Annotated in this window: 50 protein-coding genes; 17 read left to right on the forward strand and 33 right to left on the reverse strand. The window is 43.0% G+C overall.

The annotated features are described in order from the left end of the window. The coding region (locus B3Q46_RS02555) for a TRAP transporter permease (RefSeq protein WP_286713230.1) at positions 1 to 1,862 on the forward strand (1,862 nt) is incomplete at its 5' end. Between the two features lie 39 nt (positions 1,863 to 1,901). On the opposite strand, the gene apbC is transcribed toward B3Q46_RS02555, so the two are convergent. Beyond that, on the reverse strand, positions 1,902 to 3,161 hold the full coding sequence (apbC, locus tag B3Q46_RS02560; protein ID WP_175968056.1) for an iron-sulfur cluster carrier protein ApbC: 1,260 nt from the start codon (positions 3,159 to 3,161) through the stop codon (positions 1,902 to 1,904). A 288-nt stretch (positions 3,162 to 3,449) separates the two neighbouring features. Next, entirely contained in the window at positions 3,450 to 4,259 is an 810-nt protein-coding gene (locus tag B3Q46_RS02565; protein WP_286713233.1) for a hypothetical protein, read from the reverse strand. Positions 4,260 to 4,573: 314 nt separating this feature from the next. On the opposite strand from B3Q46_RS02565, the gene metG reads away from it, so the two are divergent. Next, positions 4,574 to 6,634 carry a methionine--tRNA ligase gene (gene metG / locus B3Q46_RS02570; protein ID WP_286713235.1) on the forward strand — a complete coding sequence of 687 codons (2,061 nt, stop codon included), beginning with the start codon at positions 4,574 to 4,576 and terminating at the stop codon, positions 6,632 to 6,634. Positions 6,635 to 6,833: 199 nt separating this feature from the next. After that, complete coding sequence (locus B3Q46_RS02575) at positions 6,834 to 7,190, forward strand: hypothetical protein (protein WP_034581100.1); 357 nt, start codon at positions 6,834 to 6,836, stop codon at positions 7,188 to 7,190. A gap of 65 nt (positions 7,191 to 7,255) precedes the next feature. Here B3Q46_RS02575 and B3Q46_RS16400 read toward each other — a convergent pair whose 3' ends face one another. Then, positions 7,256 to 7,372 (reverse strand): hypothetical protein, encoded by a 117-nt coding sequence (locus tag B3Q46_RS16400; protein WP_373683639.1) that lies wholly within the window; start codon positions 7,370 to 7,372, stop codon positions 7,256 to 7,258. A gap of 268 nt (positions 7,373 to 7,640) precedes the next feature. On the opposite strand from B3Q46_RS16400, the gene B3Q46_RS02580 reads away from it, so the two are divergent. Both B3Q46_RS02580 and B3Q46_RS02585 read left to right on the forward strand, forming a co-directional pair. Further along, positions 7,641 to 8,621, forward strand: a complete 981-nt coding sequence (locus tag B3Q46_RS02580; protein ID WP_286713238.1) for an MBL fold metallo-hydrolase — start codon at positions 7,641 to 7,643, stop codon at positions 8,619 to 8,621. A 450-nt stretch (positions 8,622 to 9,071) separates the two neighbouring features. Then, positions 9,072 to 10,259, forward strand: a complete 1,188-nt coding sequence (locus B3Q46_RS02585) for an ammonium transporter (protein WP_286713240.1) — start codon at positions 9,072 to 9,074, stop codon at positions 10,257 to 10,259. Between the two features lie 62 nt (positions 10,260 to 10,321). Here the strand turns inward: B3Q46_RS02585 and B3Q46_RS02590 are convergent, their stop codons facing one another. After that, positions 10,322 to 10,945 (reverse strand): LysE family translocator, encoded by a 624-nt coding sequence (locus B3Q46_RS02590; protein WP_286713242.1) that lies wholly within the window; start codon positions 10,943 to 10,945, stop codon positions 10,322 to 10,324. Between the two features lie 102 nt (positions 10,946 to 11,047). Then, positions 11,048 to 11,230: an NF038215 family lipoprotein gene (locus B3Q46_RS02595; RefSeq protein WP_005237029.1), complete on the reverse strand. Its 183-nt coding sequence runs from the start codon at positions 11,228 to 11,230 to the stop codon at positions 11,048 to 11,050. A 178-nt stretch (positions 11,231 to 11,408) separates the two neighbouring features. Between B3Q46_RS02595 and B3Q46_RS02600 the strand changes: the two genes are divergently transcribed. Beyond that, positions 11,409 to 12,269 carry a 1-aminocyclopropane-1-carboxylate deaminase/D-cysteine desulfhydrase gene (locus B3Q46_RS02600; protein ID WP_286713245.1) on the forward strand — a complete coding sequence of 287 codons (861 nt, stop codon included), beginning with the start codon at positions 11,409 to 11,411 and terminating at the stop codon, positions 12,267 to 12,269. A 24-nt stretch (positions 12,270 to 12,293) separates the two neighbouring features. Here B3Q46_RS02600 and B3Q46_RS02605 read toward each other — a convergent pair whose 3' ends face one another. After that, on the reverse strand, positions 12,294 to 12,617 hold the full coding sequence (locus B3Q46_RS02605) for a DUF4870 family protein (RefSeq protein ID WP_286713247.1): 324 nt from the start codon (positions 12,615 to 12,617) through the stop codon (positions 12,294 to 12,296). Positions 12,618 to 12,805: 188 nt separating this feature from the next. On the opposite strand from B3Q46_RS02605, the gene B3Q46_RS02610 reads away from it, so the two are divergent. Further along, a complete protein-coding gene (locus tag B3Q46_RS02610; RefSeq protein ID WP_286713249.1) occupies positions 12,806 to 14,005 on the forward strand; it encodes an NAD(P)/FAD-dependent oxidoreductase in 1,200 nt (399 codons plus the stop codon). Positions 14,006 to 14,040: 35 nt separating this feature from the next. On the opposite strand, the gene B3Q46_RS02615 is transcribed toward B3Q46_RS02610, so the two are convergent. The 4 genes from B3Q46_RS02615 to B3Q46_RS02630 form a co-directional block, all read right to left on the reverse strand. Next, positions 14,041 to 14,193, reverse strand: coding sequence for a hypothetical protein (locus B3Q46_RS02615; protein ID WP_286713251.1), 153 nt, complete (start codon positions 14,191 to 14,193; stop codon positions 14,041 to 14,043). A gap of 129 nt (positions 14,194 to 14,322) precedes the next feature. Further along, positions 14,323 to 14,490, reverse strand: coding sequence for a hypothetical protein (locus tag B3Q46_RS02620; RefSeq protein WP_286713253.1), 168 nt, complete (start codon positions 14,488 to 14,490; stop codon positions 14,323 to 14,325). A 67-nt stretch (positions 14,491 to 14,557) separates the two neighbouring features. Then, entirely contained in the window at positions 14,558 to 16,393 is a 1,836-nt protein-coding gene (locus tag B3Q46_RS02625) for a mechanosensitive ion channel (RefSeq protein WP_286713255.1), read from the reverse strand. A 197-nt stretch (positions 16,394 to 16,590) separates the two neighbouring features. Continuing rightward, positions 16,591 to 16,944, reverse strand: a complete 354-nt coding sequence (locus B3Q46_RS02630; RefSeq protein ID WP_034702043.1) for a hypothetical protein — start codon at positions 16,942 to 16,944, stop codon at positions 16,591 to 16,593. 407 nt (positions 16,945 to 17,351) lie between these two features. Between B3Q46_RS02630 and B3Q46_RS02635 the strand changes: the two genes are divergently transcribed. Then, positions 17,352 to 17,774 (forward strand): hypothetical protein, encoded by a 423-nt coding sequence (locus tag B3Q46_RS02635; RefSeq protein ID WP_005237048.1) that lies wholly within the window; start codon positions 17,352 to 17,354, stop codon positions 17,772 to 17,774. Positions 17,775 to 18,088: 314 nt separating this feature from the next. On the opposite strand, the gene B3Q46_RS02640 is transcribed toward B3Q46_RS02635, so the two are convergent. Then, positions 18,089 to 18,850 (reverse strand): ferredoxin--NADP reductase, encoded by a 762-nt coding sequence (locus B3Q46_RS02640; RefSeq protein WP_286713258.1) that lies wholly within the window; start codon positions 18,848 to 18,850, stop codon positions 18,089 to 18,091. Positions 18,851 to 18,935: 85 nt separating this feature from the next. On the opposite strand from B3Q46_RS02640, the gene gigC reads away from it, so the two are divergent. Continuing rightward, positions 18,936 to 19,814 carry a LysR family transcriptional regulator GigC gene (gigC, locus tag B3Q46_RS02645; protein ID WP_262735734.1) on the forward strand — a complete coding sequence of 293 codons (879 nt, stop codon included), beginning with the start codon at positions 18,936 to 18,938 and terminating at the stop codon, positions 19,812 to 19,814. A 40-nt stretch (positions 19,815 to 19,854) separates the two neighbouring features. On the opposite strand, the gene B3Q46_RS02650 is transcribed toward gigC, so the two are convergent. The 17 genes from B3Q46_RS02650 to ndhC all read right to left on the reverse strand — a co-directional run bounded on the left by B3Q46_RS02650 (position 19,855) and on the right by ndhC (position 37,530). Next, a complete protein-coding gene (locus B3Q46_RS02650) occupies positions 19,855 to 20,586 on the reverse strand; it encodes a cold shock domain-containing protein (RefSeq protein WP_286713261.1) in 732 nt (243 codons plus the stop codon). A 133-nt stretch (positions 20,587 to 20,719) separates the two neighbouring features. After that, positions 20,720 to 21,082, reverse strand: a complete 363-nt coding sequence (locus B3Q46_RS02655) for a hypothetical protein (RefSeq protein WP_104425828.1) — start codon at positions 21,080 to 21,082, stop codon at positions 20,720 to 20,722. Positions 21,083 to 21,289: 207 nt separating this feature from the next. After that, on the reverse strand, positions 21,290 to 21,583 hold the full coding sequence (locus B3Q46_RS02660; RefSeq protein WP_286713267.1) for a cold shock domain-containing protein: 294 nt from the start codon (positions 21,581 to 21,583) through the stop codon (positions 21,290 to 21,292). Positions 21,584 to 21,668: 85 nt separating this feature from the next. Beyond that, on the reverse strand, positions 21,669 to 22,304 hold the full coding sequence (gene upp / locus B3Q46_RS02665; RefSeq protein ID WP_104425826.1) for a uracil phosphoribosyltransferase: 636 nt from the start codon (positions 22,302 to 22,304) through the stop codon (positions 21,669 to 21,671). 123 nt (positions 22,305 to 22,427) lie between these two features. Continuing rightward, positions 22,428 to 23,972, reverse strand: coding sequence for an NADH-quinone oxidoreductase subunit NuoN (gene nuoN, locus B3Q46_RS02670; RefSeq protein ID WP_104425825.1), 1,545 nt, complete (start codon positions 23,970 to 23,972; stop codon positions 22,428 to 22,430). 3 nt (positions 23,973 to 23,975) lie between these two features. Beyond that, complete coding sequence (gene nuoM, locus B3Q46_RS02675; RefSeq protein ID WP_286713270.1) at positions 23,976 to 25,589, reverse strand: NADH-quinone oxidoreductase subunit M; 1,614 nt, start codon at positions 25,587 to 25,589, stop codon at positions 23,976 to 23,978. A gap of 1 nt (position 25,590) precedes the next feature. After that, on the reverse strand, positions 25,591 to 27,480 hold the full coding sequence (gene nuoL, locus B3Q46_RS02680) for an NADH-quinone oxidoreductase subunit L (RefSeq protein WP_286713272.1): 1,890 nt from the start codon (positions 27,478 to 27,480) through the stop codon (positions 25,591 to 25,593). Continuing rightward, positions 27,477 to 27,785 carry an NADH-quinone oxidoreductase subunit NuoK gene (gene nuoK / locus B3Q46_RS02685; RefSeq protein WP_004280769.1) on the reverse strand — a complete coding sequence of 103 codons (309 nt, stop codon included), beginning with the start codon at positions 27,783 to 27,785 and terminating at the stop codon, positions 27,477 to 27,479. The genes nuoL and nuoK overlap by 4 nt, the downstream gene beginning before the upstream one ends. Continuing rightward, a complete protein-coding gene (gene nuoJ, locus B3Q46_RS02690; RefSeq protein WP_171056685.1) occupies positions 27,785 to 28,303 on the reverse strand; it encodes an NADH-quinone oxidoreductase subunit J in 519 nt (172 codons plus the stop codon). The genes nuoK and nuoJ overlap by 1 nt, the downstream gene beginning before the upstream one ends. Further along, positions 28,303 to 28,797, reverse strand: coding sequence for an NADH-quinone oxidoreductase subunit NuoI (gene nuoI / locus B3Q46_RS02695; RefSeq protein ID WP_422652816.1), 495 nt, complete (start codon positions 28,795 to 28,797; stop codon positions 28,303 to 28,305). The genes nuoJ and nuoI overlap by 1 nt, the downstream gene beginning before the upstream one ends. A gap of 66 nt (positions 28,798 to 28,863) precedes the next feature. Next, the gene (gene nuoH / locus B3Q46_RS02700; protein ID WP_004785081.1) at positions 28,864 to 29,874 is read right to left on the reverse strand and encodes an NADH-quinone oxidoreductase subunit NuoH; all 1,011 of its coding nucleotides are present in this window, start codon (positions 29,872 to 29,874) and stop codon (positions 28,864 to 28,866) included. Between the two features lie 3 nt (positions 29,875 to 29,877). Then, positions 29,878 to 32,556: an NADH-quinone oxidoreductase subunit NuoG gene (gene nuoG / locus B3Q46_RS02705; protein WP_286713285.1), complete on the reverse strand. Its 2,679-nt coding sequence runs from the start codon at positions 32,554 to 32,556 to the stop codon at positions 29,878 to 29,880. Between the two features lie 11 nt (positions 32,557 to 32,567). Further along, the gene (gene nuoF, locus B3Q46_RS02710; RefSeq protein WP_005237063.1) at positions 32,568 to 33,899 is read right to left on the reverse strand and encodes an NADH-quinone oxidoreductase subunit NuoF; all 1,332 of its coding nucleotides are present in this window, start codon (positions 33,897 to 33,899) and stop codon (positions 32,568 to 32,570) included. Then, positions 33,896 to 34,405, reverse strand: a complete 510-nt coding sequence (nuoE, locus tag B3Q46_RS02715; protein ID WP_004785086.1) for an NADH-quinone oxidoreductase subunit NuoE — start codon at positions 34,403 to 34,405, stop codon at positions 33,896 to 33,898. The genes nuoF and nuoE overlap by 4 nt, the downstream gene beginning before the upstream one ends. 14 nt (positions 34,406 to 34,419) lie before the next feature. Then, the gene (gene nuoC / locus B3Q46_RS02720) at positions 34,420 to 36,207 is read right to left on the reverse strand and encodes an NADH-quinone oxidoreductase subunit C/D (protein ID WP_286713288.1); all 1,788 of its coding nucleotides are present in this window, start codon (positions 36,205 to 36,207) and stop codon (positions 34,420 to 34,422) included. A gap of 90 nt (positions 36,208 to 36,297) precedes the next feature. Beyond that, a complete protein-coding gene (locus B3Q46_RS02725) occupies positions 36,298 to 36,978 on the reverse strand; it encodes a NuoB/complex I 20 kDa subunit family protein (RefSeq protein WP_004785090.1) in 681 nt (226 codons plus the stop codon). 6 nt (positions 36,979 to 36,984) lie between these two features. After that, positions 36,985 to 37,530: an NADH-quinone oxidoreductase subunit A gene (gene ndhC / locus B3Q46_RS02730; RefSeq protein ID WP_004785092.1), complete on the reverse strand. Its 546-nt coding sequence runs from the start codon at positions 37,528 to 37,530 to the stop codon at positions 36,985 to 36,987. Between the two features lie 573 nt (positions 37,531 to 38,103). Between ndhC and B3Q46_RS02735 the strand changes: the two genes are divergently transcribed. Beyond that, complete coding sequence (locus B3Q46_RS02735; RefSeq protein ID WP_286713291.1) at positions 38,104 to 38,460, forward strand: hypothetical protein; 357 nt, start codon at positions 38,104 to 38,106, stop codon at positions 38,458 to 38,460. 60 nt (positions 38,461 to 38,520) lie between these two features. Here B3Q46_RS02735 and bfmS read toward each other — a convergent pair whose 3' ends face one another. Beyond that, a complete protein-coding gene (bfmS, locus tag B3Q46_RS02740) occupies positions 38,521 to 40,197 on the reverse strand; it encodes a sensor histidine kinase BfmS (RefSeq protein WP_286713293.1) in 1,677 nt (558 codons plus the stop codon). A 41-nt stretch (positions 40,198 to 40,238) separates the two neighbouring features. Further along, complete coding sequence (gene bfmR / locus B3Q46_RS02745) at positions 40,239 to 40,955, reverse strand: response regulator transcription factor BfmR (protein WP_004785097.1); 717 nt, start codon at positions 40,953 to 40,955, stop codon at positions 40,239 to 40,241. Positions 40,956 to 41,491: 536 nt separating this feature from the next. On the opposite strand from bfmR, the gene B3Q46_RS02750 reads away from it, so the two are divergent. From B3Q46_RS02750 to B3Q46_RS02760, 3 genes are all read left to right on the forward strand, one after another. Beyond that, on the forward strand, positions 41,492 to 44,326 hold the full coding sequence (locus B3Q46_RS02750; protein ID WP_004785099.1) for a ribonucleoside-diphosphate reductase subunit alpha: 2,835 nt from the start codon (positions 41,492 to 41,494) through the stop codon (positions 44,324 to 44,326). A gap of 182 nt (positions 44,327 to 44,508) precedes the next feature. Next, complete coding sequence (locus tag B3Q46_RS02755) at positions 44,509 to 44,640, forward strand: hypothetical protein (protein ID WP_005237071.1); 132 nt, start codon at positions 44,509 to 44,511, stop codon at positions 44,638 to 44,640. Positions 44,641 to 44,778: 138 nt separating this feature from the next. Next, complete coding sequence (locus tag B3Q46_RS02760; RefSeq protein ID WP_004785102.1) at positions 44,779 to 46,062, forward strand: ribonucleotide-diphosphate reductase subunit beta; 1,284 nt, start codon at positions 44,779 to 44,781, stop codon at positions 46,060 to 46,062. A gap of 82 nt (positions 46,063 to 46,144) precedes the next feature. Here the strand turns inward: B3Q46_RS02760 and B3Q46_RS02765 are convergent, their stop codons facing one another. After that, positions 46,145 to 46,735 carry a DUF4142 domain-containing protein gene (locus tag B3Q46_RS02765; RefSeq protein WP_286713298.1) on the reverse strand — a complete coding sequence of 197 codons (591 nt, stop codon included), beginning with the start codon at positions 46,733 to 46,735 and terminating at the stop codon, positions 46,145 to 46,147. 525 nt (positions 46,736 to 47,260) lie between these two features. Here B3Q46_RS02765 and B3Q46_RS02770 point away from each other — a divergent pair. Together B3Q46_RS02770 and B3Q46_RS02775 are read left to right on the forward strand one after the other, a co-directional pair. Continuing rightward, positions 47,261 to 47,869, forward strand: a complete 609-nt coding sequence (locus B3Q46_RS02770) for a DUF805 domain-containing protein (protein WP_286713300.1) — start codon at positions 47,261 to 47,263, stop codon at positions 47,867 to 47,869. A gap of 82 nt (positions 47,870 to 47,951) precedes the next feature. Continuing rightward, entirely contained in the window at positions 47,952 to 48,407 is a 456-nt protein-coding gene (locus tag B3Q46_RS02775; protein ID WP_286713302.1) for a hypothetical protein, read from the forward strand. A 103-nt stretch (positions 48,408 to 48,510) separates the two neighbouring features. On the opposite strand, the gene B3Q46_RS02780 is transcribed toward B3Q46_RS02775, so the two are convergent. Continuing rightward, on the reverse strand, positions 48,511 to 48,936 hold the full coding sequence (locus B3Q46_RS02780; RefSeq protein ID WP_286713304.1) for a type I secretion C-terminal target domain-containing protein: 426 nt from the start codon (positions 48,934 to 48,936) through the stop codon (positions 48,511 to 48,513). Positions 48,937 to 49,023: 87 nt separating this feature from the next. Continuing rightward, positions 49,024 to 51,348: a SwmB domain-containing protein gene (locus B3Q46_RS02785; protein WP_286713306.1), complete on the reverse strand. Its 2,325-nt coding sequence runs from the start codon at positions 51,346 to 51,348 to the stop codon at positions 49,024 to 49,026. Positions 51,349 to 51,651: 303 nt separating this feature from the next. On the opposite strand from B3Q46_RS02785, the gene B3Q46_RS02790 reads away from it, so the two are divergent. Together B3Q46_RS02790 and B3Q46_RS02795 are read left to right on the forward strand one after the other, a co-directional pair. Beyond that, positions 51,652 to 52,047: a transposase family protein gene (locus B3Q46_RS02790; protein WP_008306679.1), complete on the forward strand. Its 396-nt coding sequence runs from the start codon at positions 51,652 to 51,654 to the stop codon at positions 52,045 to 52,047. Beyond that, positions 51,995 to 52,384 (forward strand): transposase family protein (locus tag B3Q46_RS02795; protein WP_286713310.1); only part of this gene is annotated, 390 nt, incomplete at its 3' end. The genes B3Q46_RS02790 and B3Q46_RS02795, both read left to right, overlap by 53 nt.

The following is a 52,384-nucleotide window of genomic DNA, read 5'->3' on the forward strand; positions in this document are numbered from 1 at the left end:
TATGTCGAACTCAGGTTACTTTTAATCCCTTGCCAGAACTGATTCAACGTGCAGCCCATGTATCCATTGGTCTGGCGCTGATTTTCTTGTTGTATCCAGCACGTCAGGCCAGTAGCCGGCAAAAGGTCGCATGGACGGACTGGATTTGGGTCATTGCCTCTTTTGCTTCTTTCTTTTATTTGTTTAAAGAATACCAAGCCATTATGACTACCCGGGGAGGCATTCCCAATACACTGGACATTGTCTTCTCAATTATGACGGTAGTATTGGTGGTTGAGGCTGCTCGAAGGGTAATGGGCTGGATGTTGCCGATCTTGGGACTGATTTTCTTAAGCTATCCATTTGTCAGTCATTTTGACTGGATGCCGGATCGCTTGCTCACTCGCCCCTATACATTCAGTGATATTTTCGGGCAAATGTATCTGAAGACTGAAGGTTTATATTCTTCAGCCATTGGTGCTTCAGTCACCTTCATTTTCTTGTTTATCCTGTTTGGTGCATTTTTGGCGAAATCGGGAATGGGAAAATTATTCAATGACCTGGCCATGGCACTTGCCGGTCATAAGCAAGGTGGGCCAGCCAAAGTTGCGGTGATTTCCAGCGGTTTTATGGGTAGTATTAATGGTACGGCGGTTGCCAATGTCGTAGGAACCGGTTCATTTACTATTCCCTTGATGAAAAAAATTGGCTACCACAAAAACTTTGCCGGTGCAGTGGAAGCCAGTGCTTCTGTAGGTGGGCAGATTTTACCTCCAGTCATGGGGGCTAGTGCATTCATCATGGCCGAAACAACTGGTGTCAGTTATGGCACGATTGCCTTAGCCGCGGTATTGCCTGCTCTACTGTATTACCTCGGTGTGATGGCACAAGTCCATTTCAGGGCAGGTCGGGATAATCTTAAAGGCGTTCCCAAAGCAGACTTGCCACGAGTCAAAGAAGTTCTGAAAGAGCGCGGACATTTATTACTTCCAATTATTGCGCTTGTGGTGTTCTTATTCCAGTCAATTCCGGTCAGCTATGCAGCGGTTTATACTATTTTATTAACCATTGTTGTTGCTGCATTTAGAAAATCTACGCGGATGGGACCGAAGGAAATCCTGGAAGCACTGGCAGATGGTGCTAAACAGTCACTCTCTGTGATGTCTGCCTGTGCAGTGGTGGGTATTATTATCGGTGTGGTCAGCTTGACCAGTTTTGGCTCGGTAATGACCTCTTCAATTATGAGTATTGGTGCAGGCAGTCTGTTTCTAACACTGTTTTTTACCATGATTGCATCGATGATTTTGGGTATGGGCCTACCATCCATTCCTGCCTATATTATTACCGCAACCATGGCAGCTCCGGCTTTAGCCAACTTTGATATTCCAATCCTAGTTGCGCATATGTTCGTGTTCTATTTTGGCCTGTTTGCCAATATTACCCCACCCGTCGCCTTGGCCGCCTTTGCCGGTGCCGGGATTGCGGGTGGTGATCCAATGCGGACTGGATTCCTGGCACTACGCCTATCTCTGGCTGGCTTTATTGTGCCATTCCTGTTTGTCTATAACCCGGCGATGCTGATGATTGATACAACAGATATTGCCGTGAATGCCAAAGAATTTGCCTTACCGGCATGGAATGTCATTTTAAGCATTACCGTGACGTCGATTGTCGGCATTCTGGCACTTGGCGCTGCAGTAGAAGGTTACTTTAAAACCGCGATAAATTGGTTCTGGCGCATCTTCCTGGGGGTGGGCGCACTCATGATGATTGTGCCTGAGACCATGACCGATATTATCGGCACCATCATGGTAATTATTGCGATTGGCTTTAATATCATTCAGGCAAGAAAAGAGAATACAATTACTACTAAAATTTCATAAAAAAAGAGAGCCGAGGCTCTCTTTTTTCACTATAGAATCTTAGAAAATACGAGTTTTATCTTTTTCTGCTTTTGGCAATTTTGCTGCAATTTTCTGAGCAATAGCCATGTAACTTTCAGCAGCATCATCTCCAGCAATCACTGAAGGCTTACCGGCATCGGCATTTTCACGAATCACTGCATTCAAAGGCAAACGACCGAGCAATGGAATATTGTATTGCTCTGACAGTTTATCACCGCCGCCTTTACCAAAGATCTGTTCTTCATGACCGCAGTTCGAACAGATATGGGTCGACATATTTTCGACTACTCCCATCACTGGAATCTGCACACGGTTAAACAGTTCAATACCTTTGGTCGCATCCAGCAATGCCACGTTTTGTGGTGTGGTCACAATCACAGCACCTGTGACTGGAATACGCTGAGCGAGTGTTAACTGGATATCACCTGTACCTGGTGGCATGTCGATCATCAGAACATCCAAATCCGGCCATAAGGTTTGATTGAATAGCTGCATCAAGGCGCCCGTTGCTTTAGGACCACGCCAAGCAACCGGCGTATTATTATCACCCGTTAAGTGCCCAATCGACAGTACTGCCATACCGTAAGCATCGAGTGGGACAAACTGCTCGGCTTCGATCATCGGGGTTTTGCCGGCATTGCCGAGCATCGTCGGAATACTTGGACCATAAATATCCGCATCCAGTACACCCACTTTCAAACCTAATTTTTGCAAAGCCAAAGCCAGATTCACAGTCGTTGTAGATTTACCAACACCACCCTTGCCTGAAGAGACCAGAATGACATTCTGAATACGTGGATGCTTCGGCACATCACGTTGCTGTGGAGCAGCTTTCTGGATCGGTGGATTATTTGGGTCAGCTTCTGCTTGAGCTGCATGACCTGAAGCATCAACCACAGGTGGCAGATTCGATTTTGAAGCAGCAGTTTGCGGCTGGCTGGAACAGCTCTCGCCTTCTGCATGATGATGTCCACAACCGCCTTCTTTTTTATGACTCGTCTTTTGCTGAATCACATGCAGGTTTAGTTCTTTAATACCGCATTTCTCTAGCGCATCCGCCAGTTCATCATGAATCTGCTGTAACTGCTCTTTTTCTTCCGGATAGGTATTAATGGTGATTTGCAGAATCTCACCTTGCACATTGACCTGAGTAATCCGGTCTTTCAGTGCATTGCTAGAATTTGGCAAGACATAATTTTGCAGTACGTTCTGCACAGCTTCTTCGTTCACCTCCTTGGAAGGCGAAAAAACCGATTTAAGCGAAGAAAGCCAGGACATAGGTTACTCCAAAAATATAGATAGACATCTGAATAGCTTAGTTTAACGAGGTTTTTGGCTCAGGTTAAGCAATCTGTATTCACAAGCCTGAAAGACAAATATGATTTCCAACTATTTTACTTGGTTTTAAAGGGTTACAGGGAAGAAAATTTATAAAGTCAGCATCACATCTTATTTATTGTTCTATATTATTGATATTTAAAATTTTAAATCAAATTAATTAGATAGTAGCCATTAAAAAACCACTTCATTCAAAAACTGAATGAAGTGGTTTTCGATATGAAATGATTATTTATGATTTTTATCTTGATCGGTCTTGTTTTGCCCAGATTGATCAGCCTTATCCTGATCCTTTTTAGCATCATCTTTGTTATTGGTCTGAGCTGATTTTTGGTCCTTATCCTTAGCCTCTTTAGATGAAGAATCCTGATCCTGCTTTTTTGAATCATCTGACTGAGACTGGTCATCGCCTTTCATTTTGGTCATGGTTTCAGCCGCCATCTGTTTCAACTCATTTAGTTTCGTAGCAGCTTCATTTACCAAATCACTAATTTTGACCTTGGTATCTTCAAACTTGTGTAGCGCTTCATCTTTTAAATTTGCCATACGATCTTGGTCAGTCTGATTCGCTGATTTATCTCCAGAAGTATGATCCTGTGCCTTTTTCGAATCATCTGAACCTTGTTCACCATTTTTTTGGCTGTCTGATTTGCCATTTTTTAGCTCATTCAGAATCTTTTCGCCTTTTTGCAATAGCTCTTCGCCAATTGCGATGGCTTTTGCTTTTAAGTCATCCATTTTGGTGCTTTCCGTCTTTTTATCTGATTGATCAACATTATCAAAATCAGATTGGTCATTTTTAGACGTATCTTTTTGCTCTGATTGCTGATTACCAGATGCTTTAGAGTCTTGCTGATTATCAGACTTTTCATCAGCACCATTTTTTTGGGCTTCTAGGACTTCTTCATGTTTCTGCTTATGCTGTTTATCAATCTCGTTCTGCTTTTGCTCTTGTTCAATCTTGTCATGCAGCTCTCGTGCATGTTGTTCTCTATCTTGATTCTGTTTTGAAGTACTTGTCTGGTTATTCTGAGTCATGAGTACCCTCCTAAGGCGTCATAATAAAAATGATCAGCTAAATTTTTAGCACAAAGCATGCAATGACGTGGATGAAGTAAGCAAACTGCAACAAAGCCTGTACATGTTGTTGCTATTGATTGCAGGAAGTAGCATCAACTTATCTCAATCGAATTTTTACGGGCCAATTACCCGTCTATAGCCAGTTTTTGTATTCTGAATATTCAGCCTGATTTATTCCTGAGGCTTCTGTAAAAGCATTTCTTTGTAATCCCTTCTGCATCATGTAAAATTATGGCCCATTGCATAATGAATACGAATGAGAGAGTGAATCCGTGCGTAAAATCCTAGTCACCAATGCCCTTCCTTACGCCAATGGCCCGATTCATATGGGTCACTTACTTGGCTATATCCAGGCTGATATATGGGTACGTGCGATGCGTGCAATGGGTCATGACGTGACGTATGTCTGTGCGGATGATGCTCATGGTACAGCGATCATGCTGCGTGCTGAGGCAAATGGCATTTCACCTGAAGCACAGATCGCCAATGTGCAAAAAGAACACATTCGTGACTTTGACGGTTTCGGTGTGCATTTCGATCATTATGACTCTACCCACAGTGATACTAACCGCGCCCGCGCTTCAGAAATCTATATCAAAAACCGTGAAGCCGGCAATATTGCAGTTCGCCCTGTAACCCAGTTATTTGATCCTGAAAAAGGCATGTTCCTGTCAGACCGTTTCATTAAGGGTACATGCCCAAAATGTAAGGCGGAAGACCAATACGGCGATTCATGTGAAGTCTGCGGTACAACTTACAACGCGACTGAATTATTAAATCCAAAATCGACTTTAAGCGGTGCGACTCCTGTTGAGAAATCTTCGGATCACTACTTCTTTAAATTGCCAAATTTTGGTGAATACCTGCAAAAATGGACCCGTGACGAAGGCCGTCTACCCGTATCTATCGCCAACAAATTGGATGAATGGTTTGATAATGGCTTGAATGACTGGGACATCTCCCGTGATGCACCTTATTTCGGCTTTGAAATTCCTGATGCACCCAACAAATATTTCTATGTTTGGGTGGATGCACCAATCGGCTATATGTCGAGCTTCGAAAATTACATCAAAACTAAACGTCCTGACTTAAGCTTTGATGATTTTTGGAAAAAAGATTCTAAAAATGAAGTCTATCACTTCATTGGTAAAGACATCGTTTACTTCCATGCCCTGTTCTGGCCTGCAATGCTGGAAGGTGCAGACTATCGTACTCCAACCGGTTTATTCGTGAACGGTTTCCTGACTGTAAATGGTCAGAAGATGTCTAAATCTCGTGGTACCTTCATTAAAGCTGAAACTTATTTACAGCATTTGAATCCTGAATACCTGCGTTATTACTTTGCTTCTAAACTTTCTGACAAGGTTGAAGATTCTGACTTGAATCTGGATGATTTCGTCCAGAAAGTGAATTCGGACCTTGTAGGTAAAGTGGTGAACATCGCAAGCCGTTGTGCAAAATTCATCAATACCAAGTTTGATAACAAGTTAAGTGCCACTTGTGCTGAGCCTGAACTGGTTCAAAGCTTTATTGATGCTGGTGATTCGATTGCTAAAGCTTATGAAACCCGTGAATTCTCGGCAGCGATTCGTGAAATCATGGCACTTGCAGATAAAGCCAACCAGTACATCGATGAGAAAAAACCTTGGGCTTTAGCGAAAATTGAAGGTGAAGAACAGCAAGTTCATAACGTGTGTTCTGTAGGTATTAACCTGTTCCGTCAATTGGCTGTGTATTTAGCTCCAGTACTTCCAACTTTGGCTGCTCAAGTTCAGGACTTCCTGAAACTGGCTTCTTTCGACTTTGCTTCTCGTACAGAAATTTTGACTGGTCATGAAATTGCGTTGTTCCAGCCACTAATGCAACGTGTTGATCCGAAAGCAGTGGCTGCGATGGTCGATGCATCTAAAGATTCTTTAGCTGCGCCTGCTGCTGAAGTACCGAAAGCTGAGAAGAAAAAAGAGAAAGCCAAAGAGAAGAAAGCTGAGCCTAAAGTCGGTGAAGCTGAAATCATCACCATTGATGACTTCATCAAAGTTGACCTGCGTGTAGCGGAAGTTCTGGATGCTGCAACGGTTGAAGGTTCTGACAAGCTTTTACAACTCACGTTAAATGTCGGTGAAGCTGAACCACGTAATGTCTTCAGCGGTATCCGTGAGTTTTATAAACCGGAAGACCTGAAAGGTAAACTGGTGGTGATGGTTGCGAACCTTGCTCCACGTAAAATGCGTTTTGGTATTTCAAACGGTATGGTACTTGCGGCTGGTAATGGCGAAGGTGTTTGGGTGATTTCACCTGAATCTGGTGCTAAACCGGGTGATAAAGTTTCTTAAGATTTAGGTCTTAGATAGAAGAAAAGCCTCTACTGATGTAGGGGCTTTTTACTTAGTCTAATAAAATAATACTCAGCCAATAAAAGTTCTTCATCTTTAATTTTTTTACCATTTATACAATTTATTTTCTTGTTTTTAAAAAATATATCTATAGAATCTAAACGCTTTTTTTTTATTTTTAGAATTATTCGGGGTAAACATGAAAAAATTACTAGTTTCAGCTTTAGCAGCATCAACAATTGTATTCACAGGATGTTCAGTTCGTATGGCTGATATGACTGTAGCTTCAACGAAAAACTTCAACCTAAACTCAACTCAGTTCGTTAAAGGCGAACGCGTTAAAGGCGAAGATAAAGTTCCAGTAATTTTATTCCCTTTAGGTATTCCTAATTTCAAAACAGCAGTAGATCGTGCAATTGAAAAAGATCGTTGTGCAGTAGCACTTTCTGATGTAGTCATCACTCAACTAAATCAAGCATTTCTTGTAGGTCAAATTGGCTATCGCGTAGAAGGCACTCAAATTATTGACCGTTCTCAGCCTGAATGCAGTAAATAATTGCTTATTAAAAAAGCCTCTATCTTTAGAGGCTTTTTTACGTCGATCTATAAATCGGATAGCACTTATTTATCAAGGAAAAATTCCCAGATGACATAGCCAATGCCGAAGCCCAGCAATGAATATAAGGTAATAATGAAAAATACAAATGCTGCATTATTTTTCTTTTTCCAAAAACTCATAGCGATACCCAAGGCTGTTTGCAATACCCCATGTTAACGGGCTTTTTTATAAAAGTGAAATTTATCTAAGTATTTTATTTATAAAAATATTTTTAGATAAAAAAATCTTTTATTTCCTTACAAAATCAATATACAGATTCAAACTGAATGCCTAGTACAGATATTCAATTTCTCTTCTCTCTTTAAAAAAAGGTAAATATTTTTATATTCTATTTTCATGCTTTACATGCTAATACATAGCATAAACTTCACAACCATAAGAATTGCCATGAATATTTTAAGGACATCCCTTCTCACTTCTTTACTTTCATTTTCTGTTTTGAGTGTAAGTGTGAGTCAGGCTGCTGAACCTGCAACAATTGCTTCATCAAAACAAGTCGCCGGCTACTATCATCACCAAATTGGTAATACTCAGATTACTGCCCTGCTCGATGGTACAAACTACTTAAATCCATCGATGTTTAGAGGCCTAAGTGATGCAGAAAAGACTGAGATTTTGAAGAAATATCATGCCGATCAAGCCAAAGGTATACAGACTTCAGTCAATGCTTTCCTGATTAATACAGATAATCAACTACTCATGGTCGACAGCGGTGCTGCAAGCTGCTTTGGTGCGCACTTAGGGTCAATTTATAACAACCTCAAGGCATCAGGTTATCAGCCAACGCAAGTAAGTGGCATTTTCCTGACTCATCTCCACCCTGATCATGTTTGTGGCATTTCAAATAACGGCGCAGCAAATTATCCAAATGCCACCTTACATATTTCTAAAACCGAATATGACTACTGGCTAAGTCCAAATACCGTTACAAAACTACCGAAAGACCAGCAGGAGGGTTTCTTAGGCACCGTAGAGAAAATTAAAGCAGCCCTTGCACCCTATGAAAAAGCTAAAAAAGTGAAAGTCTTTTCTGATAAATCTTTAGCCTTTGGTGGGATCGAGTTTAAGCCATCCTTTGGTCATACCCCAGGGCATTACAGCTTTAAACTCAAAGCAGATGGTCAAGAAATCGTATTTGTCGGTGACATCGTCCATTCACATACCTTGCAATTCGACAAACCTGAAACAGCCATAGAATTCGATGTTGATCCTAAAACTGCGGTGCAAACCCGTTTAAAGCATTTCGCTGAATATGCCAAGCAAGGCCAGACCATTGCAGCACCACATTTACCATTCCCAGGGATCGGTCATATTTACTCAAAAGATGGAGAGAGCTATCAGTGGATTCCTGTGCATTTTAAAGATTAATTGAATACTTCAGAGATTTTAGCTCCGGATGAAACCCTAATTTTTTAGGGTTTTATTTATTGGAGATATAGCTAAGTTATAGTCTATATAACTTCTAAAATTTAAAACCATGATGTACTTTTGCAATTCAAAATTATCTTTCACTTAATTTTTTTAAATTTTTTCTTAAAAATCCTTTCACTTTTCATGCGCACCTTTAGCACACATTTTTAACACGCCATTTTCTGTGATAAAGCTAAATATCTAAAAAACAAAATATAAATTCAAATTTTATCTTTTCTTATGATGTCTTAGTTTGGTGCATAAAATTCTATTGTGCTTTATATCGAGTCTTGTCAGTTTCAAGAAATTCTTTATCAAAATTTCCCTTGTTAGTAACTCTTTTCGAATCAGTTTGCCTCTATATACTGGATTTCTTTTGTGATTCTATGCACTAAATTGGAACGCACAATGCAAAATATAGACTTATTATTTCTCCTTCTCGGTGCAGTTCTAGTGCTTGCCATGCATGCAGGATTTGCATTTTTAGAACTAGGGACAGTTCGCCATAAGAATCAGGTCAATGCCTTAAGTAAAATTCTCACTGACTTTTCCCTATCCGCCATCGCTTACTTTCTGGTGGGCTATTATATTGCCTATGGTCAGCATTTTTTCCATGATGCCTCTACTTTAGCAGCCGATCATGGTTATAACCTGATGCGCTGTTTCTTCCTGCTGACCTTTGCCGCAGCTATTCCTGCGATTATCTCGGGAGGTATTGCTGAACGCGCTAAAATGCGTTCGCAGGCTTTAGCGACTTTATTTTTAGTTGCTCTGATTTATCCATTTTTTGAAGGGATGATCTGGAATGGCAACTTTGGTTTTCAAGACTGGTTGGCAAATACCTTCGGTGCCAACTTCCACGACTTTGCCGGCTCTGTGGTCGTGCATGGCATGGGAGGCTGGATTGCTCTGGCTGCAGTCGTTTTACTTGGTGCACGTAATGGTCGATATAAAAATGATGGCCGGATTACTGCACATCCACCATCATCTATCCCTTTCCTTGCTCTAGGCTCATGGATTCTGATTATTGGCTGGTTTGGCTTTAATGTAATGAGTGCACAACGCCTGGATGCTATTTCCGGACTGGTTGCGATTAACTCTCTAATGGCGATGGTCGGTGGAACTATTGCAGCAAAAGTAGCGGGTAAAGATGATCCTGGCTTCTTGCACAACGGCCCATTAGCCGGACTGGTGGCCATCTGTGCAGGTTCTGATGTGGTACATCCATTGGGTGCATTATTTATCGGGATCAGTGCAGGCGTGATTTTTGTGAAACTCTTCACCTATACCCAAAATAAACTCAAAGTCGATGATGTATTAGGGGTCTGGCCTTTGCATGGCGTATGTGGTGCTTTTGGTGGAATTGCGGTCGGTGTATTCGGTCAGCAATGGCTCGGAGGCATGGGCGGTGTTTCTCTCATTTCACAATTATTCGGTACCGTACTAGCGATTGTAGTGGCTCTGGCAGGTGGATTTCTGGTTTATGGATTACTGAAAGTATTGATCGGTATTCGTCTAAGTCAGGAAGAAGAATTTACTGGTGCGGATTTATCTATTCACCGGGTCTCGGCTAATTCCGAAGAAAATATTTTTTAAGCACCAAATTAAAAAAGCCCCGAATCATCGGGGCTTTTTTATAGTCTGCGATAATTGGAAAATTACTTCATCCCAAAAATCAGCTTTAATCCCAGCGCGGTCATGACCGCCCCTGCTGCACGGTCAAAACCGGCTTTAAATTTTAAATACACACGACGTGGTTTTTCGGCAGAAAGTGCAACTGCCACCAGCGAGCACCAGCCTGCATCAATAAAGAAACATAAAACCGGCAATACAAAGTAAAAGTAAGTTGGAATTTCTTTTGGTAAAAGCGCAGTAAAAATACTGGCCAATACAATGGCAATTTTAGGATTCGAGAGCTGGGTAATCAAACCTGTCATATAGGCACGACGTAAGGACATCTGAGTTTGACTGTCATCGCCTGCATCGATCGGCTCTTTGGCATGCTTGATAATTTTAAAAGCCAACCAGAGCAGATATAAACCACTACAAATTTTTAGAGCCAGATAGGCAGATGGCACAGCCAGCAAAAATGCCTGCAAACCTAAAACTGCAAGCAGACCAAAAATAGCCGCCCCTGTTCCGGTACCTAAAGCTGTAAATAGGCCATGCTTACGTGAGATCGCAATTGAATTTTTCGCTACATAAATAGAAGTCGGTCCTGGGCTCATTGCACCTAACATGAGGGCAAAGGCAATTGAACCTAAAATCCAAAATGATTCCACGTGACCATCCAAACTTAAAATGAATGGCTTATTTTAAGTAAAAATAATTTATTTTGCTTTAATATTTCTACACAAATGATGCAATATTTGTGCGAAATCCGGCTATTTCTTCAATTGGTCTTGAGCGGTGAGGGATGAATCAAGCATCTTATAATCATGGTCATGCACCGGCACTCCGCCAATAATCATGCTTCGTGTATCAGTTTTAGGTTTATTCAGCGGATCATCACAGCCAGATAAGCCTAAGAGCAATACGCTTAAAATCGTACAGGATAGTATTTTCATTATTCTATCCTCCTCTAAGTTCCTTATAAGATTCAGATTAGCAAATTTGTTTAAATTTTCAGCATATGAATTGTGACAATCTACAAAAATTTATTCTTAGTTTAAGGAGCTCATGATTCTGCCATCCTGCTGATTCTATTTCGCTATAATTTGCTCATTCTTAGCTTATGAAAATACCATGTTTGAAAAAATCGCCCAGCATATTCCAGACCAGCGCATCTGGCTGAAAGACAGGCTTGTAACCATACGCCGTCTGGATCTGGTGCATCCGCAAATATCAGGCAACAAGTTTTTTAAACTGAAATACAACTTTCTGGAAGCACAGCAACTTGGCTTTAAAAAGCTGCTGACTTTTGGGGGAGCTTATTCCAATCATATTGCAGCAACAGCGTTTGCAGCATGGCAGTTTGGCTTTGAGAGTGTCGGTATTATTCGAGGTGAAGAACTGGCCCATCAGCCCTTAAACCCCACTTTAGAGTTGGCACAACAATTCGGCATGCAATTGTATTTTGTGAGTCGTGAAGAATACCGACGTAACCATGACACTGATTATCTAGAAGCGTTAGTACAAAAGTTTCCTGCACATTACATCATTCCTGAAGGCGGTACTAATGCATTGGCGATTCGGGGATGTCAGGAGATTCTAAAGGACAGCGATGCACAATTTGACGTGATCTGCTGTGCTGTAGGCACTGGTGGCACGATTACAGGTTTGATTGAAGCCAGCCAGCCTCAGCAACAGGTATTAGGATTTTCTGCCTTAAAAGGCGATTTCCTGAATGAGGATGTGGCTAAGCTGACCACGAAAAGAAACTGGTCCATTCTCGATGATTATTGTTGCGGTGGCTATGCCAAAATCACTCCTGAACTGATCCAGTTTATACAGCACTTTGAAGCTGAATATGATATTCCCTTAGAGCATATTTATACGGGAAAAATGCTGTTGGGAATTTCCGACCTGATTGAAACAGGCTATTTTCCAGCAGAAGCAAAGCTACTAATCCTGCATACTGGTGGACTACAAGGTCGAAATATTTAACTCGCTTAAAGTGCTGATCGAAACTTAAGTTCCTATCGGATTATTTTCGTTTAAGGCAATCAGCCCTTTTACCAATCGATAGACATGCCAGACAAAGACCAGAAAAATAATCACAAAACCGATCAGAATCACGGTGAGCAGCCCACCTAGAATATAACCCAGCAAGCTGAACCAGAAGGTTTTAATCTGCCAGTCCACATGACTTTCCAGCCAGGTGCCTCGCATTTCATCACGTTTAATATAATTCATGATAATTGCGATTAATGGGGTTATTCCCAGGAAAAAACCCAGTAGATGAAGAATATAGCTGATCAGATTATATTGTTTGTATGCTGCCGTATCCGTCATAAATTATTCCTTTCATTGTGATTATTTTTTAGGCATGACAAAACTATGCATGAATCCGCCAGCTGCTTCAAATTATTTATGATAAATATTCGCTAACACGCTGTAATTCGGGTAGCCCCTTCCAAGAATAGAGAAAGCTGAAATAAAATTGTCTATAATGCTCCCCTTTCTTCTCCCTTGAGTGTGTGATGTCTGTTCAGCAATACGATGTTTTGGTCATAGGTGCAGGTGCATCCGGTTTAATGACAGCCTATATGGCAGCACAACGTGGTCGAAAAGTCGTAGTCGTTGAAAAAGCCAATAAGGTGGGTAAAAAAATTCTAATGTCTGGTGGCGGCAAATGTAATTTCACCAACCTCTATGTCGAACCTGAAAATTTCATCTCGCATAATCCGCATTTCGTGATTTCAGCACTGACCCGCTATACCAATTGGGATTTTATTGGTATGGTCTGCGAATATGGCATCGAGTATGAAGAACGTAAACATGGACAGTTATTTACCTTAAATGGTGCTAAAGAAATTCTGTCGATGCTACTGTCTGAATGTGACAAGACTGGTCTGGTCGAGATCAAAACCAACTGCGAAGTGAAAGCCGTCAATACTGTGGACGATCATGGATTTCAGGTAGCCACTTCTTTAGGATATTTTGAAGTGGAATCGGTTGTGGTTGCTTCAGGTGGCTTGTCGATTCCGACTCTAGGCGGTTCAGGCATCGGCTATGAGATTGCCAAACAGTTTGGACATCATGTCTATCCAACCCGTGCCGGTCTGGTGCCTTTTACTTTCTCAGATAGTTTCAAGGAAGTCACCACCCGTCTGAGCGGTAATGCAGTTGAAGCCACTCTGTCTAATGATCTAAACAGTTTTACTGAAGCTTTACTGTTTACCCATCGTGGTCTAAGTGGCCCTAGCTCCCTACAACTGTCAAATTACTGGGATGTTGGCCAAAGCTTTAAGGTCGATTTCTTACCAAGTGTCGACCTGTTTGATTTCTTTAAATCTAAAAAACAGAGTCAGCCTAAAGTATTGCTACGCACACTGTTGACCGAACATTTACCAAAGAGCGTAGTGCTAGAATTACAGAATCTGATCTGGCCTGAAGTGGCTGAAACATCCATTGGCAATATTAGTGATGACAAGCTGGAACAGATTGCCAAACGTTTAAGTGGTTTTGAACTGAAGCCTTCTGGAACTGAAGGTTACCGGACAGCCGAGGTGACTTTGGGCGGCGTAGATACAACCGAAGTTTCATCTAAAACCATGGAAAGCAAAAAACAGAAAGGCTTATATTTTGTGGGCGAGATACTGGATGTGACTGGTCATTTGGGAGGTTTTAACTTCCAATGGGCATGGTCATCAGCGCATGCCGCATCGGAATATGTTTAATACTGAAATGATCTAGGAAAAAGAAAATACTTCGCTTATTCCAGATAATCCGTTTTAAACAGGTTCAGATTGGCCATATTTTCTAAACGGTCAATCGTCAGTTGCATTTTCTGAGCCGCTTCCTGCAGATGTAATGGTACTCGGTCTGCAATAGATGCCATAAATTTATGCTGCAATGTTTTCCACATATTATTGATCTCCTTTTTCTTTATATTTTTAATGCAAGAAAAATACCAAAATCATTTTAGTATTCACTTGAATATTCTATATTTTTTAAAAAAGAAATTCTATGTGGAGTGACTGAGCAGTGTTCTGGCTTAGTTAAATTCGTCTGGATCAGGTATTTTCTTATCCAGCTCTCGTTCAGCCTGCTCATCCTGTTTACTTTTCACAAAGACAAATCGATAAGCAGCCGTGAAAAAGCCAATGGTAATGCCTGCTATCACTAAGGGTGTTAACAGATTATTCGGTTTCTTGGCATTCATTCAGATTTCCTCATCATTAAAAAAATCGACCACTCAAGCGTGGCCGATTTTGTTTGGATAGAACAGGTTAATTCGGGTCATCTTTTTTTGGATGACTATCGACATTCGGTTCTTCTTCACCTGTAGAACCAAATGGATTATTCGCTGGTGGATGAATTGGATCAACTTGAAGCGAATCCGGTACAGCCTGATCTACATCTGGTGTCACCTGATCTATACCTGAAGCTTCATCATCCTGTGGTGCAGTGGTCAAGGTCGCTGGTGTACTATTGGATAAATTGGTACGCATTGGCATATTGTCATCTTGTGATTGATCTTGCTTCGGCACAATATTTTCTCCTGTAGTTGAACTGCCTGCACCTGTAGTACCACTGACATCAGCACCTAGGCCTGAAGTCATGATATTGGTTTCATTTTTCAAAGGATTCGGTTCTTTAGCTTCTCGTTTAGCTTTATCGATCAAATCAGTTAGTACACGTTCTGCTGGTTGACGGCCACCGAGACCAAAGGCCAAGGCAAAGGCCACTGCAACAGCACCCAGAGTTAAACCAAAGGCCAGATTCACGATCGAGTCAGCAATGCCCATGGCACGTAGACCCATTGCAATGACCAGACCCATGATCAGTACACGAACCAAGTTTGCTAACCAGCGTGAACTGTTGTATTCACCGCGTTGCACAATGTTGGCAACTACGTTGGCCAGCCAGAAGCCGATCACCAGAATTACAGCACCTAGCAGGATGTTTGCACCGAAGTAGATGAACATCGCAATCAGGCCACTTACCTGTTCAAAGCCTAAACGGTCCGCTGCTTCAGAAACCGCAAATAGCATAGTGAACAGTACAATCAGATAACCCACCAAGCTTGATAGTTTGGTTTTGCCTAGGAAGCGTTGTAGATCCAGTTTAGCTGGAACCTCATCTACGCCTGTTCCGGCAACGACTTCAGTTACCAGACGTGCTACCAGTCTAGAAACTACATAAGCCAGAATTAGAATCAGTGCAGCTGCAATGATATTTGGAATGGCATTCATGATCTCATACAGCATTGCAGTTGCTGGTTGAGAAATTGCTTCGATACCCAGTGCTTCAAATGCAATGATTAATGACGTAATAATTACGACTGCAAAGATGAATGAACCAATCAGTTGAGCGACATTCGAGTTTTTGAAAATGCCGACTTTTTCAGCTTGATGTTGAATATTCAAGCTGTTGAGCAAACCTTCGACAATACCGCGAACGATTTTTGCCAGAATGTATCCGACAAATACAATAACTGCAGCAATGAAGATATTAGGCAGATAACTTACAACATCCGTCAGCATGTTCTGCACAGGCAGTAATAAACCGTGTAGACCTAGAATCGACAAGACAATTGGTAAGAACAGCAGTAAAATCAGCCAGTAAACAATTTCACTGATATTTTGGCTAATCGGACTGACACCGACTTCGGCACTCAGCTTTTCATCCAGCTGAGTGCGATCAAGCATTTTTTGCAAGCCGATTTTGACCAGATTCGCCACAATCCATCCAACAAAGGCCACAGCAATAGCCGCCAACAATTGTGGAATAAAGAGCAGGAACTGCTGGATCATATTACTGAACGGTCCGCTCACTGCTGTCAGATTCAGTACGTTAAGCGCCCCGATCACCGCAATAATCAGAATAATCCAGAACACAACACGAGCGATAATACTCTCGACATTAGAGCGATGTCCTGTCGCTGCATTTAAGTGTGTATTGGTCCCTAGTTTTTGCAAGATTTTTTTAACACCTGCCGAGACGAGTAATGCAATAATCCAACCTAGGACTAATATGGCAATTGCACTAAGAATTGGATGAAACTGATCCCAATAGTACATGGCATCATAGCCACCACGTGGGCCTCTCATATAATCATTCATGTTTTCTGCCCTCTTTGTTATTACGCTATTTATCTGAATTCACGAGCTTATTTTCGAAATCTTTAGCTCTTTCCGATTACTTATAAAGCTTGAACTTCCTGTGCTTAGCTTGCCTGGAGATACAGAACTTTGAAAAACATCACCACCTATTGCAAAAAAGCTCTAGTCATTAACCAGAGTTTTTTTAACAATTCCAATTATTGGGTGGCCTGTTGAGCATCAGTTGCAGTGGCTTCTGCTGTATCTTGTGACATTTCGCCTACAGTGGCTGTTGCTTCTGTCATCGCATCATCTGCGGTAGCCATTGCTTCATTGCTTTCACCGCCTGGAGTAGCCGCCGGACTACCATTATTGGCAGGGGCTTCAGTCGCTGGTACCGGTGTATTAGGCTGGGTCGCAGGCGCATCTGGCTTCACATCTGCAAACATATAGAACAGGACTGCCAGTAAAAAGATACCGACCAAAATCAGGATATAGACAGGAATGCGCTTCTTCTGCGTAATTGCTGCCTGATCATGCAAAGGTGGTTTTTTATTAAAATCATCAACCATGACCATTCTCACTCTTTCTTATTCATAAGTAGATTTTTATCATAACAAGCAGTTATCAGAGCTTCTGTGACAAAAGATGGTGAGATAGTGAATGGATGTAAGTTATATGTATGAGTCTGATGAACTTGGTATTAGTTTCAAAAAGAGGCATTTTCTAGCCTGAATATACTATGCTCTTATGGTTAGAAAATATCTTCCGAGACAGTTGATGCTGGCGGTTTTTAGCTGATTTATCAGGAATTGAATTGTCTATAAAATAAACAATATACTACTATGATTTTATTAAATTTTAAGCACATTTTAAGTGAGCTAAAACATGCTGTAAAAATACCGTTTTTCAATATACCTGCTACTTTGCGCAAAATACGTTATAATTATCCACCTTATTTTTCATGCACCCGAGTTTTATGGCGTACCGTCAACAGAGTGTATCGCTTGATCTTGACACTGACGTCACACATCAATGTGCTTTGCACTACACTCGTGATCAGCATCTGATTGGAATCATTGAATTTAGCAAACCGAGCTTTATGCTACGCTGGCAAGATCTGGAATATTTCCGCCGCCGTACTGAAGAAATGTCGGTGATGCCTTTTCCGGACTGCATTAATGCCATGGTCATTGATGTACGAAATGTCGCGGCTTGGCTAGATAATGACGTTCCGATTATTCCATGGCGCCTGCTGGAAGAAGATTGTCCGGTACGTTTAGTTGTGCCCGCGGATCGAATCGAACATTATGCCGGTTTCTTTGAGCCGACCTGGTTAACCACCGATACAGATACTGCCATTCAGGAAATCCGTGACTTTATGGATATGTTTGTACATTAATTCCTGAATAGCAAAAAACCTCCGTATGGAGGTTTTTTTTGTGCCTAAAGAAAATAAAAGTCCCCCCTTTAACAAATGGGGATTTAGGGGGATTCTTTTTAACTTGAAAATATTTTTTCAATTTTAATCCATTTCTAACTTTTAAAAGGCTGTAACTCCCTTTCCTTTTAGGCGATAAGCAGCACTGCTACGTAAGAGAGAGGTAAAAGCCCCTCCTTTGCAAAGGAGGGGTTGGGGAGGATTCAAGAACTGGAAATAATCTAATTTTAATCCCTCCTAACCTCCCTTTTAGAAAGGGAGGAACTCTGAAGGAATTACCAATAATTCTCTACCGCAATATTTCCTTCACCACGGCGGTTCATGGTCAGGCCACGTGCTTTTAGCGCTTCTTTGGTATCTTCGACCATTTCCGGGTTACCACAGAGCATCACATGACTGGTTTCAGGATTAAGCTGGAGTCCTGCTGCCCGTTCAAGTTCTCCATTTTCAATCAAGATCGGTAAACGATGGTGAAGTGCTGCTTCAGGGTCACGGGTAATGATTGGAATAAATTTAAAACCTGTATGACCTTCGCCAAAGGTCTCGGCAATTTCCTGAATACGGTCGACATAAGCCAGTTCGTCTTGCGTACGGACGCTATAAACCAGGTTAATATGTTTATATTTATTCCAGGTTTCAAAGTCTTGCAGCATGGATAAAAATGGTGCCAGACCTGTACCTGTGCCAAGCAGCCATAAATCTTGTGGTAATGGCAATTGATAACGTGCCAAAGTCAGATAGCCATAGGGAATTTTCTCTAAGTAGAGTTCATCACTTACTTTAAGATGTTGTAAATTCGAAGTAAATTTTCCTTCCGGAACCACAATCGAAAAAAATTCCAGTGTTTCATCAAAAGGCGATGACACGACTGAATATGCCCGAACGACCAGTTCATCCCCCACTTTCAAGCCAATACGCGCAAACTGTCCTGCCGTAAACTTGAAATGCGCAGGTCTGGTCATGGTGAAACTAAACAGCGTATTGGTCCAACGGTGTACAGATAAAACCTTTTCTAAGCTAAATTTTTCAATAGGCATGATTCAAACGTGGCATCAAAGACTATGCTCATGGTAGCATGACAGCATAATTTATTAATATTTTTTAAATGTTAAGGCTCTATTCATGCGCATGACTCTACGCCAGTTGGCTGTTTTTGTAGCAGTTGCTCAAGAAGGTACCGTCACCAAAGCCAGTGATGCAGTCAAACTCACCCAAAGTGCGGCGAGTATGGCTTTAGCAGATTTAGAAGATGGTCTTGGCGCACCTTTATTCGACCGTCTAGGCAAGCGTTTACAGCTGAATGATTTAGGTCGTTTTCTTCTCCCGCAAGCACTTGAAATTCTTGGTCGCTGTGAAGCTTTTGAACAAGCTGCTAAAGGTGAACTGCAAAGCATTGACTTGCGTCTCGGTGCGACCCTGACCATTTCCGACTATCTGATGCCAGACCTAATGGCGGATTTCCTGAAAATTCAGCCACAGGCACACTTGCAACTTCAGGTGGGTAATACTCGCCAGATGATTGAAGCCGTCAACCAGTTCCAGCTGGATCTTGCGCTGATTGAAGGTTCTTGTCACTTACCACAGCTGCAATGTATCCATTGGCGTGATGATGAACTCGCGGTGTGCTGTGCTCCCGATCATCCACTTGCTCAGTTAAACCGTCCACTGACTGCAGAAGACTTTAAATCTGTAGAATGGATTCTTCGTGAAGAAGGTTCAGGCACGCGCGAAGTCTTTGACAATGCCATTCTGCAAGATGTTCCAGATGCTAATATCCGTCTGACGCTAGGTCATAATGAAGCAATTCTAAAGATTGTGGCAGGTGGTTTAGGGATGTCCTGTATTTCCAAGCTGGCAATTGAACCTTTACAGGAAAAAGGCCAACTGGTGATTCTGAATACTCCATTCTGGTCACTCACCCGTCCTTTATTTATGCTGGTACACCGCCAGAAATATCAAGGTCCAGGCCTCAAAGCTTTTATGAAATTCTGTGAAGCATAAATTTCACTTTCAATAAAAAGCGCCTTTTGGCGCTTTTTTATTACCTGAATAAATGTCTCTTACTAATTTCTTCCTTAAACTGTCTTTCACATGGAACACCATCATGATTTCCATCCATCTGAGTACCCGGGCAATTTCGCAAAAAGAATACTGCTTCATCATAAGAGCGCATCTGGCTACAATGGGTTCTACCATCACATCGATAAGGTGAAGATACTGAAGTGGATGAGGCAGTACTTCTAATAGGAGTATTTGTGGATACCTCTAAATTCTTCCTTCCTTGTTCACTTAGGCCTTGTTCTGGTAAGTCACCTAAAGCAGCACGTTGTTCTGAAACAAGCCTTTTTTGTTCTTGCATTAAATGCTCAAGTTGCTGTTGCTTTTGTATTTTATAGTTTTGGTATTTTCCATAAACCAATACAGAAAGTATCACGATAATGATTAAACCAATGCCTGTAATCAATTTTGATAAAACTGACTTTTTAGGCTGATGATAAGGTACTGCTCTTTCGATCTGAAGATCATTATGTTGACTAACAATTTTTGAAAGTGTCTTTTGATATGAGATATCTAAACGAACAATATGATCTGCTTTAAACTTGCCTGCATCCTGTATTTTGAGAAACTTTAAACTTTCCCCAACTTTGGGTGGCACGTTCTTATTTGGGAAGTCTTTAATATGGAAGAATAAATCTTTTGACTCACCAGCTATCTCAATAAAACCAAAACCTCGTTCTTCGTTATAGGTCTTGATCTTCCCCTCTAAAAACATAATTCACTCTATTGTTTGATATTTTTAATTATTGTATTCAAAAAGCGTTTAAAATCCTAAGATAAAAAAAGCACCTTAAGATGCTTTTTTATTTGAATGATGAGACAAATATCTTAGTAAATGAGAACCTAACTTAAATTTCTCCAAAAATCATAAATCCAATTGCTGTTACCAGAATCAACCAAAGTGTAGGACTAAAGAAAATGGTATTGCGTGCCGGATTAACTATCGTAGTAGAAGCTAGAGATGGCAATGCGACTACTTCAGAAACGAACTCTTCCTGACTCTTGATATCCAAACGTACCATATTGTCCAGTTGAATCGCATTTTGCTCTTCAATTATTCTAAATTTAAGGCGTTCTCCGACTTGAGGTACTATTTCAGGTGAAGGTAATTGATCTAACTGAAAATTAAGTTCCTTCGCATTATTTGCCAATTCAATACTTCCCACCCCTCGTACAGCATCATAGGTTTTAATTCTTCCATCTGTAAACATGATATGTGTCCCTAGATCATTCAACAGATGCCTAGTTTATATGGAAGGGATTAAAGGATATTGTTAAGCTTTGGTGGGTATTTTATTGTTTTCGCAACATTCTATAAGCTTTAGATTACACAAGATTCCTACAACTTACATAAATTTATAATTCGAATAAAAAGGAGGCTTTAAACCCTCCTTTTGAATGTATTTTCCAAACAAAAATTAACGCTTTAAATTCGACAATAGTGCTGATGTAATCGAAGTATTGACTGCTACCGCTTTGGCTTTTTTGGCTTTCTTCGATCTATCTTCTACACGTTCAATTTTAATAGCTTTATAGCGATCACCATTTTGAATTACATTGAATTTTACTCGATCATTGCGCTTCGGCTCACCTGAATCGGTGGGGAAATCCGAGATATGAAAAAATACCTCACCCTCAGGTGAAGAAATAAAACCAAATCCTTTTTCTGGATTGTACTGTTTTACTTTTCCTTGGTATTGTTCGGAAGTCATAAACGTCCCCTACTCTGTATCTGTCAGTATTCAGTATATAAAAAAGAGGCTGTAAAAGCCCCTTTTCTGTTCATTTTCAAAAATATTAATCTTTTTGAACTGAACCAAAAATCTTGTCACCCGCATCGCCCAGACCCGGAACGATGTAACTATTTTCATTCAAGCCATGATCAATCGCCGCAGTGAAAATCACCACATCTGGATGAGCTTCTTCAACACGTTTAATGCCTTCAGGTGCAGCGACCAATACCATCACACGAATATCTTTACAGCCACTGGCTTTCAATACATCAATCGCAGCTACCAGAGAAGAACCTGTCGCCAGCATTGGATCAATGATCATCGCAAGACGGTTTTGTACGTCTGGAACCAGTTTTTTATAGTAAGTACGTGCCTGTAGGGTTTCTTCATCACGTTCCAGGCCCAGTACAGAAACTTTGGCACTTGGAATCAGATTCAGGAAACCGTCCAGCATACCAATACCTGCACGTAGAATTGGCACAACAGTAATTTTCTTACCTGCAATACGGTCTACAGTCACCGGTCCGTTCCAGCCATCAATCTCATGTTCAACGACAGGAAGATCCTTGGTCGCTTCATAAGTCAAAAGCATAGTCACTTCCTGAGCAAGCTCACGGAAGTTCTTGGTACTAATGTCAGCACGACGCAGTAAACCGAGTTTATGTCGAATTAAAGGATGACGGATTTCATGGATTGCCACGGGAGAACACCTAGAAGGTTAAAAATAAATTTCCGCTATTATAAAGACTTTTCCGGATTTGTTTAACTAAAAAAGCCCCCGATCGTGGAGGCTTTTTTGTAATAACTTCAAACTTGCGCTGAATTAGTTAAAACCACTTTGAACCAAAGTGAAAATAAACTGTTGTAATTCAGGCGACATTGCGAAGAATGCATAGCGAGACAGTGCAATGATTGGATCCGGATAAACACCGATCACCAGTACTAGTAATGCAACGAGCAATACCATGATACCGCCGACTTTTTGACCCCAGTGATTTACAGCGTCAAGACGTGGTGTTTCTGGTGGAGTCATATACATGACAACCATCACACGCAGGTAGTAGTACAGACCGATACCTGAACCCAGGATAACCATCGCGGCAAGGAACCAAGACTCGCCAGCTACCGCAGTTTTCACTACCAGGAACTTACCGATGAAGCCCGCTGTTAATGGAATACCTGCTAGAGATAGCATCATCACAGTTAATACAGCAGTCAATACTGGACGGCGCCAGAACAGACCGCGGTACTCAGCCAAGCTACCTGCTTCATCTGTATTGTTATACGGACTAGACATCAGCGTTACCACACCGAAAGCACCAATCGTAGTCAATACATAAGTGATAATATAGACGTTTACACTTTCAAAAGTCGCGAAACCTTGAACCTGTAAAAAGTCAGTATTACGTGCAGATACGATTGCAACCAGTACATAACCGAAGTGAGCAATTGAAGAGTATGCCAAGATACGTTTCAGGTTCACCTGTTTCACTGCAAGCAAGTTACCTACAATGATGGAAAGTACTGCAATAACGCTGATGATAGTGACGAAACTATCTGACAGGATTAAGCCAGAAGACAATACATAACGTACAAACAGACCCAGCATTGCCACTTTAGACACAGTTGCAAGGAAAGTTGCAACTGGCGCTGGAGCACCTGCATATACGTCTGGTGTCCATTTGTGGAATGGAGCCAGTGACAGTTTAAAGCCAACAGCGAATACAATCAGTGCCAGACCGATTACCACAGCAGGTTGACTAAATGCAGTCAACAGTTTGCCTGGTTCAGCGACAAAGCTTAGAGAACCTGTATATGCGTAAACATATGCCATACCCATCAACAACATTGCAGATGCAGTTGCTGAAAGCACCAGATATTTCACACCTGCCTCAAGTGAGTGAGAACGTTGATGTGTATACGCCAATAAGCCGTATACAGGGATCGACATGAGCTCAAGGCTAATGAAGAAAGATGCATAGTGAGAACTTGCCACCATCAGCATCGCACCGGCAACGGAGGTCAGCATCAGGATATACAGTTCTTCACGGTTATCTTTATAGGTTTCAATATAAGCATGTGACAAAGTACTACACGCCAGTGCAGCCACAATAATCACAAACTGGTACAGCATCGTAAACGGATCTACGAGGAACAGGTTCATTACATTAGCAGGTGCAAATTGACCCGCTAACAGAACGAACAGAATGTACAACGCCGCCAGGTTTAAACCAATGACTGTCGTAGTCGCAACTAAGTTATGGTTACGCTTAATTGCAGTAAGCAACATCACGACGATCGCAGTCAATGACACGATCATCACAGGTGCTAGAGGCATAAGCTCAGAAAAAGACATTGTGAAGTTCATGGCTTATTGGATCTCCACATTTTCAGCTGAAACGGCAGCTTGCTGCACAGCATCAGCTGCTTCAGACACAGGAATGTAGCTATTCGCTAACCACGCCATGCTTGAGTTAGAAACGTCAAGGAAGCTTTGTGGGTATAGACCAAGCCATGCTAGACCAAATGCACAGATCAGCAAAATTACCACTTCACGTGCATTTAAATCTTTTAACGGATTTGTGTAGTGCTGTTTTTGCTCTTCGTTTGGAACACCAAACAACGCTTTGTGGATCAGAATCAAACCGTACAGACCCGCAAATATCAAGCTGATTGCAGCGAGGATTGTGAATGCAGGGAATTTACCGAATGAACCCATCAGGATCAGGAACTCACCAATGAAGTTACCTAGACCTGGAATACCGACAAGCGCCGCGATGAAGAACATCAGGAAGAATGCAAGGTATGGGAACTGACCACGAATACCACCCATCAAACGCATATCACGTGTATGAACACGTTCGTACACCTGACCACACATAATGAACAGCGCCGCAGATGACAGACCGTGAGCCAGCATCATGATCATCAGACCTTGGAAGGTCAGGATGTTACCTGCATAAATTGCAAGTAAAACGAAGCCCATGTGTGAAATAGACGTATACGCCAATAAACGTTTCATATCGGTTTGCTGGAAAGCACACCAAGCACCGTAGAAGATACCGATTAAACCGAAAATGATCGCGATGTCTGCAAACTGTGCAGAAGCCGCCGGGAAGAATGGAATCACGAAACGGATCAGACCGTAAGCAGCTGTCTTAATCAAGATACCTGCAAGGTCAACAGAACCCGCTGTCGGTGCTTGCGCATGCGCATCTGGTAACCAGCCGTGTAATGGGAAAACTGGAAGTTTTACTGCAAAACCGATGAATAGGCAGATCATGAATGCATAAGCAACTGCTGGCGCTTGTGTATCCAGCATGTTCGCTACACCCATCAGGTAGTTATAGTCGAAACGGATTTGACCAGTCATGGTGTAGCCTACAGTCACCAGACCGAGGATACCAATCAGCATGACTAAACCAGCCACCTGTGTGTAGATGAAGAACTTGGTTGCAGCGTATACACGGGACTTGCCTTCTGCCCCTTTATGACCCCAAAGTGCGATCAGGAAGTAGATCGGCACCAGCATCATCTCCCAGAAGAAGAAGAACAGGAACAGGTCAATTGCCAGGAATACACCGATTACACCACCCAGAGACCATAAAAGGTTCAGGTGGAAGAAACCCACGTTTTTCTGAATCTCACCCCATGAACAGCCTACTGCCAGCACACCAAGGAGTGCAGTCAAGCCAACCATCAGTAAAGACAAACCATCCACCGCAAGGTGAATGTTAATGCCCAGGGTTTGAATCCAAGGCAATTTGAACTCGGCTGCCCACGTAGGAGCCGCACCGCCAAGTTCATAGTTATAAGTACCCGACTGCCAAAGGACGATGGTCAAGACCAGCGTCACTAACATACCAATCAGCGCGATATAACGCGGAAGGTGTTGGTCGAGTTTATCGACCAACCAGCAAATAAAACCTGCAATGAACGGAATGAGGATCAGAGCCGGCAAAATAATATTGTTTGGAGCTTCCATTTTATTTCCCCACTACCTGAATCACGAGCAAGATCATCAGTAGGACAACGACACCGAGCCCCATACTAGATGCATATTCACGCAGTGAACCTGTTTGACGTGAACTGGTAAAGCTATGGCCACCTTTAACCAGTGCAGGCAGCACTAGCCAGAAGCCATCAATCGGATCACGGCCGAACAGTTTCGCGAAGAACAAATAAGGCTTCACAAAAACGATGTCATACAGCTTGTCGAAACCAAGTGCATTACGGCAGATGTTGGCAAGACCCGCACCCAGAGAAGTTTTCGCAAAAGATTTCACAGCGTTGTAAGCAAAAGCAAACAGCACTACGCCAATTGCAAGACCTACCAGTGCAATACCTACTGCTGTGTACTCTGCAGTATGCATGCCATGTTCAAGTGCTTCCGGAATTTCAAATGCAGGAAGTTTAGCCGCATTCAAAATGCTTTCCACAGGCGCTTTTAATGCCGCACCCACGAAAGTTGAAAGTACTGCAAGAATTGCCAATGGACCCCAGTAAGTTACACCCTTGATTGCGTGGTAAGGTGTGTTTTCTTTACCGAAGAATACAACCCAGATTAGACGGAATGTATAGATTGAAGTCAGGAACGCACCGATTACACCCACCCAGTAAAGTGTGCTGTAAACTGCGATTGATTGGCCTTGTACCCATACCGCACCCAGGATTGCATCTTTTGAGAAGAAGCCCACAGTGATGAATGGAATTGCAGCCAATGCACCGCCACCAATGGCGAAACATGCAAACAGGAACTTGTTCTTGTAGAACAGACCGCCCATCTTGAAGATGTTTTGTTCGTGGTGGTAAGCCAGAATCACTGCACCAGAAGACAAGAATAATAATGCCTTGAAGAATGCGTGAGTCAGCATGTGGAACAGACCCGCCTGGTATGCTTCAGCACCTACAGCCATAAACATGTAGCCCAACTGACTCATCGTTGAGTAAGCCAGAATACGTTTGATGTCTGTTTGTACCAATGCAGCAAAACCAGCCACCAGCAATGTCACCGCACCAGTAATTGAGATGAACATCATCACTTCAGGCGCAAGCTCAAATACTGTGAACAGACGGCAGCACAGGTAAACACCTGCTGTTACCATTGTTGCAGCGTGGATCAATGCAGAAACAGGAGTCGGACCTGCCATCGCATCTGCCAACCATGTTTGTAACGGGATCTGCGCAGATTTACCAGCAGCCCCCAGGAACAACATTAGTGCAGTCCAGATGGTCAATGATGAGCTTTGCGTCATCACAGTCGCAGCATTTTCTACGATGTACTGAGTATTCAATGTACCGAATTGCTGGAACAGCAAGAACATGGCAATCAGCAAGAATACGTCACCAATACGGGTAACGGTAAATGCCTTGATCGCTGCCACACCGTTTGCAGGGTTTTGGTAGTAATAACCAATCAGCAGGTAAGAACACAGACCTACACCTTCCCAACCCAAGAATAACAACGCCAGGTTGTCACCCAGTACCAGCAATAACATGCTTGCAACGAACAGGTTGAAGTAAGAGAAGAAACGTGCGAAGTCTTGTTCACCGCGCATGTACCATGATGCGAAGATATGGATCAGGAAACCAACGCCTGTCACCATGCCCAGCATCAACAGAGACAAACCGTCCAGGTGCAGACTGATGCCTGGTGCAAAACCACCGACATTGAACCAGGTCCAAAGAGGTTGCACCACTGCGGTAGAACCATTGTTGACAAAGTCCATACCCGCAATGAGTGCGAACAATGCCGATAACCCCACAGCCCCTACACCAATAATGGCTGCAACTGTTTCAGGAAGATTATGACGCCCTGCCGCTAAAAGGACGAAGCCAATGAGCGGGAATAAAATTGTTAGATATAAATAACTCATCCGCGCATCTCACTAGCAGCATCCACATCCAGATGATGGAAGCGATGATAGAACTGAAGGACGATCGCAAGACCGATACACGCCTCTGCCGCAGCAAGGGTCAGAATCAGGATAAACATGATTTGACCATCAGGCTGTGCCCATGCACTGCCCGCCAGGACGAATGCCAAAGCAGCAGCATTCATCATGATTTCAAGGCTCATTAAAATGAATAGCAGGTTGCGTCGCACCATTACACCGTAAAAACCCAGTGCAAAAAGAATGGATGCAACGATCAAACCATGCTCTAAAGGGATGTTGCCCATTATTGTTGTTCCTCTTCTGCACCTGGTTCACGTTTACCCAAATGGAATGCTGCAACAAGTGATGCAAGCAATAACATCGCGGCAACTTCTACCAACAATAAGTATTGCGTAAAGAGTGATTGACCTACCGCTTTAGGACCGACCATTTCAGTGCCCATTACCATTGAAGGCTGTACGTAGTCTGATTTAAGTACCCAAACCAGGATCAGACCAATCAGGAAGCTCATCAATGCCGGATAAGCCCAAGCTGATGAAGTCAACCATTTGCGTTCCTGAGCAACAGTCTGTTCGCCCAGGTTCAGCATCATTACCACGAACACGAATAACACCATGATCGCGCCAGCATAAACGATGACTTCAAGTGCACCCGCAAACGGTGCACCCACGATCAGGAACAGTCCTGCTACAGCAAGGAGTGAAACGATCAGGCTTAATAAAGCATGTACCGGATTCGTGTTAGTCACCACACGAACCGTAGAGACGATGGCCACAAGGGCCATTAAATAAAATGGCCACATCATGGTAATAGACTCCGTACATCAACAGGTGCACTTTCACGCTGTGCCTGACCTTTGTCCTTACCAGCAACTGCCATACCGGTTACACGGTAGAAGTTATAGTCAGGATATTTACCAGGACCAGAAATCAGCAAGTGTTCTTTTTCGTAGACTAGGTCTTGACGAACATATTCGCCTAATTCGAAATCTGGTGTCATTTGAATCGCAGTCGTAGGACATGCTTCTTCACACATACCGCAGAAAATACAACGAGAGAAGTTGATACGGAAAAATTCCGGATACCAACGACCATCTTCACGTTCTGCTTTTTGGAGTGAAATACAGCCTACCGGACATGCAACCGCACACAGGTTACATGCCACACAACGCTCTTCGCCATCTGGGTCACGCGTTAATACGATACGACCACGGAAACGTGGTGGCACGATTTCTTCGGCTGGCACTTCCGGATATAAAATGGTGTCACGTTTGCGCGTTGTATGGGTAAATACCATAAACAACGTACGAACGATTGACCCGAATCCAGCTAGAAATTTAAACATTTTGTTCTCCCTGCTGTCTTAGGCCTGATTCAACAGAATCACAGCACCAGTCACCAAAAGGTTAACCAACGCCAATGGCAAGCAAATTTTCCAACCAAAGTTCATCACTTGGTCATAACGTGGACGCATTAAAGAACCACGCGCCAATACAAACATCATTACGAAGAATGCTGTTTTAATGATGAACCAGAATGCTGGTGGAAGGAAATCAAGACCAAATGGTGCTAACCAGCCACCGAAGAACAGGGTTACGATCAATGCAGAGATCAGTACTACGTTCACGTATTCCGCAACGAAGAACATACCCCATTTCATACCGCCATATTCTACGTGGTAACCTTCCGCCAGTTCCTGTTCTGCTTCTGGTTGGTCAAATGGGTGACGGTGAGTTACCGCAACACCTGCAACCACGAAGATCAGGAAGCCTAAGAACTGAGGAATGATAAACCATACATCTTTCTGTGCTTCTACGATTTCACGCATGTTGAATGAACCGGCAATTGCCACTACACCCATCAGTGAAATACCCAGGAACACTTCATAAGAAATGGTTTGCGCTGCTGAACGTAGACCACCAAGCAATGCGTATTTGTTGTTAGAAGACCAACCACCAAACAGTACCGCATAGACTGCAATACCTGCCATTGCCATGAAGAACAACAGACCGATACTCATGTCTGCAACACCTAAGTAAGGTGATACAGGAATAACCATGAACGACAGCACCGCAGTTGCCATCGCAACTGCTGGAGCCATACGGAAAGTCAATTTATCAGCAAATTTTGGTGTCCAGTCTTCCTTGAACATGATTTTCAGCATGTCGGCAACAATCTGAAACATACCGCCCGGACCGACACGGTTCGGACCGTAACGGTCTTGCCACAAGCCGAGTAAACGACGTTCAATAAAAGACATCAACGCAGCGATCAGTACTACAACCAGTAAGATCACGATCGCTTGAAGTACTGAATAGGCGATTGGCCAGTTTTCAGCCCACAGCGGCGTTTGACGGATTAATTCTTGTTCCATGAATTACGCTCCTACCGCGACTGAAACAGGCTCTGCAAGAGATACCGTTGGTGCAAGACCAATTGGGTAGCCAATATAACCTGTTGGTAAGTATTCAATCACTTGTACAGGAAGAACGATTGAAATCTCGCCTGCTTTCACAGTGATCTTCTGACCGTCTTGCAGGTTCAAGCGTGTAGCATCCTGTTCGCCCACTGCAAATACTGCGTCAGGAATACGTGATTCCATTGCCGGAGTTTTAATGGTGAACTCGCCAGATGCAAAGATGTGATGCATTGGCACCAGACGGAAGCTTTCAGCATTTACAAGCACAGGTGCCGGTGCAACGAAGCTACGCGCTGGACGTTTTGGTAAACGGTCGAATAAACGAACGCCTGAATCACCGCCTTTTAAGTGACCGCCCACTTCATCCTGGTATTTGTTCCAGGCTTGTGGTGAGTTCCAGCCTGCAGCCCAAGCAAATGGTACCAGTGAAGATGGAGTCTCATCACCGACATAACCTTCCATAGAGAATGTTAATGCACTGTCTTTATCAGTAGGCTGTTTCGGCTCATGTACAGACAATGGCGCACGCATCGAAGTACGACCTGAATAACGACGTGGTTCACGTGCCACTTTCAGACCATGGACACGGAAGCCTGCATCTGGTGCTACATCCAGAATACCTTCAAGTGCAGGAACGTTGCTTGCTACTGACTCGATCACATCATCCAGCACAGTCCAAGAAATCGCTTTGCCTTGTACGCCTGTTTCCAGTGCGTGTAACCAGCGCCAAGATTCTTTGATTGCCAGTTCCGGGTTGTAGTAGTTAGGGTCATACACTTGGTAGAAACGTTGTGCACGGCCTTCTTGAGAAACGACAGTACCATCACCTTCAGCAAATGAAGCAGCAGACAATACGATGTTGGCTTTCTTCACAGTCGCAGTTTCAGAGTGATCCAATACGATCACCTGTTTGCCTGCAAGCGCAGCATCAACCTGAGCTACTGGTAAACGACGGTATAGATCGTTTTCTACAATTACGACAGTGTCATAGTCTTGTGCAAATGCTTGTTCAAGGCTTTGACCACCGAAGATTGCCAGCCCCATTGAGTTCACTTCAGGAACAGTCAAGGTCAAGCCCGCATTACCTAGGTTTTGTGCTACTTGTGCAGCAGCTTCCATGATGATTGCGTCTTGCAGACTTGTGCCAGAGATGATCAGTGGTTTCTTGGCAGCTTTTAGCGTATCTGCTATGGTTTGTGCAAATGCTTTCGCATCGTCATCAAGACCAGTGATGACTTCACCTTTCACGCCCGCAGCAATCGCGAAGCCTAAACGTGCGATATCGTTTGGAGAAGCAACCACTTCACCTTCCGCAACGTCAGACAAACGTGTTTGTGTTGCAGCCAGAATGTAAATCGGAGATTTCGCATCTTGGGCAATACGTTGTACAGGTTCAGCCAGCCATTCTTGGGTACGGCGCTCTGCAGCCATTTCCTTGCCTTTATTTTTCGCAGCTTGGCGAACAGATAAAGCCATACGTGGCGCAGTTTGAGTCAGGTCTTCACCCAGAATCAGTACCGCATCATAGCTTTCGATTTCACGCATGTTCGGGTTATAAACACCCTCGGTTTGCATAATCGATGCAGCCAGTTCAACCAGATTTTGCTCTTTTTGAGCCATACCGGTTGAGTAGTTATCTTGACCAACTAATTCACGTAGTGCGAAGTTAGCTTCAAGTGATGCACGTGGAGAGCCGATCCCCAGAACTTTTTTGCCTTGGATTTTCGCAATTACGGTATCCAGTGCAGTATCAACAGAAACTGTTTCTACATTTGTACCAGTACGGAACTGTGGCTGACGCGGACGGTCTTTACGGTTTACATAACCGGTACCGAAACGGCCTTTATCGCACAGGAAGTATTGGTTAACTTCACCGTTGAAACGGTTTTCAACGCGACGAAGCTCGCCATAACGCTCACCTGGAGAGATGTTACAACCTGAAGAACAGCCATGACATACGCTTGGTGCGTACTGCATGTCCCATTTACGATTATAGCGTTCTGAGTGAGTCTTATCGGTGAATACACCCGTTGGACACACTTCGGTCAGGTTACCTGAGAATTCAGATTCCAAAGTACCTGATTCCGGACGACCGAAATAAACCCGAGAAGCGTTCGCATATACGCCGAAATCTGTACCGCCCGCATAGTCTTTGTAATAACGAACACAACGGTAACATGCGATACAACGGTTCATCTCGTGCGCAATGAACGAACCAAGTTCTTGGTTGTAGTGCGTACGTTTGGTGAAACGGTAACGACGACGGTCGTGTTGAGTCATTACTGTCATATCTTGCAGGTGACAGTGACCACCTTCTTCACAGACTGGACAGTCGTGCGGGTGATTGGTCATCAAGAATTCAACAATCGAAGCACGGAAATCTTTCGCTTCTTTGTCTTCAATCGAGATGTAGGTATTGTCAGACGCAGGCGTCATACATGACATGACCAAACGGCCACGCGTATCTTCTGGATTCGCGTATTGAGTCACAGCACATTGACGGCAAGAGCCGACAGAACCTAAGGATGGATGCCAACAAAAGTATGGGATGTCGATGCCCAGACTCAAACATGCTTGTAGCAAGTTCTCTGAGCCGTTGACTTCATACGATTTTCCATCGACATGAATTGTAGCCATAGTCGAATTCCTTAAGCTTGTTCTACGTTGCTAGTTTGAGCTGCGGCATTCACCACTTTCGCTTCAAACTCGCCACGGAAATGTTTGAGTGCGCCCATTAACGGTTCCATCGCACCTGGTGCGTGAGCACAGAAAGTTTTACCAATCCAAAGCTTACGGGTAAGCTCTTGTAAGTGATCGATATCTTCTTTCTTACCTGTACCATCTTCAAGTGCTTTCAGCGCTTTCACCGCCCAAGGCAAACCATCACGGCAAGGTGTACAGAAACCACAAGATTCACGCGCAAAGAATTCTTCTAGGTTACGTGTTGCTGAAACCATACATTGAGTTTCATCAACCACCATGAGCAAACACGTACCCAGACGTGAACCTGCTTTCATGATGCTTTCCGCATCCATCGGAAGATCGATATGCTCAGCAGCCAGGAAGTCAGTTGATGCACCACCGGGTAACCATGCTTTCAGCTTCAAGCCGTCACGCATACCACCAGCATGTTCTTCAATCACTTCACGTGCAGTGGTACCGAATGGCAGTTCCCATAGACCCGGGAATTTCACCTTACCTGAAGCACCATAAATTTTTGTGCCAGGGTCTTTCGATTTGCCTGCAGACAGACCGATGTACCATTCTGGACCACGCAACATGATGGCTGGCAAGTTGTTGTAGGTCTCTACGTTGTTCACAATTGTAGGACGACCCCAAGCACCTGCAACCTGCGGGAATGGCGGTTTGGTACGCGGGTTTGCACGGCGACCTTCAAGCGAGTTAATCAATGCAGTTTCTTCACCACAGATATAACGACCCGCACCGGTATGCACGTGTAACTCGAAGCTCCAGCCAGAATCCAGGATGTTGTCACCCAGATAACCTTTGGCACGAACCTGTTCAAGCGCTTCGTTCAGGTATTTCGCCGCTTCGATGTATTCACCACGGATGAAGATATAACCTTGAGTTGCTTCAAGGGTATAAGCTGCAATCAGCATACCTTCGATCAGCTGGTGAGGAAGATCTTCCATCAACAGACGGTCTTTGAAGGTACCTGGTTCCATCTCATCGGCATTACAAATCAGGTAACGTGGACCTGAATTGTCATTTGGCGCCATCAGCGACCATTTGATCCCTGCCGGAAAGCCTGCACCACCACGACCTTTTACGGTTGCTGCTTTTACAACTTCCAGCACTTCTTTCGGTGTCATAGACAGGGCTTTTTTAAAGCCTGCATAGCCTTCAAGCGCTTCGTAGTCATCAACGTGACGGACATTTGCTTGTTTGCTCAGACGCCAAGTCAGTGGATGCGTTTCCGGGTTACCGTCGCCATAAATTGGTTTTGGTTCGGTATTCATACATACTTCTCCAATAACTGTTTAATTGATGTCACTTCCACGAGACCGTGAGTGTCTTCATCAATCATGAGGGTTGGACCTTTGTCACAGTTACCTAGGCAGCAAATTGGAAGCAAGGTAAAACGGCCATCCGCTGTGGTTTGGCCGAACTGGATACCCAATTCACGCTGGAATGCTTCTGCTAAAGTCTCCGCACCCATCAAGAAACACGCAATAGAGTCACACAGTAAAATTACGTGACGACCCACTGGCTGACGGTAAATACGGTTATAGAACGTTGCAACCCCTTCCAAATCGGCAAGGCTCATGCTGAGCATTTGCGCGATGGCATTCATTTGAGCATCGTCTACCCAGCCATTACGGCGTTGTACACACTTCAGCGCATCAAGACACGCTGCACGTGGGTATGGGTAATGCCCAATGTGATGTTCAATTTCATGGATTTCTTCCGAAGTTAAAATCCCTTCAACATTCACACGTGGCTTTTTATCAGTCAAAATCATCATAATGCGTTTACCCCTTAGCGATCCACGTCAGCCATTACGACGTCGATTGTCGCTAAATAAATGATTAAGTCAGATACAAGACTGCCGTTAATCACAGAAGGCATTTGCTGTAAATGCGTGAAAGTTGGTGTACGAATACGGGTACGGTAACTCATGGTTGACTTGTCTGAAGTCAGATAATAAGTCGACGCCCCTTTTACCACCTCTGCCATCACAGATGATTCACCTGCAGGCATTACAGGACCCCAAGAAACGCTCAAGAAGTGCGTAATCAAGGTTTCAATATCTTGTAATGTTTTGTCTTTTGGTGGTGGAACAGCCAGCGGATGGTCCGCTTTGTACGCACCAGAAGGCATATTCTCTAGACACTGCTTAATGATTTTCAGTGACTGTTCGATTTCACGGAAGTGAACAATCACACGAGCATATGCATCGCCTTCGTACTCAATTGGCACTTCGAAGTCATAGTTTTCATAACCACTGTATGGACGGTATTTACGCACGTCAAAGTCGATACCTGTTGCACGTAAACCAGTACCTGTCACACCCCAAGCCAAGGCAGATTTCGCATCATACTGCGCTACGCCTTGCGTACGACCCATGAATACCGAGTTGCGTAATGCCGCAGTGTAGTATTCGTTCATACGTTTTGGCATCCACTCCAAGATTTCACGAATCAGGTGTTGCCAGTTGTTTGGTAAGTCGTGTGCGGTACCACCGATACGGAACCATGCTGGGTGCATACGGTAACCCGTAATGGCTTCAATCGCATCGTAGATTTTTTGACGGTCTGCGAACATATAGAATACAGGGGTCATACCGCCCGCATCCTGAATTGCAGTACCAATGAACAATAAGTGGTTATTGATACGGAACAATTCCGACATCATGACACGAATACATTGTGCGCGGTCTGGCACAGTAATACCTGCCAGTTGTTCCACACCCATCACATACGGCATGTTTTGAGCACAACCACCTAAGTAGTCCACACGGTCAGTATAAGGAATGAATGAATGCCAAGTTTGACGTTCAGCCATCTTTTCCACACCACGGTGGTGATAGCCAATATCTGGCACACAGTCTTTCACTTCTTCACCATCCAACTGCAAAATTACACGGAACGCACCGTGCGCAGATGGGTGGTTAGGACCCAAGTTCAGGAACATGAAGTCTTCGTCTTTATTACCACGCTTTAAGCCCCAATCTTCAGGCACAAAGCGAAGGTGTTCTTGCTCGAAGTCTTGTTTGGCTTGGTTCTGCATATACGGTGTATATTCCGTTGCACGTGCAGAATATTCTTTACGTAGCGGGTGACCTTCCCAGTAGGTTGGCAACAAGATACGACGGAGCATTGGATGCCCTTCGAAATTGATGCCGAACATGTCATAAGCTTCACGCTCATACCAGTTCGCATTTGGCCAGATATTCGTTGCGGTCGGAATATTCAGATCGCTGTCGCTTAATGCAACTTTAATACGAATGTCACAGTTACGCTCTAAAGATAATAAATGATAGAACACTGTGAATTCTGACGCAGGCAAACCGTCACGGTGCGTACGTAAACGCTCATCTACTGCAGACAAGTCGAATAGCATCACGTATGGACGTGGCACGGTACGCAAGAACATCAGTACTTCTTGTACACGTGCGCGCTCAACCCAAACTGTCGGGAAATCCTCGAAAGTCGTTTGCACAAAGAAGTTCTCACCAAACTTGGTTTTGAGCTCTTCAATGATGGCAAATGCTGGGCGTGAATCAACTGCTGTTGATTCTGGCATAGCAATGTCAGTTTCAGCCATTGGCTTGGCTTCCTATTTAATACAAATTCAGTCAACCTAAACGACAACTACACCCATAGCGGGTGCACAACAAAAAAACGGTCGTTTAAATTATTTAATTTCATCCATAGAGCGTAAATTCTTCACAGCCACACGCTGGTCTTTCTTACGGTCACGTTCCGGCATCATCTTTGGCTTATACACTGGCTTAAGATCATCACCGATTACCGCAGACAGCGGACGACGCTCTAATTGAATTTGGTCTTGTAACAGCATTAATGCCTGGATCAATGCTTCAGGACGTGGTGGGCAACCCGGAACGTATACATCTACCGGAATAATCTTGTCCACACCTTGTACGACTGAATAAATATCGTACATACCACCTGAGTTCGCACACGCACCCATTGAAATAACCCATTTCGGTTCAAGCATCTGTTCATACAGACGTTGAATTACCGGAGCCATTTTTACGAAGCATGTACCTGCTACGATCATCAAGTCTGCTTGACGCGGTGAAGCACGGATAACTTCGGCACCAAAACGTGACAAGTCATGCACACCGGTCAAAGTCGTTGCATATTCAACGTAGCAGCAAGATGTACCAAAGTTAAATGGCCAAACTGAGTTCTTACGACCCCAGTTCACTGCTGTGTGCATTACATCCTCTAGGCGAGTCATGAACACATTTTTATTCACTTCTTCTTCTAGAAGCGGATCTTCTACAACGATACGCTCTTGAAGTGGATATTCATCAGCATTCGGATTCGCACGGGTTAATGTATATTTCATCCCGAGTTACTCCTTATCAGAGGGTTGAACTTGTGATTTTTTCACAAGACCAGATGATTGAGCTGGGATTTGACCAGTTGGATCCATAACCAATTCTTCAACAGAGTTGAAGCGCGTAATTTCTGCAAGATCCATATTTGGCGAACCAATTTTAGCTTTGTATCCTGCTGCTTTACGTCTGTCTGAAGGTGCCCAGTTCAGTGCACCTGTCGATAATTCGTAAACCAAACCAACAAGTAAAACCAAAATAAAGATAGCTGCAGTTGCAAAACCAATCCAACCTACTTCACGAACAGAAGATGCCCATGCATACAGGTAAAGTGCTTCGAGGTCGAAGACTACAAAGAAAATTGCAACTAAATAGAATTTCGCAGACAAGCGGATACGAGCTCCACCTGCGCTGACTACGCCTGACTCAAACTGCTCCTGCTTGGCACGGCCCCATGATTTACCCCCGAGGAGTAATGGGACAGTGAGCATAAAGACGCATAAAAATGTAACGCCGATCACGAAGGCAATAATTGCCCATTCGTATGGAGTAATGGCACTCATGCGGGGATAACTCCTGGCAGGCCGATTTATTAACAAAGAATGTATGTATTGGCCTTCAAATACACCAAACACAAAATTAATCCCGCCAATTGTACCTGATTTTGGATTTCACTTGCTAGTTTATAAGCCTTAGTCTTTTGGATGATTTTTTAGACATTCCTAATTTTATTCTGGCTTTAAGCTCAGAGAATCTCAACCGATCGTTTTTTTAAATTAAAGTTTAAATTTCCATTATTTTTTTCTAAAACCAGATAGGCTTTTAAAGCTCTGCTTAATTAAGCCTCACTCCTTTTACAGTGGCTGGTTACCCACCCAATGAAACGAAACTTATAAAGAATCAATTAAAGACATTTCACCTTTGCATCATGCTCCGGAAAAATAAGTGTGTTTTAAAAGATGTTTAACATGAATGTTGTCATTCAATTAGAAGCCCCCTTTTCTACCCGCTCTCGGTAAGCCTTAAAAGAACAATTGTGTATTTTTGCAACACGTCCAACAGTTTGATTCAGATTATGATATTTCTATTTTTAAACACACTATGACATTTATAAAGTAACAATAAGGAGTCCATGCATGTCTCTACGATTTACCCATAAACCTGATTATTTTTTCTTTGCTCAATTATTGATGCGACATGTAGAAAGCTATATCCAAAAACATCAGGATGCCAGCAATGCAATCTTTGACTTAGGGGATATTCATAAAATTTTCCAGACAGACTATGCCTCTTCCAGCATTAACCTAGACGGTATTATGAATATTGCCGATGAGTACAAGCTTGAAACCTTATCTGGTGACCAAAAGCTAATCCAAAGCTATCAGGTAGATGTTAAAAATAACAAGCTACTGATCAACTTCAATTCTGATGCCTTAAACAGCCTGAAAGAAGGCAAGCCACTGATTGAACCGGATGCTACCATCCATGAATAATCCCCTTTAAATAGCCATAAAAAAACGATACCTATGTATCGTTTTTTCTCACCTAAACTCTTATTCTGATTGATCTGACACTTCAGCTTTTTCCAGTTTTTCGATCGGTTTTTGCTTGATTTTTTTACCGTAACGGCTGGCTGGCCAAAGCATGATAAAGCGTGCACCACCCAGTGTCGGACTTTGATCGACCTGAATCTCTCCACCAAACCAGTAGGCAATCCGGCTGACAATAGACAAGCCCAAACCATACCCCCCTGAAGCACGGGTACGACTATCATCCAGTCGGGCAAAAGCTTCAAAGATACGAGCACGGTCAGCTTCCGGAATCCCCGGACCATCATCTTCTACACAGATATACGCCATGCCCTTAGCGTCTAGTCCGCCGCTGATCAGGATTTTTTGCTCACAGTAGCGTACTGCATTCCCCACCAGATTTTGTACCACACGATGCAGGTAACGTCGTTCAGCTTCTACGGTCACAGGTACTGGCATCGGCAGTACTTCGACTTCTTTGCCAGTTTTTAAAGCATCTGTTTCGACTGCCACCTGATCCAACACTTCAAACAGATCAATATCTTCAAATTCAATTGAAGGCATGCCCTGTTCCAGTTTGGCATAGGTCATGATTTCATCAATCAAGGTATTTAAGGCTTCAATATCTTTATCAATCTGCTCAACCTGCTGCAAGCGATAATCATAGTCGTCTTCATCTGCCATCATTTCCACAGCAAAACGAATACGAGCAACAGGTGTACGCAGCTCATGCGATACGGCACGCATCAATTCACGCTGCGCTTCAATCAGACGCTGAATATGATCCGACATATTGTTATAGCTGGAAGCCAGCGTCGCCATCTCATCACTACCCTCTACCGGAAGACGTAATGACATATTGCCAGTTTTCATCTTGTTCAGGGCATAGCTCACTTCACGCAGTTTACGCTGCATTGGCACCAGCAGACCATAAATCCCCAGACTCAAGACAAACAGACTGAGCAAGGTAATCCCGGCAGCTAACTGGAATGGCATCCAGTTAAATAATGGCACTGGCCCCATTACCAGCACTTCAGACGTCGAGCTAGGAATAGGAGAAATGATCGAAATTGTAGTACCGCGAATTGAGGCACTATCACGATATAGAATAATGCTGTGATCTAGACGCAAACGTCCAATCTGCTCGGAATCTAGTGGCAGGCTCTGGACATTTTCGATCGAGATTGGATAAGAAAAATAGTCCTGAATTCGCTTCAGGTATTCTTTTTCCTGACCTGGGTAGTACACCAGATAATCCAGAATAAAGACCGGTAAAGCCTTCATCTGACGTTCAGTAATATTATCCGCCTTAATATAAAGATAATGACTTGGATCATCACGTAGCCCGATGACAATATAAGCTACCCCGGTTTTGGCATCCCAACGCACGACTGCCTTACGGTTAGCCAGACGTCGACCTTCCGCCCGGGTAATATCCACTTTACTAGCTTCGACATAGTAGATCGGTAATTCCAGCAGATCAGACGCATCTGAAACCCAATCCATCTTTTGCTGCAGATTAGGCTGTCTCGCAACCCCCTCACTGATGATATACGCCATACCATCAGTCAGGGATTCACGATACTCCTGCGCACGCTGGTAGTTGATGATCTGTACCAGCAGATAGCTGAATACTGCCACCAGGACCACAAGCATGACCAGGCCTGCGTATATCCGCAAAAATATACTGTGTTTAAACACCTATTAATTATCCTGTTTATTCAGGCGGCTAAAGGCACCGATTAGATACCGTTAGTTTCTTTGACGAATAGATAACCTTTACTACGTACTGTTTTAATACGTTTTGGATTTTCAGGATCGTCACCAATCTTTGGACGAATGCGTGAGATACGCACATCAATTGAACGGTCTTGGCCGTCATATTCGATGCCGCGTAAACGCTCAAAGATATCTTCACGTGACAAGATGCGACCCGCATTTGAAGCCAGCAGCCACAACAGGTCATATTCTGCACTGGTAAAGTCAACCAGCTCACCATTTAAGGTTACTGAACGACCACCATTGTCGATGACCAGGTCATCAAATTCGATGCGCTGAGCCACTTCATCCTCAGGCACTTTGTCGGTACGGCGTAATAAAGCACGAATACGAGCCAGCAGAACACGCGGCTGAACCGGTTTAGCGACATAGTCGTCTGCACCCATTTCCAGACCTAAGACCTGATCCATATCTTCAGTACGTGCAGTCAGCATTAAAATCGGTTGATGATAATGTGGACGAACTTCACGACAGATAGTCAAACCATCAGCACCTGGCAACATGACATCTAGAACCACCATGTCTGGTTGCTCAGCAATAATACGACGAATAGCACGGTTGCCATCCGGCTCTACCCCAACCTCAAGACCATTACGGATGAGGTATTCTTGTGTTAAACGAGCAAGACGCTCATCATCTTCAACAATTAGAATTTTAGGTAACTTTTCTTCTTGGCTCATGTGTTGCCCCTTTATTTGATGGACGTATGCTACGGACGTATCCTTTTGAAATCCAATAGATACGTTTTTAATATGCTTGCAATATACACACGTTTACATTGTAAACAAGATAGCGTTCACCAAACCAATACATCAAAGTAGCATTTTGTAATATTTTATTGTGCACATTTCACTCGAATGTGCATTTAACTACCGTTTGTCGGCTTATTTGCATCGATCAAAGCTTAATCTGGACAAAATATGACTAGTTGATTCAGGCCTTTTTAGTTATCCACAATGTTATCTATAAGCACTTTTTGCCAGCTTTGATATGCTATGCCTTGCCGGATAAGGCTTATGCAAGAATCAATAAAAATTGAGAAAAATATTTAGCAAAATGTCAATATTGATCTACCCTAAATTTTCCCGTATCTTGTGTTCAATTGATTTTATAACCACTAGGTCTTGTGTTTATTCCTCGAACACTGTGGCACGATTTTTGCCCAGTTCAAACGGTCCATAAACATAAAAATAGATGACAATGGAGCTATGCTAACATGAGCGTAATCACGTCCACTCCGGGTCAACTTCAGGTGATTAAACGCACCGGTGATGTTGCCGCTTTTGATGCAGAAAAAATTTCTGTTGCAATTGGAAAAGCATTTTTGGCAGTAGAAGGCCAGCAAAGTGCAGATTCGAGCCGTATACACGACCGTATCGAACAATTAACGGAAATGGTTCTGAATACATTCAAACGCCGTTTACCATCGGGTGGCACGATCCATATCGAAGAAATTCAGGATCAGGTTGAACTTGCGCTGATGCGTACTGGCGAACAGAAAGTTGCACGTGCCTATGTCATCTACCGTGAACAACGTTCTGAAGCACGCAAACAGTTAGGTGCCAACCATCACCCTACACTGCAAGTGACTGATGCAGAAGGCAAGTTAAAGCCGCTTGACTTGAGCGAATTGACTGCGACTGTGATTCGCGCTGCTGAAGGCCTTGAAGGGATCGACGTACAGGCGATTGTCGATGAGACCGTAAAAAACCTTTATAACGGCGTAAAAGAGTCTGACATCTCTACCACAATGATGATGGCGACTCGTACCCGTATTGAGCAAGAACCTAACTATACTTATGTGACTGCACGTCTGTTGCGTGATGACCTGGTGGCGACCGGTTTAGAGTTCTTGGGTCTATCCACTGATACCAATGAAGGTGATGCGCTTGAAACTTTCCTGAAAAAAGGGATTGAGTTAGAGCTTCTTTCACCTGAATTGTTAAACTTTGACCTGGCTAAACTGGCTGCAGCGATTCAACCAGAACGTTCAAACCAGTTCACTTACCTAGGTCTGCAAACCCTATTTGATCGTTACTTCATCCACTCAGATGGCGTGCGTTTCGAATTGCCACAATTGTTCTTCATGCGTGTGTCTATGGGTCTTGCCCTGAACGAAGATAACCGTGAAGACCGTGCAATCGAATTCTATAACTTATTGTCTAGCTTCGACTACATGGCGTCTACACCTACCCTGTTCAACTCAGGTACGTTACGTCCACAGTTGTCTAGCTGCTACTTGACTACGATTGATGATGACCTGTTTGACATCTATGGCGCAATGCGTGATAACGCAATGCTGTCTAAATGGGCAGGCGGTTTAGGTAATGACTGGACTCCAGTTCGTGCCCTGAACTCTTACATTAAAGGTACAAATGGTAAGTCTCAAGGTGTGGTGCCATTCCTTAAAGTTGCCAACGATACTGCTGTTGCCGTAAACCAAGGTGGTAAACGTAAAGGTGCAGTATGTGCATACCTGGAAACCTGGCACCTGGATATCGAAGAATTCCTTGAGCTTCGTAAGAACACTGGTGATGACCGTCGTCGTACTCACGACATGAACACTGCCAACTGGGTTCCTGACTTGTTCATGCAACGTGTATTCGAAGATGCAGAATGGACACTGTTCACGCCTTCTGAAACGCCTGATCTTCATGATCTGACTGGTGCAGAATTCGCTGAGCGTTATGCTTACTACGAAAGTATTGCCAAAGAAACAAACATGTTGCACAAGAAAATCCGTGCAAAAGATTTGTGGCGCAAAATGCTGTCTATGCTGTTCGAAACAGGTCACCCTTGGATCACATTCAAAGACGTATGTAACCTACGTTCACCACAACAACACGTGGGTGTGGTTCACTCTTCTAACCTGTGTACAGAAATTACCCTGAACACCAGCAAAGAAGAAATCGCAGTATGTAATTTAGGTTCGATCAACCTGGTACAACACGTTCAAGGCGGCAAGCTAGATCGTGAAAAACTGGCTCGTACAGTAAAAACTGCGGTTCGTATGCTCGATAACGTCATCGACATCAACTATTACGCGGTTCCACAAGCACGTAACTCGAACCTGAAACACCGCCCTGTCGGTATGGGTATCATGGGCTTCCAGGATGCGCTTTACGAAATGGGTATGGCTTACGGTTCTGACGCTGCGGTTGAGTTTGCTGATGAATCAATGGAAGTGATTTCTTACTACGCAATTTCAACTTCAAGTGACCTTGCTGTTGAACGTGGTACTTATGAAACATTCAAAGGTTCACTGTGGGATCAAGGTATTTTACCAATCGACTCACTTGACCTGGTTGCGAAAACTCGTCCAGAGCGTATGTTTGAAGTTGACCGTACACAACGTCTGGACTGGGACACTTTACGTGCCAAAGTTCAAAAAGACGGTATGCGCAACTCGAATGTGATGGCGATTGCTCCGACTGCAACCATTTCGAACATTTGTGGTGTATCTCAGTCAATTGAGCCTACATTCCAGAACCTGTATGTGAAGTCTAACCTGTCTGGTGAATTCACAGTGATCAACCCTTACCTGGTACGTGCGTTGAAAGAACGTGGTCTTTGGGATGCGGTGATGGTGAATGACCTGAAACACTTTGAAGGTTCAGTACAAAAGATTTCTCGTATTCCTGAAGAATTGAAAGCGATCTTTGCGACTGCGTTTGAAGTTGAGCCACGCTGGATTGTAGATGCTGCTTCTCGCCGTCAAAAATGGATCGACCAAGCGCAATCTCTGAACCTGTACATCGCGGGTGCAAACGGTAAAAAACTGGACATCACTTACAAGATGGCTTGGTTACGTGGTCTGAAAACGACTTATTACCTACGTGCATTGGGTGCGACTTCTGCTGAGAAATCAACCATTAATACTGGTGCATTGAATGCAGTTAAACCTGCAACCGTTGCCGCTCCTGTAGTTGCAGCGCCAGTGGTTGAAGAGAAAAAACCTGAAGCGCCTGTAGAGGAAGAAGGTTTCACTCAGGCAGCGCCAGTGCCACAAGCATGTTCAATTGACAATCCTGATTGTGAAGCTTGTCAGTAATCTGACGAGTTTCAAAGAATCCCCCTAAATCCCCCTTTTACCAAGGGGGACTTCCAAAAATCCAAATAGGCTGATGGAAGTCCCTCCTGAGCTAATTTTCAAGCACTGCTTTGAAAATAAAGCGCAAGAAGGAGGGGTTTGGGGAGGATTTAAAATAAATTAGAAAAATTAAAGGAAAACCCATGCCCCATATGACTCACAATTACATGTTAGGACTTGTGGCACTGATCCTTTCCTTTGCCGTTACCTTTTACGCACCGATTGCTTATTTCTGGTTTAAAGTTCGCCAGCAACAGCGTAAACAAAATAAGTAGTGGGGATTTATCTCTGAACAAATTCAGAGCATTCATCGACAAAACTTAATTTTGTTTACACAAATTGAGCGTATAGTAAGACATCTCAGCACTGCTGGATGTCTAATAAAAGATATAAAGCAACTAGAGAGAATTGATATGTCTATCCTAAGTTGGGACGATTTCGAAGATGATTCGCAAAAACCGGCTGCACCTGAACAGCAGCCTACGCCCGTCGAGCCGAAAAAAACGGCTAATCCGCAGATGGTATCTGATGCAAGCAACACATCGTCGAATGTGGCAGCTGCACAACCCGCTGCAGCCCCTCGAAGCGCAGGATCAAATTCAACCGATTCACTGGCAAGAGCATCTGCTTCCCTAGACCAGCTAGACGTTGCGCCTGGTCTTGAAGAACTTGAGATGGGCGCACAGCGTGTACAGGTTGATGATAAACGTATGATCAACTGCCGTGCTGACTTGAACCAGTTAGTACCATTCAAATACGAGTGGGCTTGGCAGAAATATCTGGATGGTTGTGCCAACCACTGGATGCCTCAAGAAATCAACATGAACCACGACATCGCGTTGTGGAAGTCTGAAAATGGCTTGACCGAAGATGAACGTACTATCGTGATGCGTTCACTGGGCTTCTTCTCTACTGCGGATTCACTGGTTGCAAACAACCTGGTATTGGCGATTTACCGTCACATCACCAACCCTGAATGCCGTCAGTACATTCTGCGCCAGTCATTTGAAGAAGCGATCCATACGCATGCTTACCAGTACTGTATCGAATCTTTAGGTATGGACGAAGGCGAAGTCTTCAACATGTACCGTGAAGTTCCATCAGTAGCACGTAAAGCAGCTTGGGGCCTGAAATATACCCAGTCTCTAAGTGATCCTACTTTCAAAACCGGTACGCCAGAAAATGACCAGATCCTGCTTCGCAACCTGATCGCGTTCTACTGTGTCCTTGAAGGTATCTTCTTCTACTGCGGTTTCACCCAAATTCTGTCTATGGGTCGTCGTAACAAGATGAATGGTGTTGCTGAGCAATTCCAGTACATCCTGCGTGACGAATCTATGCACCTGAACTTCGGTATTGATATGATCAACCAGATCAAGATCGAGAACCCACATCTGTGGACTGCTGAATTCCAGCAAGAAGTGATTCAGATGATCCTTGAAGGCACCATGCTTGAAATCGAATATGCACGTGACACGATGCCACGCGGTGTATTGGGCATGAATGCCGGTATGATGGAAGAATACCTGAAATTTATCTGTAACCGTCGCTTGAGCCAGTTAGGCTTGCCTGAACAGTTTACTGGTGTGAACAATCCATTCCAGTGGATGTCTGAAATGATGGATCTACGTAAAGAGAAGAACTTCTTCGAAACTCGCGTAACAGATTACCAAACTGGTGGTGCGTTAAGTTGGTAAGAAATATCACATGATATATAAAGTATTATGATCAAAAAAAACCGCCTAAAATGGCGGTTTTTTTATTGGATGAATGCTCAACTTATTTCATCTTTTCAACGATTTGTTCAGCTTTTTTCAGATGTGTCGCTACCGCAGTACGGGTTTGCGTCAACATGCTTTTTAATTCCGCATTTTTCGCATTTGGAATCAATTGTGTGTCCAAAGTGTTCAGGGCTTTACGATGTACTTCAACTTGGCTCATCATATAGTCTTTATCAGCTGCAGATGGCTTGCTCAGGTCAGTAACAATCTTGTCACTATCACTTTGCAATGCCGTACTGAGACTGCTTGCTTGCGGAGTTAATATTAAACGGTCTGCCAGAGCCTGACCTTTTTTCTCGTTTGCTGTATGTTCGCTAATCATCATTTGCGCATACTTACGTGCGTCATCTGTTTTAAGTTTTGGCAAGGCTGTTTTTGCCTGTTTGATTTCACCGTTATTGACCGTACTTACAACCTTAATCACTTGACTCTCGGTTAAATGCATTCGGCTGTCATTTGATGCTTTAGAATTTGCTTGAGCAGCAGTTGAAGATTGCTGATTCATTGCCATTGTTTGCCCAGCAGTGAATAGCAATACACCACTCATCGCAACACAGTTAATCACCTTCTTCATTGGAATAGCTTTCATCATGGCACCCTTTAATGTTTTATTAATTAAAAATGCCTTTATAAAATAGGTGAATTAGCTTAAAAACAGTGTAATGTTTAAGTTGTTTTATGAGATCAATATATAAGCATTTATTAACTTAAGCAAAGTCTGTTGAGGATTAGTTTCTTATTCAAACTCTACGTAAAAATCCGCAATATATTCATATTGAGTAAAATACTAAAATTAATTAAGTTATTGATTTAAATTATTTTTATAAATCTTAGTATATTCTGAGCTTTATTAAATTTACTTCAGTTTTTCTTCCCTTGAATTATTGCTTATTATTCAACAAATTAAGAAAATCTAAATTTAATTAAACTATTTATTATCAGCTAAATCAACTTCTTATTAATCAGAATTTCTAGCTTTAGATACTGAAAATTTATTACCTAAATATTTTTATAAAAGCTTGATCTAAAACTAAATTTCCTATGCTACTATCAGCCATATATGAATAATATTTATACAAATCCATAATAGCCAGAAGATAAATAGAGAGGGCTTATGAAAGGTTCCATCCTGGATTTTTCTATTCAAGATAATACGGGTTTTATCACAGGGGATGATCACAACCGCTACAGTTTTAGCGGTGCAGACTGGCGTGGACAACGCCCTCCATCACGCGGTGACCGAGTTGATTTTATTGTTAACTCAACCGGTCAGGCAGCAGATATTTATCTGGCTTTGGGCAGCTCGATTCATCTGGGAGAAAGCATTAGCAATCAGATTAACAAATATTCCAATCTGGATCAGGCTGAAGAGAATTATAGCAGTATCGACTGGTTTGTAAAATGTCTAACCAATTATGCAAATTTTTCTGGTCGTGCACGCCGTAAAGAATTTTGGTTCTTTATGCTGTTTTGTGTAATTTTAGGCATTATTAGTGAAGTCATTGATGCAGTTTTAGGTACCAAACCTTTGGTGAATGGCCTGCTAAATTTAGCTCTTTTACTCCCAAATCTGGCTGTAGGGGCGCGTCGTTTGCATGACATTGGACGCTCTGGATGGTGGCAATTGCTTGTGCTTACAGGGATAGGAATAATTTTACTCATCATCTGGTGGGCAAGTGATACCAAAAAAGAAAATAATGAATATGGCGCTCCTGCCAAGTAATGGAACATTACATATCCCGTCTTGATACGGGATATGTTTATAGATTATTTAATTTAATATCAAAGCAATACGTGGGCAATTCATGCTGCAAGATCAGTTATCCAAACTTCCCAATGCAATATGGGTGCAAATTTATAAAGATAAAATGCAACTGATGGACAATGAGGGCACGATTGTGCAAACAATGGTCCCTTCCGTTCCCTATGCTCATGAACGCAGCATCATTGCCGACTTTAAGGCTGCCTCAGAAACCCTAAAACAGCTGGTATCTACTTCAATTGTTCAAAAACTTTGGGGCTCTACAACGCTGCTGCAAGTTATGGATATGCCTGAAGAGGGTCTGACAGCTCTTGAACAGCGTGCCCTGCTAGAGTTAGGTTATGAAAATAGTGTACAAAAGGTGATTCTGTATGATCCTGAAGGTCAGGAAATTACGAAAGCAAGCTTGAGCACCACGTATCCTAAAACCAATCTAAAAATCTTTCTGGTTATCTTAATTGTCGTCATTGCTGCTTCTATCTGGTTTTTAACACTTTAAATGCCCATGTAAAATTAAAAAATCCCGCATCAAGCGGGATTTTTTAATTGAAGTTCAATGACATCACAAATTTTTATGAATAATCCATTTTAAAAACTTCTGGTTAGATTGGATTATATTTAATGATGTCATCCAGCTGTAAAGTTGCACTGTCTACATTCCGCAATATCAGCAAATCAGCGCGCGCAAAGGTGGTATCGGTATCGGAACCATCATGATCGATCGTCACGACTGTATCATCTCCACGTTGTTCGAGCGTGATATAGTTCCCCAGATTTGATGCATCTACTGCCTGATCACTTAATAATGCAGAGACATCGATGGTATCACCTTCAACTGCATTGAAGTCAGTCCAGGTATCTGTACCATTGCCGCCTGTTGCATCAGCATTATTCAGTAAATAATAGATCGCTGTGTCTGCTCCTGCACCACCCGTCAGGATGTCATCACCTGCGCCACCCTGTAACAGGTTATCTGCTGGATCATCAGCATAGTTAAGAATCTGGTTTACGCGATCAATATTAATCACCAGATTTGCTGAAGCACTTTCCTGATCGGCCTGTCCCGCATTACGCGTTACTGTATATTCAAATACCTCAATGAGTAATGGGCTCTGTCATACTGAACTATTGTATTCATAACTGAAATTACCATTTTCATAGAGTTTGAGCTCACCATACCTCCCTTCGATAATGGTAAAGTTATCTCCCTCATCACTTAAATCGAAAGTTACTGGCTGCCCATTAATCTCAGTTAATACGCCACCCGCCCAATTATCGGCTTGTGTGCCGTCGGCTGAAGTTTCCTGAATATTGCCTGTTGCACGGTAGATTTCTCCATTAACTTCGTAGACTTCAGCAGTGGTTCCACCAAATAGCGTTAATGGATTACTTAAGGCTTCTTGAGCGATCAGATCTATCAAGCCATCAACAGCAGGTAAAACATCACCCAGCCCTAAAGTACTCAGCAATGTATTTAATGATCCTAGTAAGGTATTTAAACCAGTCGTCAGGCCAGTATCTTCAAGCACGGTATCTAGCAAAATATCGCTAACTAATGGTTCTACCAGGTTATCGAATAATGCCTGGCCTGCACCGTCTACCCCTTCTAAAATTCCATTTAGAAGCGCATCTAATGCTGTACCCAGTCCTAAGGTAGTTAATAGGAATCCTAATGCCCCGCCTTCATTTCCTGCAAGTAAACTCCCTACGGAGGTATTGTATACATCACCTAATATTGGGCGAACTAGTATGTTATCCAGAGCCAATGACAAAACTGAATCAACTGCTGTGGTTAAAGTATTTATAATTGGTACAGAAGAACCTGTAGTTAAATCCAATAACTCACGAAGTGTCAATTGCTCCAGAATTCCACGAGGATCAGCATTTTGGCCAGTCAAGGTAGCTTCCAGTAGACCTAATACGGTATCTGACACCAGATTGTTAACCGTGTTATCCCCTAAACTTGCTAGATCTATAGTGGTCAGAATATCTGCTAATTGTGAAGAATCACCATATACAGAGACTTCATAGATTCCAGCAGGCAAGTCATTAATATCTAGCTTCAATCCTTGAGCATCTGCCACTCCACCCAGTAGCTCCAGTCCCAATGCACCAGCAATCAAGCCGCCTTGACTGGTATTTGCTGAAGCGACCTCAAATTCTTCGCCAGTGGTTGTATTACGTACCACGAAAGTAAAGGCATTCGCCAAGCCAACCAGATTTTCTTGCTGTACAGCGATCACTACACTAGAAGTATTTTCCTCAATCGTAAAACCGACTACGGCAACTTCCGAAGTGCCATTGAGCACGTCGATACCACTACTATCACTATATGTTGCCACTACAGTCGCATCTTGTGATCCTTCCAAAATTGCGGACACATTATCATCGGTAAGATTCAGTAAACGTTCTGAATTATTTACAACTCCATTGGGTAGATCCACTGTGCTAAAGCTTGCAGCATCGTTCCCTGCCAAGTCCTGAATCGCATTCTCATCATTCCCAGCAGTTGGATCGGTATATTCCACACTGACAGTCTGACCTGCTGCAATCACCGGACTGGTAATTAGCGTTAAGGTATTTCCATCGGCAACAATATTAATCACATCGACCGTAGTTTGATCTGGTGCGGTACCCACTGTAACGACCAAACTATCTAAAGGAGGTAAATTATCTGCATCTAAAGTTTCGTTAAAACTGAGTTCGATGTTACCGTCAGCATTCACTTCGACAGCTAAAAGTACGGACCCACTAATATCCGGATTCTGCACTCCCCCCACATCATCTGAATCCAGATCTTCTAATACATTCCCTTCTGAATCCTTAATTCCCTGATTATCATCAGGTGTACTATCCTGATATTCAACCGTAACTTCTTGCCCGTCCCGGATCTCTGGTTCCGTAATCAGGATAATCTTATCATCTTGTACAATAATATCGGTGACGGGAATTTCTTCTCCATCCACAACCACTGTGAAATCTTCAGCGCGTGGATTTGAACCATTTATATTTTCATCGAAACTCAGTTCAAGCTGGCCTTCTTCATTCACAATGACGCCGGTTAACTTCGGCGGACTCATATCCCGATTATCCGAACTACTTCCTGAGGATGAGCCTCCACCTGCCGCTGCCGCAATAGCTCCTAGAGCCAGTACCCCACCCAGCCAAGGTAAAACACCCGCAGCTACGGTTCCACTCTCAGCCAGATCTCCTGTAAGCGGGTGATATCGAATCGTATCGAGCATTACCCCATTTTCATCAGTAAATTCCGCCCAGTACAATTGGCCTTCATGCTCAAAAACGATTCGATTATCATTCACTACATAATCAAAATAATTTTCGATCGTAATAGTTTCACCATTTTTAAAATGGATAACAGCCGAATTACCTTGACGCGTAATTTTTGCCACTTCATCAATCGTGACATTTACCTTAATCACTGATTTTTAGGTTAAATTCAAAATATTAGTATTAATATCCTGAATTAATTCTCCATTTTCTGCCGACAATATCTGTATATTCGCCATATTATTCCCCATCCTTTTTTTATAATTTATTTATTACTGAATTAAACGTGAAATACATAGCATCAAAATCAAGGGATGAGAATCTGAAAAATGTTATCTTTAACTTGTTACCAAATATTAGAAACATAGTAGATCTCTTTCATAAATCAAAAAACGATCTTCTTTTTGATTAATATTTGCACTCCGGATTTCTTGGCATTCGTGCATAATCTGCGGATGAAATACATCGATTCAAACAAGCTTTCTGATCCTCAGTTCAAGCGATACACAGGCATCTCATGGTCAACTTTCTATTTGATGGTTGAGCAATTGCAGAAGCATGTCTCTGCCAAAGGCAGACCGCCCAAGTTAAGCCTGGAGGATCAGGTTCTGCTCTGTCTGAGCTATTGGCGAGAATACCGAACCTTATTTCACGTTGCGACGAGTTACGGGGTTTCAGAGCCCACAGCCTCAAGAATTGTCCGTCATGTTGAAGACTGCCTGATTCGCTCCAATCTGTTTAATTTACCCAAAGATTTACCCGAGGGCGAAGGCATCGACTGGAATGTTGTGATCGTGGATGCCACGGAAATTCCAATCCAAAGGCCTAAAAAAACAGAAGAAAAGCTATAGCGGTAAGAAAAAGACCCATACCTTTAAAGTACAGGCCATGATTCACTACAAGACTCAGCGAATTCTGAGTTTATGTACCAGTCGCGGTGCAGTGCATGATTTCGAGTTGTTTAAACGCAATTTAAACCAGATTCCTTTTGGGGCTTTTATCCTTGCAGATAAAGGCTATCAGGGGATTTATGTGTTGTATCCGAATAGCCTGTTGCCCTTAAAAGCCAAAAGATACTGTAAATTGGATCCTGAATTGAAAATCTATAATCAAGAAATCAATAAAAGAAGAATCGGAATTGAGCATGTATTTGGCAGCCTGAAAACCTTCAAAATCCTTGCTGAGCGT

It is taken from the genome of Acinetobacter sp. UBA2581, assembly GCF_002339435.1.
GTDB classification, from domain to species: Bacteria; Pseudomonadota; Gammaproteobacteria; order Pseudomonadales; family Moraxellaceae; genus Acinetobacter; species Acinetobacter variabilis.

What these genes read in the sequence shown, in the direction of transcription:
- apbC (WP_175968056.1), bottom strand. Translation starts at nt 3,161, where the DNA reads ATGTCCTGGCTTTCTTCGCTTAAATCGGTTTTTTCGCCTTCCAAGGAG.
- B3Q46_RS02565 (WP_286713233.1), bottom strand. Translation starts at nt 4,259, where the DNA reads ATGACTCAGAATAACCAGACAAGTACTTCAAAACAGAATCAAGATAGA.
- B3Q46_RS02575 (WP_034581100.1), top strand. Translation starts at nt 6,834, where the DNA reads ATGAAAAAATTACTAGTTTCAGCTTTAGCAGCATCAACAATTGTATTC.
- B3Q46_RS16400 (WP_373683639.1), bottom strand. Translation starts at nt 7,372, where the DNA reads ATGAGTTTTTGGAAAAAGAAAAATAATGCAGCATTTGTATTTTTCATT.
- B3Q46_RS02580 (WP_286713238.1), top strand. Translation starts at nt 7,641, where the DNA reads ATGAATATTTTAAGGACATCCCTTCTCACTTCTTTACTTTCATTTTCT.
- B3Q46_RS02585 (WP_286713240.1), top strand. Translation starts at nt 9,072, where the DNA reads ATGCAAAATATAGACTTATTATTTCTCCTTCTCGGTGCAGTTCTAGTG.
- B3Q46_RS02595 (WP_005237029.1), bottom strand. Translation starts at nt 11,230, where the DNA reads ATGAAAATACTATCCTGTACGATTTTAAGCGTATTGCTCTTAGGCTTA.
- B3Q46_RS02600 (WP_286713245.1), top strand. Translation starts at nt 11,409, where the DNA reads ATGTTTGAAAAAATCGCCCAGCATATTCCAGACCAGCGCATCTGGCTG.
- B3Q46_RS02605 (WP_286713247.1), bottom strand. Translation starts at nt 12,617, where the DNA reads ATGACGGATACGGCAGCATACAAACAATATAATCTGATCAGCTATATT.
- B3Q46_RS02610 (WP_286713249.1), top strand. Translation starts at nt 12,806, where the DNA reads ATGTCTGTTCAGCAATACGATGTTTTGGTCATAGGTGCAGGTGCATCC.
- B3Q46_RS02615 (WP_286713251.1), bottom strand. Translation starts at nt 14,193, where the DNA reads ATGTGGAAAACATTGCAGCATAAATTTATGGCATCTATTGCAGACCGA.
- B3Q46_RS02620 (WP_286713253.1), bottom strand. Translation starts at nt 14,490, where the DNA reads ATGAATGCCAAGAAACCGAATAATCTGTTAACACCCTTAGTGATAGCA.
- B3Q46_RS02625 (WP_286713255.1), bottom strand. Translation starts at nt 16,393, where the DNA reads ATGAATGATTATATGAGAGGCCCACGTGGTGGCTATGATGCCATGTAC.
- B3Q46_RS02630 (WP_034702043.1), bottom strand. Translation starts at nt 16,944, where the DNA reads ATGGTTGATGATTTTAATAAAAAACCACCTTTGCATGATCAGGCAGCA.
- B3Q46_RS02635 (WP_005237048.1), top strand. Translation starts at nt 17,352, where the DNA reads ATGGCGTACCGTCAACAGAGTGTATCGCTTGATCTTGACACTGACGTC.
- B3Q46_RS02640 (WP_286713258.1), bottom strand. Translation starts at nt 18,850, where the DNA reads ATGCCTATTGAAAAATTTAGCTTAGAAAAGGTTTTATCTGTACACCGT.
- gigC (WP_262735734.1), top strand. Translation starts at nt 18,936, where the DNA reads ATGCGCATGACTCTACGCCAGTTGGCTGTTTTTGTAGCAGTTGCTCAA.
- B3Q46_RS02650 (WP_286713261.1), bottom strand. Translation starts at nt 20,586, where the DNA reads ATGTTTTTAGAGGGGAAGATCAAGACCTATAACGAAGAACGAGGTTTT.
- B3Q46_RS02655 (WP_104425828.1), bottom strand. Translation starts at nt 21,082, where the DNA reads ATGTTTACAGATGGAAGAATTAAAACCTATGATGCTGTACGAGGGGTG.
- B3Q46_RS02660 (WP_286713267.1), bottom strand. Translation starts at nt 21,583, where the DNA reads ATGACTTCCGAACAATACCAAGGAAAAGTAAAACAGTACAATCCAGAA.
- nuoN (WP_104425825.1), bottom strand. Translation starts at nt 23,972, where the DNA reads ATGAACTTCACAATGTCTTTTTCTGAGCTTATGCCTCTAGCACCTGTG.
- nuoM (WP_286713270.1), bottom strand. Translation starts at nt 25,589, where the DNA reads ATGGAAGCTCCAAACAATATTATTTTGCCGGCTCTGATCCTCATTCCG.
- nuoL (WP_286713272.1), bottom strand. Translation starts at nt 27,480, where the DNA reads ATGAGTTATTTATATCTAACAATTTTATTCCCGCTCATTGGCTTCGTC.
- nuoK (WP_004280769.1), bottom strand. Translation starts at nt 27,785, where the DNA reads ATGGGCAACATCCCTTTAGAGCATGGTTTGATCGTTGCATCCATTCTT.
- nuoJ (WP_171056685.1), bottom strand. Translation starts at nt 28,303, where the DNA reads ATGTGGCCATTTTATTTAATGGCCCTTGTGGCCATCGTCTCTACGGTT.
- nuoI (WP_422652816.1), bottom strand. Translation starts at nt 28,797, where the DNA reads ATGGTATTTACCCATACAACGCGCAAACGTGACACCATTTTATATCCG.
- nuoH (WP_004785081.1), bottom strand. Translation starts at nt 29,874, where the DNA reads ATGGAACAAGAATTAATCCGTCAAACGCCGCTGTGGGCTGAAAACTGG.
- nuoG (WP_286713285.1), bottom strand. Translation starts at nt 32,556, where the DNA reads ATGGCTACAATTCATGTCGATGGAAAATCGTATGAAGTCAACGGCTCA.
- nuoF (WP_005237063.1), bottom strand. Translation starts at nt 33,899, where the DNA reads ATGAATACCGAACCAAAACCAATTTATGGCGACGGTAACCCGGAAACG.
- nuoE (WP_004785086.1), bottom strand. Translation starts at nt 34,405, where the DNA reads ATGATGATTTTGACTGATAAAAAGCCACGTGTGAATGTTGAAGGGATT.
- nuoC (WP_286713288.1), bottom strand. Translation starts at nt 36,207, where the DNA reads ATGGCTGAAACTGACATTGCTATGCCAGAATCAACAGCAGTTGATTCA.
- B3Q46_RS02725 (WP_004785090.1), bottom strand. Translation starts at nt 36,978, where the DNA reads ATGAAATATACATTAACCCGTGCGAATCCGAATGCTGATGAATATCCA.
- ndhC (WP_004785092.1), bottom strand. Translation starts at nt 37,530, where the DNA reads ATGAGTGCCATTACTCCATACGAATGGGCAATTATTGCCTTCGTGATC.
- B3Q46_RS02735 (WP_286713291.1), top strand. Translation starts at nt 38,104, where the DNA reads ATGTCTCTACGATTTACCCATAAACCTGATTATTTTTTCTTTGCTCAA.
- bfmR (WP_004785097.1), bottom strand. Translation starts at nt 40,955, where the DNA reads ATGAGCCAAGAAGAAAAGTTACCTAAAATTCTAATTGTTGAAGATGAT.
- B3Q46_RS02750 (WP_004785099.1), top strand. Translation starts at nt 41,492, where the DNA reads ATGAGCGTAATCACGTCCACTCCGGGTCAACTTCAGGTGATTAAACGC.
- B3Q46_RS02755 (WP_005237071.1), top strand. Translation starts at nt 44,509, where the DNA reads ATGCCCCATATGACTCACAATTACATGTTAGGACTTGTGGCACTGATC.
- B3Q46_RS02760 (WP_004785102.1), top strand. Translation starts at nt 44,779, where the DNA reads ATGTCTATCCTAAGTTGGGACGATTTCGAAGATGATTCGCAAAAACCG.
- B3Q46_RS02765 (WP_286713298.1), bottom strand. Translation starts at nt 46,735, where the DNA reads ATGAAAGCTATTCCAATGAAGAAGGTGATTAACTGTGTTGCGATGAGT.
- B3Q46_RS02770 (WP_286713300.1), top strand. Translation starts at nt 47,261, where the DNA reads ATGAAAGGTTCCATCCTGGATTTTTCTATTCAAGATAATACGGGTTTT.
- B3Q46_RS02775 (WP_286713302.1), top strand. Translation starts at nt 47,952, where the DNA reads ATGCTGCAAGATCAGTTATCCAAACTTCCCAATGCAATATGGGTGCAA.
- B3Q46_RS02790 (WP_008306679.1), top strand. Translation starts at nt 51,652, where the DNA reads ATGAAATACATCGATTCAAACAAGCTTTCTGATCCTCAGTTCAAGCGA.